The sequence below is a fragment of the Azospirillum himalayense genome (assembly GCF_042657465.1).
GTDB classification, from domain to species: Bacteria; Pseudomonadota; Alphaproteobacteria; order Azospirillales; family Azospirillaceae; genus Azospirillum; species Azospirillum himalayense.
Genome location: NZ_JBHSLC010000111.1, coordinates 1 through 56,114, shown reverse-complemented (window position 1 = coordinate 56,114; position 56,114 = coordinate 1). Strand labels below are relative to the sequence as shown.

Annotated in this window: 53 protein-coding genes; 26 read left to right on the top strand and 27 right to left on the bottom strand. The window is 68.1% G+C overall.

What is annotated here, in order from left to right:
• Positions 1-230 precede the first annotated feature (230 nt).
• The 4 genes from btsR to ACFPMG_RS29705 form a co-directional block, all read right to left on the bottom strand.
• Positions 231-950, bottom strand: a complete 720-nt coding sequence (btsR, locus tag ACFPMG_RS29720) for a two-component system response regulator BtsR (protein ID WP_014241759.1) — start codon at positions 948-950, stop codon at positions 231-233.
• On the bottom strand, positions 947-2,656 hold the full coding sequence (locus ACFPMG_RS29715; RefSeq protein WP_376998999.1) for a LytS/YhcK type 5TM receptor domain-containing protein: 1,710 nt from the start codon (positions 2,654-2,656) through the stop codon (positions 947-949). Before ACFPMG_RS29715 ends, btsR begins: the two co-directional genes overlap by 4 nt.
• Positions 2,657-2,778: 122 nt before the next feature.
• Entirely contained in the window at positions 2,779-3,189 is a 411-nt protein-coding gene (locus tag ACFPMG_RS29710; RefSeq protein WP_376998996.1) for a hypothetical protein, read from the bottom strand.
• A gap of 137 nt (positions 3,190-3,326) precedes the next feature.
• Complete coding sequence (locus ACFPMG_RS29705; RefSeq protein ID WP_376998994.1) at positions 3,327-3,830, bottom strand: septal ring lytic transglycosylase RlpA family protein; 504 nt, start codon at positions 3,828-3,830, stop codon at positions 3,327-3,329.
• A 574-nt stretch (positions 3,831-4,404) separates the two neighbouring features.
• On the opposite strand from ACFPMG_RS29705, the gene ACFPMG_RS29700 reads away from it, so the two are divergent.
• From ACFPMG_RS29700 to ACFPMG_RS29685, 4 genes are all read left to right on the top strand, one after another.
• Positions 4,405-4,623 (top strand): hypothetical protein, encoded by a 219-nt coding sequence (locus ACFPMG_RS29700; protein WP_376998991.1) that lies wholly within the window; start codon positions 4,405-4,407, stop codon positions 4,621-4,623.
• 9 nt (positions 4,624-4,632) lie between these two features.
• Positions 4,633-5,748, top strand: a complete 1,116-nt coding sequence (locus ACFPMG_RS29695; protein WP_376998988.1) for a reprolysin-like metallopeptidase — start codon at positions 4,633-4,635, stop codon at positions 5,746-5,748.
• Between the two features lie 107 nt (positions 5,749-5,855).
• The gene (locus ACFPMG_RS29690) at positions 5,856-6,212 is read left to right on the top strand and encodes a Lin0512 family protein (protein ID WP_014241764.1); all 357 of its coding nucleotides are present in this window, start codon (positions 5,856-5,858) and stop codon (positions 6,210-6,212) included.
• Between the two features lie 82 nt (positions 6,213-6,294).
• Positions 6,295-7,116 carry a hypothetical protein gene (locus tag ACFPMG_RS29685; protein ID WP_376998985.1) on the top strand — a complete coding sequence of 274 codons (822 nt, stop codon included), beginning with the start codon at positions 6,295-6,297 and terminating at the stop codon, positions 7,114-7,116.
• A 24-nt stretch (positions 7,117-7,140) separates the two neighbouring features.
• Here the strand turns inward: ACFPMG_RS29685 and ACFPMG_RS29680 are convergent, their stop codons facing one another.
• The gene (locus ACFPMG_RS29680; RefSeq protein ID WP_376998982.1) at positions 7,141-7,401 is read right to left on the bottom strand and encodes a hypothetical protein; all 261 of its coding nucleotides are present in this window, start codon (positions 7,399-7,401) and stop codon (positions 7,141-7,143) included.
• 153 nt (positions 7,402-7,554) lie between these two features.
• Between ACFPMG_RS29680 and exbB the strand changes: the two genes are divergently transcribed.
• The 3 genes from exbB to ACFPMG_RS29665 are packed head-to-tail and all read left to right on the top strand — an operon-like array spanning position 7,555 to position 9,765.
• Positions 7,555-8,496, top strand: coding sequence for a tonB-system energizer ExbB (gene exbB / locus ACFPMG_RS29675; RefSeq protein ID WP_376998980.1), 942 nt, complete (start codon positions 7,555-7,557; stop codon positions 8,494-8,496).
• Between the two features lie 4 nt (positions 8,497-8,500).
• The gene (exbD, locus tag ACFPMG_RS29670; protein WP_174439987.1) at positions 8,501-8,923 is read left to right on the top strand and encodes a TonB system transport protein ExbD; all 423 of its coding nucleotides are present in this window, start codon (positions 8,501-8,503) and stop codon (positions 8,921-8,923) included.
• The gene (locus ACFPMG_RS29665; RefSeq protein ID WP_376998977.1) at positions 8,920-9,765 is read left to right on the top strand and encodes an energy transducer TonB; all 846 of its coding nucleotides are present in this window, start codon (positions 8,920-8,922) and stop codon (positions 9,763-9,765) included. The genes exbD and ACFPMG_RS29665 overlap by 4 nt, the downstream gene beginning before the upstream one ends.
• Before the next feature lie 36 nt (positions 9,766-9,801).
• Here ACFPMG_RS29665 and ACFPMG_RS29660 read toward each other — a convergent pair whose 3' ends face one another.
• The 3 genes from ACFPMG_RS29660 to ACFPMG_RS29650 form a co-directional block, all read right to left on the bottom strand.
• The gene (locus ACFPMG_RS29660; RefSeq protein ID WP_376998974.1) at positions 9,802-10,428 is read right to left on the bottom strand and encodes a response regulator transcription factor; all 627 of its coding nucleotides are present in this window, start codon (positions 10,426-10,428) and stop codon (positions 9,802-9,804) included.
• Complete coding sequence (locus tag ACFPMG_RS29655; protein ID WP_376998972.1) at positions 10,412-12,070, bottom strand: ATP-binding protein; 1,659 nt, start codon at positions 12,068-12,070, stop codon at positions 10,412-10,414. Before ACFPMG_RS29655 ends, ACFPMG_RS29660 begins: the two co-directional genes overlap by 17 nt.
• 148 nt (positions 12,071-12,218) lie before the next feature.
• Positions 12,219-13,478 carry a Glu/Leu/Phe/Val family dehydrogenase gene (locus ACFPMG_RS29650; RefSeq protein ID WP_376998969.1) on the bottom strand — a complete coding sequence of 420 codons (1,260 nt, stop codon included), beginning with the start codon at positions 13,476-13,478 and terminating at the stop codon, positions 12,219-12,221.
• 296 nt (positions 13,479-13,774) lie between these two features.
• Between ACFPMG_RS29650 and ACFPMG_RS29645 the strand changes: the two genes are divergently transcribed.
• From ACFPMG_RS29645 to ACFPMG_RS29635, 3 genes are all read left to right on the top strand, one after another.
• On the top strand, positions 13,775-14,167 hold the full coding sequence (locus ACFPMG_RS29645) for a GreA/GreB family elongation factor (protein WP_376998966.1): 393 nt from the start codon (positions 13,775-13,777) through the stop codon (positions 14,165-14,167).
• A gap of 276 nt (positions 14,168-14,443) precedes the next feature.
• On the top strand, positions 14,444-15,520 hold the full coding sequence (locus ACFPMG_RS29640) for a DUF2325 domain-containing protein (RefSeq protein WP_376998963.1): 1,077 nt from the start codon (positions 14,444-14,446) through the stop codon (positions 15,518-15,520).
• Between the two features lie 837 nt (positions 15,521-16,357).
• Positions 16,358-17,443: a hypothetical protein gene (locus ACFPMG_RS29635; protein WP_376998960.1), complete on the top strand. Its 1,086-nt coding sequence runs from the start codon at positions 16,358-16,360 to the stop codon at positions 17,441-17,443.
• Between the two features lie 22 nt (positions 17,444-17,465).
• Here the strand turns inward: ACFPMG_RS29635 and ACFPMG_RS29630 are convergent, their stop codons facing one another.
• Positions 17,466-17,867 (bottom strand): DUF1398 domain-containing protein, encoded by a 402-nt coding sequence (locus ACFPMG_RS29630; protein WP_376998958.1) that lies wholly within the window; start codon positions 17,865-17,867, stop codon positions 17,466-17,468.
• Between the two features lie 32 nt (positions 17,868-17,899).
• Positions 17,900-18,370 carry a MarR family winged helix-turn-helix transcriptional regulator gene (locus ACFPMG_RS29625; RefSeq protein ID WP_376998955.1) on the bottom strand — a complete coding sequence of 157 codons (471 nt, stop codon included), beginning with the start codon at positions 18,368-18,370 and terminating at the stop codon, positions 17,900-17,902.
• 401 nt (positions 18,371-18,771) lie between these two features.
• Between ACFPMG_RS29625 and ACFPMG_RS29620 the strand changes: the two genes are divergently transcribed.
• From ACFPMG_RS29620 to ACFPMG_RS29600, 5 genes are all read left to right on the top strand, one after another.
• Positions 18,772-20,259: a methyl-accepting chemotaxis protein gene (locus ACFPMG_RS29620; protein WP_376998953.1), complete on the top strand. Its 1,488-nt coding sequence runs from the start codon at positions 18,772-18,774 to the stop codon at positions 20,257-20,259.
• 264 nt (positions 20,260-20,523) lie between these two features.
• A complete protein-coding gene (locus ACFPMG_RS29615; RefSeq protein WP_376998951.1) occupies positions 20,524-21,300 on the top strand; it encodes a substrate-binding periplasmic protein in 777 nt (258 codons plus the stop codon).
• A 7-nt stretch (positions 21,301-21,307) separates the two neighbouring features.
• Positions 21,308-22,132: a substrate-binding periplasmic protein gene (locus tag ACFPMG_RS29610; RefSeq protein ID WP_376998949.1), complete on the top strand. Its 825-nt coding sequence runs from the start codon at positions 21,308-21,310 to the stop codon at positions 22,130-22,132.
• A gap of 13 nt (positions 22,133-22,145) precedes the next feature.
• Positions 22,146-25,187 carry a hybrid sensor histidine kinase/response regulator gene (locus ACFPMG_RS29605; protein ID WP_376998946.1) on the top strand — a complete coding sequence of 1,014 codons (3,042 nt, stop codon included), beginning with the start codon at positions 22,146-22,148 and terminating at the stop codon, positions 25,185-25,187.
• 43 nt (positions 25,188-25,230) lie between these two features.
• Positions 25,231-25,638 (top strand): response regulator, encoded by a 408-nt coding sequence (locus ACFPMG_RS29600; protein WP_376998944.1) that lies wholly within the window; start codon positions 25,231-25,233, stop codon positions 25,636-25,638.
• A gap of 52 nt (positions 25,639-25,690) precedes the next feature.
• On the opposite strand, the gene ACFPMG_RS29595 is transcribed toward ACFPMG_RS29600, so the two are convergent.
• Positions 25,691-26,920, bottom strand: a complete 1,230-nt coding sequence (locus ACFPMG_RS29595; protein ID WP_376998942.1) for a sensor histidine kinase — start codon at positions 26,918-26,920, stop codon at positions 25,691-25,693.
• 401 nt (positions 26,921-27,321) lie between these two features.
• Here ACFPMG_RS29595 and ACFPMG_RS29590 point away from each other — a divergent pair, with 401 nt between their 5' ends.
• Positions 27,322-27,564 (top strand): hypothetical protein, encoded by a 243-nt coding sequence (locus tag ACFPMG_RS29590; protein ID WP_376998940.1) that lies wholly within the window; start codon positions 27,322-27,324, stop codon positions 27,562-27,564.
• A complete protein-coding gene (locus ACFPMG_RS29585; protein ID WP_376998938.1) occupies positions 27,561-27,998 on the top strand; it encodes a hypothetical protein in 438 nt (145 codons plus the stop codon). Before ACFPMG_RS29590 ends, ACFPMG_RS29585 begins: the two co-directional genes overlap by 4 nt.
• A 32-nt stretch (positions 27,999-28,030) precedes the next feature.
• On the opposite strand, the gene ACFPMG_RS29580 is transcribed toward ACFPMG_RS29585, so the two are convergent.
• From ACFPMG_RS29580 to ACFPMG_RS29545, 8 genes are all read right to left on the bottom strand, one after another.
• A complete protein-coding gene (locus ACFPMG_RS29580; protein ID WP_376998936.1) occupies positions 28,031-28,807 on the bottom strand; it encodes an SDR family NAD(P)-dependent oxidoreductase in 777 nt (258 codons plus the stop codon).
• Between the two features lie 38 nt (positions 28,808-28,845).
• Positions 28,846-29,760 carry an SMP-30/gluconolactonase/LRE family protein gene (locus tag ACFPMG_RS29575; protein WP_376998933.1) on the bottom strand — a complete coding sequence of 305 codons (915 nt, stop codon included), beginning with the start codon at positions 29,758-29,760 and terminating at the stop codon, positions 28,846-28,848.
• Complete coding sequence (locus tag ACFPMG_RS29570) at positions 29,757-31,292, bottom strand: tripartite tricarboxylate transporter permease (RefSeq protein WP_376998931.1); 1,536 nt, start codon at positions 31,290-31,292, stop codon at positions 29,757-29,759. The genes ACFPMG_RS29575 and ACFPMG_RS29570 overlap by 4 nt, the downstream gene beginning before the upstream one ends.
• A gap of 18 nt (positions 31,293-31,310) precedes the next feature.
• Entirely contained in the window at positions 31,311-31,838 is a 528-nt protein-coding gene (locus ACFPMG_RS29565) for a tripartite tricarboxylate transporter TctB family protein (protein ID WP_376998929.1), read from the bottom strand.
• Between the two features lie 58 nt (positions 31,839-31,896).
• Complete coding sequence (locus tag ACFPMG_RS29560; protein ID WP_040136534.1) at positions 31,897-32,862, bottom strand: Bug family tripartite tricarboxylate transporter substrate binding protein; 966 nt, start codon at positions 32,860-32,862, stop codon at positions 31,897-31,899.
• 105 nt (positions 32,863-32,967) lie between these two features.
• A complete protein-coding gene (locus ACFPMG_RS29555; RefSeq protein WP_376998927.1) occupies positions 32,968-33,618 on the bottom strand; it encodes a 2-dehydro-3-deoxy-6-phosphogalactonate aldolase in 651 nt (216 codons plus the stop codon).
• 5 nt (positions 33,619-33,623) lie between these two features.
• Positions 33,624-34,616 carry a 2-dehydro-3-deoxygalactonokinase gene (locus ACFPMG_RS29550; RefSeq protein WP_376998924.1) on the bottom strand — a complete coding sequence of 331 codons (993 nt, stop codon included), beginning with the start codon at positions 34,614-34,616 and terminating at the stop codon, positions 33,624-33,626.
• Complete coding sequence (locus tag ACFPMG_RS29545) at positions 34,580-35,419, bottom strand: IclR family transcriptional regulator (RefSeq protein WP_376998921.1); 840 nt, start codon at positions 35,417-35,419, stop codon at positions 34,580-34,582. Before ACFPMG_RS29545 ends, ACFPMG_RS29550 begins: the two co-directional genes overlap by 37 nt.
• Positions 35,420-35,699: 280 nt before the next feature.
• Between ACFPMG_RS29545 and clpB the strand changes: the two genes are divergently transcribed.
• On the top strand, positions 35,700-38,369 hold the full coding sequence (clpB, locus tag ACFPMG_RS29540) for an ATP-dependent chaperone ClpB (protein ID WP_376998919.1): 2,670 nt from the start codon (positions 35,700-35,702) through the stop codon (positions 38,367-38,369).
• Positions 38,370-38,517: 148 nt separating this feature from the next.
• Positions 38,518-39,111, top strand: coding sequence for a class I SAM-dependent methyltransferase (locus ACFPMG_RS29535; RefSeq protein WP_376998917.1), 594 nt, complete (start codon positions 38,518-38,520; stop codon positions 39,109-39,111).
• Positions 39,112-39,116: 5 nt separating this feature from the next.
• Here the strand turns inward: ACFPMG_RS29535 and ACFPMG_RS29530 are convergent, their stop codons facing one another.
• Both ACFPMG_RS29530 and ACFPMG_RS29525 read right to left on the bottom strand, forming a co-directional pair.
• Entirely contained in the window at positions 39,117-39,935 is an 819-nt protein-coding gene (locus ACFPMG_RS29530; protein WP_376998915.1) for a cytochrome c oxidase assembly protein, read from the bottom strand.
• 74 nt (positions 39,936-40,009) lie between these two features.
• Entirely contained in the window at positions 40,010-40,777 is a 768-nt protein-coding gene (locus ACFPMG_RS29525) for an FCD domain-containing protein (protein ID WP_376998913.1), read from the bottom strand.
• 413 nt (positions 40,778-41,190) lie between these two features.
• On the opposite strand from ACFPMG_RS29525, the gene lldP reads away from it, so the two are divergent.
• The 5 genes from lldP to ACFPMG_RS29500 all read left to right on the top strand — a co-directional run bounded on the left by lldP (position 41,191) and on the right by ACFPMG_RS29500 (position 48,971).
• Positions 41,191-42,879 (top strand): L-lactate permease, encoded by a 1,689-nt coding sequence (gene lldP / locus ACFPMG_RS29520; protein ID WP_376998911.1) that lies wholly within the window; start codon positions 41,191-41,193, stop codon positions 42,877-42,879.
• A 346-nt stretch (positions 42,880-43,225) separates the two neighbouring features.
• Entirely contained in the window at positions 43,226-46,099 is a 2,874-nt protein-coding gene (locus tag ACFPMG_RS29515; RefSeq protein WP_376998908.1) for an FAD-binding and (Fe-S)-binding domain-containing protein, read from the top strand.
• 20 nt (positions 46,100-46,119) lie between these two features.
• Positions 46,120-46,890 carry a (Fe-S)-binding protein gene (locus tag ACFPMG_RS29510; RefSeq protein ID WP_376998905.1) on the top strand — a complete coding sequence of 257 codons (771 nt, stop codon included), beginning with the start codon at positions 46,120-46,122 and terminating at the stop codon, positions 46,888-46,890.
• The gene (locus ACFPMG_RS29505) at positions 46,883-48,307 is read left to right on the top strand and encodes a LutB/LldF family L-lactate oxidation iron-sulfur protein (RefSeq protein WP_137142225.1); all 1,425 of its coding nucleotides are present in this window, start codon (positions 46,883-46,885) and stop codon (positions 48,305-48,307) included. The genes ACFPMG_RS29510 and ACFPMG_RS29505 overlap by 8 nt, the downstream gene beginning before the upstream one ends.
• Entirely contained in the window at positions 48,300-48,971 is a 672-nt protein-coding gene (locus ACFPMG_RS29500) for a LutC/YkgG family protein (RefSeq protein WP_376998902.1), read from the top strand. Before ACFPMG_RS29505 ends, ACFPMG_RS29500 begins: the two co-directional genes overlap by 8 nt.
• 28 nt (positions 48,972-48,999) lie before the next feature.
• Here the strand turns inward: ACFPMG_RS29500 and ACFPMG_RS29495 are convergent, their stop codons facing one another.
• From ACFPMG_RS29495 to ACFPMG_RS29475, 5 genes are all read right to left on the bottom strand, one after another.
• Entirely contained in the window at positions 49,000-49,794 is a 795-nt protein-coding gene (locus ACFPMG_RS29495; RefSeq protein WP_376998899.1) for a DUF3108 domain-containing protein, read from the bottom strand.
• A gap of 10 nt (positions 49,795-49,804) precedes the next feature.
• A complete protein-coding gene (locus ACFPMG_RS29490; RefSeq protein WP_376998897.1) occupies positions 49,805-50,101 on the bottom strand; it encodes a GNAT family N-acetyltransferase in 297 nt (98 codons plus the stop codon).
• Positions 50,098-51,711 carry an alpha-amylase family glycosyl hydrolase gene (locus tag ACFPMG_RS29485; RefSeq protein WP_376998894.1) on the bottom strand — a complete coding sequence of 538 codons (1,614 nt, stop codon included), beginning with the start codon at positions 51,709-51,711 and terminating at the stop codon, positions 50,098-50,100. The genes ACFPMG_RS29490 and ACFPMG_RS29485 overlap by 4 nt, the downstream gene beginning before the upstream one ends.
• A gap of 10 nt (positions 51,712-51,721) precedes the next feature.
• Complete coding sequence (locus tag ACFPMG_RS29480; protein WP_376998892.1) at positions 51,722-52,507, bottom strand: SDR family oxidoreductase; 786 nt, start codon at positions 52,505-52,507, stop codon at positions 51,722-51,724.
• Positions 52,508-52,579: 72 nt separating this feature from the next.
• The gene (locus ACFPMG_RS29475; protein WP_376998889.1) at positions 52,580-53,536 is read right to left on the bottom strand and encodes a DMT family transporter; all 957 of its coding nucleotides are present in this window, start codon (positions 53,534-53,536) and stop codon (positions 52,580-52,582) included.
• Between the two features lie 266 nt (positions 53,537-53,802).
• On the opposite strand from ACFPMG_RS29475, the gene ACFPMG_RS29470 reads away from it, so the two are divergent.
• Positions 53,803-53,985, top strand: a complete 183-nt coding sequence (locus tag ACFPMG_RS29470; protein WP_376998887.1) for a hypothetical protein — start codon at positions 53,803-53,805, stop codon at positions 53,983-53,985.
• 41 nt (positions 53,986-54,026) lie between these two features.
• Here ACFPMG_RS29470 and ACFPMG_RS29465 read toward each other — a convergent pair whose 3' ends face one another.
• Positions 54,027-54,323, bottom strand: a complete 297-nt coding sequence (locus ACFPMG_RS29465) for a DUF1289 domain-containing protein (RefSeq protein ID WP_376998884.1) — start codon at positions 54,321-54,323, stop codon at positions 54,027-54,029.
• A 223-nt stretch (positions 54,324-54,546) separates the two neighbouring features.
• On the opposite strand from ACFPMG_RS29465, the gene ACFPMG_RS29460 reads away from it, so the two are divergent.
• The coding region (locus ACFPMG_RS29460) for an FG-GAP-like repeat-containing protein (protein WP_376998881.1) at positions 54,547-56,114 on the top strand (1,568 nt) is incomplete at its 3' end.

The following is a 56,114-nucleotide window of genomic DNA, read 5'->3' as shown; positions in this document are numbered from 1 at the left end:
CATCCTCCGTGTGGTGCCCTCCCCGGAGTGGCGCCATGGCGTGGCGAGCGGTCGGAAAGCGGGGGTGAGCGGTGGGGGTTGTCTTCCCCTCTCCCGCCCCGGGAGAGGGTGGCGCCGAAGGCGCCGGGTGAGGGTAGAGCCAAGGATCAAGGCGCCGATCCTTGCCGGACCCTCACCCTTCCCGCGCTTCGCGCGGGCCCCTTCCCTCTCCCGGGGCGGGAGAGGGAAAATCACCCGATGCCCAGCCGTTCCTTCAGCGGGCCGAGGAAGCGGCGGCTGACCGGAATGCTCTGGCCGCCGAGCGTCTGGATTTCCGCCAGACCGTTGTCGATCAGGCGGATTTCCCGGATCCGGTCGGGGTTGACCAGATATTGCCGGTGGCAGCGCACCAGCGGGGTGCGCTCCTGCAAGGTCAGCAGGGTCAGCTCGGTGAAGCGCTCCTCGCCATCCGCTCCCACGACGAAGACGCCGCTCGCCTTGGAGGCCACGCATTCCACCTCGTCCAGCTTCAGCAGGGAGATGCGGTTATGCCCGGTGCAGGGGATCAGCCGCAGCGGGGCGGCGTCCTTCAGCACGGCGAGGTCCTGCGGCGCCCGCTCGCGGCGCAGCCGCTGCAGCGTCTTGGCCAGCCGGGCCGGGTCCGCCGGCTTCAGCAGATAGTCGAAGGCGTGCTCCTCGAAGGCCTGCACGGCGTATTCATCGTGGGCGGTCAGGAAGACGATGCGGGGCATCCGCTCCGGGTCGAGCATGCTCAGCATCTCCAGCCCGCTGACCCGCGGCATCTGGATGTCGAGGAAGACCACGTCGGGCGGCTGGCGGTTGATGGCGCCGATGGCCTCGATGGCGTTGGCGCATTCCCCGGCGACCTGGAGGTCGGGGAACTCCTCCAGAAGGCGCCGCAACTCCTCGCGGGCCAGCGGCTCGTCGTCCACGATCAGGACGGTCATCATGGCGCGGTCTCCGCAACGGTTGGGATGTCCAGGGGAAGGCGCAGGGTGATGCGGGTGAGGACGTCGGCCTCGCAGGCGACGTCCACCCCGTAGCCGTTGCCGAAGCGGTTGCGGACGCGGCGGTCCACGATGGACATGCCCAGCCCGTCACCGCCCGGCTTTTCCTCGTAGAGGCCGGCGTTGTCCTCCACCGCCAACAGCAGGTCGCCGCCCTCCCGCCGCGCCGCGATGCGGACATGGCCGGGGCCGAGGAGCTGCGAGGTGCCGTGCTTGATGGCGTTCTCAACCAGCGGCTGGAGCAGGAAGGCCGGCAGCCGGGCATGGCGCAGCGCGTCGGGCACGTCAATCTCCACCGACAGGCGCCCGGTGAAGCGCGCCAGCTCGATCTGGAGATAGGCGCTGACATGCTCCACCTCGTCGGCCACCGTGGCCTCCTGGCTGGGGCGCTTCAGGTTCTTGCGGAAGAAGACCGACAGGCTCTGCACGAGTTGGCGCGCCCGCTCCGGGTCGTTGCGGATGACTGCGGAGATGGTGTTCAGCGCGTTGAACAGGAAATGGGGGTTCACCTGCGCGTGCAGCAGCTTGATCTCCGACTGGGCGAGCAGCGCCTTCTGCTGCTCGTAGCGCCCGGCGAGGATCTGGCTGGACAGCAGCCGGGCGATGCCCTCCCCCAGCGTGCGGTTGATGGTGGAGAACAGCTTGGTCTTCGGCTCGTACAGCTTCACGGTTCCGATCACCCGGTCGTCCTCCCCGACCAGCGGGATCACCAGCGAGGCGCCCAGCCGGCAGTTCGGGTGAATCGAGCATTTGTAGGAGACCAGATTACCGTCGGCGTAGAGCACCTGGTTGTTGGCGATCGCCTGGTAGGTCTGCGGCGAGGTGATCGGCGTGCCCGGCAGATGGTGGTCGTCGCCGACGCCGATGAAGGCCAGCAGCTTCTCGCGGTCGGTGATGGCGACCGCGCCGACGCCCGTCTCCTCGTAGATGATGCGGGCGACCCGCATGCTGTTCTCTTCGTTGAAGCCCTGGCGCAGCACGCCGTCGGCCCGCGCGGCGATCTTCAGCGCCTTGGCGGAGAAGGCGCTCGACTGCTTGTCGATCAGAGCGCGGCGGTCCATCAGGATGCGCATGAACAGCCCCGCCCCCAGCGTGTTGGCGACGATCATCGGCAGCGCCACCACCTCGACCAGATGGACCGCCGCCGGGAAGGGCTTGGCCACCAGCAGGATGATCAGCATCTGGGCGATCTCCGCCACCAGCGTGACGGCGCCGACGCGCAGCGGGTCGAACAGCGGCTCGATGCGGCCCCGGTTGACGAAGTGGCGGTGCACCAGACCGCCGATCAGCCCCTCCGTCACCGTGGAGATGGCGCAGGCCACCGCCGACATGCCGCCCAGCGAGTAGCGGTGCAGACCACCGGTGAAGCCGACCGCCAGCCCCACCGACGGCCCGCCCAGGATGCCGCTCAGCACGGCCCCGATGGCGCGGGTGTTGGCGATGGAATCGTCGATCTGCAACCCGAAATAGGTCCCCATGACGCAGAACATGGAGAAGATGACGTAGCAGGCCAGCTTGTGCGGCCAGCGCACGGTGAGGTGCATCACCGGCAGGAACAGCGGCGTCCGGCTCAGCATGTAGGCGATGACCAGATACACGCACATCTGCTGGAGCAGCAGGAAGACGAGGCTGAGATGCTCGACGGTCATGGGGGCGGACGGCGGGTGGCGGGTGGCGGGATTGCCGGCCCGCAGGCTACCCCCACCCGCCCTGCCGCGGTATGATTCCAATCAATGGATGCGGCCGGAGCCCCTGGGCCGCTGCGATGGCTCTATGCGGCCAGCGCGGGGGCCTGCTGCACCGTTGCAGGCATGGTGCCGGTGTTGGCGGGCGGCAGGCGCAGGCGGCTCGCCAGCCCTTCCAGGGAGTCGTGCAGCCGACGGCAGGGGGTGCCGTCCTCCCCCGGCTCGTAGATGCCGACGAAGGGCGCGCCCGGCTGGTTGGGGTCGAGGTGCAACTCGACGATGTGGGTGCGCGACGTGCAGCCGCGGACCAGCGGGTCGGCGGGAATCACCGTCCAGCCGCGCCGCAGGCAGCGCTCGGCCAGCCCTTCCAGATAGAGCGAGGCGGACGGAACGCGCTTCAGCGCCTTCAACTCGGCGATGAGCTGGCGGACGTTGTCCACCTGCTCCAGGAACAGGCCGGCGGCGTGATGCGTGTCGCGGACCACGAGCTTCAGCATGGGATGAAACCTCCTCTGTGCGCACGGCTCCGTCACCCGCGGGGGCGCATCGGCGGCCTTCGCGGCGCCGCGCCCCTTGGGTGGAAGCCTGCGCGTTGTGCGTTTGGGTGGGAAGCGTCGGACGGGACGCGGTTCCGTTATTCGGCCGTGCCCAGGTCCGTGCCGGTCAAATCCGGTTCGGGCCGTTCGGCCACCGTCACAGGCGGTTCGGACATCGGTTTGCGGTCGGGGTAAAGCGCGGCGACCATCTGCTCCAGCCGCTGCCGCAGGGAACGGTTCGGCTGGTCGGAGGGCCGGGCTTCGACACGCACGTTCACCACGCCGTCCTCGATCATGCCCAGTTCGCCGGCCGCCTTTCGGGAGAGGTCGATCACCCGCCCTTTCACGTAGGGGCCACGGTCGTTGATCACGACCTCGACGCTGCGCCCGTTGTCGGCGTTGGTCACCGTCACCCGGCTGCCCAGCGGAAGCCGGCGGGACGCGGCGGTCAGCCGGTTCTGGCTGAACCGCTCCCCCGACGCCGTGGTCCGGCCGTGGAAGAAATCGGCGTAGTAGGACGCCTTCCCCTTGTGAACGTAAACGGGCTCAATGTCCGGAACGTCCGGTGCCGCGGCTTCCTCGAACACGGCGTCTTGCGACATTGGGTCCTGCGGCATTGGCGGGACGGAGGCGATCTGTCCACTGGTCGAGCATGCCCCAACAGAAACAGCACAGATGGCGAGCGCAACACAGCCATACCGCACTCTTTTTCTCCCCCGGTTGTTGTTCTGCGGCAACGGTTGCGGAATCTCTCCATCATGTCAATCCACGAATCCACATCTATGCTGTGACAGGATTGTGTCTTAATATTCTTTAACGATTTTACTTTGAACCGATCATGGCGTTTACGGAATAAATGCCGATTTTTACTTGAAGTGATTGTCGATGCGTCTGTTTCTGAAATCCTCACAGTTGTTTTCGGCGCGGGCCGAGCGTCATCGCCATCCCGCGAAGGCGCGGATGGATATTCTCGGGACCATCACAAAGCACTGAAAATATGTTGATAAAACTCATCCTTCCGAATTCGCAAATGCCCTCTGATCCATTGAACGGCACCGTGTCCATCATCATAAATACTGACTTACTGAAAGATGAAATCCGCCTGTTTTCGCCAAACATCATCGAAATTCGGAACGAATTTAACAAATCACCGAGCCATCCAGACGGAGCGCAGACATGAGCGAGTGTCGGATTCCCGGCTTTGGCGAAAGCGGGGATGGAATCGGCTCCGACCGGCCAACCTTCGACGGTGCCCTTTCAGACCCGGCGATGGAGACGGCTGGTTGGACGACGGGCGGTATCGACGACCCGCTGTTCATCCGCGCCCTCGACAGCGGGTACCGCTGGGGCACACCACCGGACGGCACCGCGACGGCGCCCTACACCCTCACCTAAGGCTGGGTGATGGACGCCAGCCTTCGCTTTGCGCCCGGCTTCAGCCCCCTCAACGACACCCAGAAGGCCATGGCGTTGCAGGCGATGGGGGAGTGGGGTGCGGTCGCCAACATCGCGTTCGTGGAATCGGCGGCACCGATGACCGCCAATCTTCAGTTCCACATGAGCCAGCTGGACGCCTACGGCGCCGCCGGCATGGCCTACTACCCCAACCCGGCGGGCTCCTTCATCTACCTTGATTCCGAATCGGCCGGCTACCGCACCTATGTTCACGAGATCGGGCATGCGCTGGGTCTGAAGCATCCCGGCGACTACAACGGCAGCGACGGTGGCACCCCGCCCTTCCTGCCCCGCTCGGAGGACAACCGGATCAACACGGTGATGTCCTACTACGGCGCCTGGCCCGGGGAGTTGGGCGTCTATGACATCGCCGCGATCCAGAACCTCTACGGTCCCAACCCCGCCGTGCGGTCGGGCGACGACCTGTATCGTCTGTTGCCGGAAGCGCCGGGGCGTTACCTCTGGGACGGCGGAGGAAACGATACCCTGTCCGCGGCGGGGGCGGACCTTCCCGTCACCATCGACCTGAACGGCGGCTGGGGATGGTTCTCGGCGCAGGCCCCTTCGATCCTGGACCGGAACCAGTTCTTCATCGGCCCCGGCACCCGCATCGAAACCGCCATTGGGGGTTCGGCGGGCGACCGGCTGACCGGCTCCGCCTTCGCCGACACGCTGGAGGGCGGGGCGGGTGACGACACGCTCCTCGGCGGGGCCGGCGACGATTTCCTGGACGGCGGCACGGGCTCGAGCTTCCTGATCGGCGGCGACGGCACCGACACATTTTCCATCGGCGAACGGGGCCAGGACGTCACATGGTCCACCGTCGCCGACCTGCAACCAGAGGAATGGGCCATCGTCTGGGGCTGGACCGACGCCGTTTCACATCTGACCTGGGAGGATTTGACGGGGACGGCCGGCCACCAAGGGGCGACCGCTCGGGTCGACCTCGACGGTAACGGCGGCACCGACCTCAGCCTGACCTTCAGCGGAGCGCCGCCGGGCAGCCTGCTCGCCATGCCCGGACAGACCGGGGCGGACGGCTACCTTGCTTTCCGGATCGGCTGACCGGTTTCCGCAGCTTGAAAAAGCGGTGGTCCGGGAGCAGCGGCGACGCCACTCTCGCGCATTCTGTGCGGAGCCGACGACCCGGTGACAAGGAGGGACCCACGACCATGAAGCAGGTGATGTTCGTCGAACTCGGCATGGGCGCCGATCTGCATGGGCAGGACGTGACCAAGGCCGCCGTACGCGCCGTGCGCAACGCCATCGAGCGCAACTCCATGCCCGGCATGCGCGCGCTGGTGGACGGAGACACCAGCCGGATGCAGGTCCGCGTCCATCTCGCCGTGCCGGCGGACGCCGACCGGCTGGATCTGGAGGCCGTGCGGGCCGTCTTCCCCTATGGACAGGTGTCCTTCAACGTGGTGTCCGGCGGCATGCTGGCGCCCAGCGGCATCTTCCTGGCCGACAAGAACGACCGCAACGAGATGATCTACATCGTCAACGCCGCGGTGGAGGTGGGTGTCTGAGGTCTGATGTCTGGGGTCCGGGGCTTGGCCTTCAAGTCCGGAGCGGTTGCCCCCGCCCCCCGTTTCGTGCCAGCGTCGGGGCATGAAGCGTGCGCTCCGAACCGCCCTGATCGCCGTCGGCATCCTCGCCGGCGGCCTCGTCACCCTGACCGTCGGGGTGGTGGCCGCCCTCCCGGTGATCGCCGACCACATCCCGCTGGAACTGTCCCGAGTCGTGATGAGCGACGGGCGGCGGCAGGTGGAGATGCAGGGCATGGTCCATGTCGCCAAACCGGACTTCTACAGCGCAATCACCACACACATCGCACAGCGGCGCCAGGAAGGCTGGCTGGTCTTTTACGAGGAGGTCCGTCCCGACGACGCCGCCTCCCCCGCCGGGGTGGCCGACGTGCTGCGCCGGCTGGGGGCCGACTGGAACCCGGACAGCAAGCAGCATCCCTATGAAATGATGGCGAGGCTGCTCGGCGACGGGCTTGTGCTCCAGGACAACCGTGCCCTGATCGGCCCGCCGGGGCCGGACGCCCGAAACGTCGACGTCACCCTTTCACAATTGCTGGCCGCCCTGCCCCCCGACGGTCCGGACGAGGCCGATCCGGAGACCATCGATCTCGCGCAGCTCCGGGACGAGTACGACAAACTGCCGGGTTGGGTGCAGCGGCGCATCCAGGCCGCCATCCGCATCATGCTGGCGACCACCGCGTCGGGCTCCATGGTGCGCGAGGCGCTGCCGCCGGCGCTGACCACCCTGCGCGAGGACAAGGTGGTCGCGGCGATCAAGGCCGAGCCGGACCGCAACATCCTGATCCTCTACGGTCAGGTGCACATCGGCCACATTCAGACCATGCTGACGGAGGCCGACGCCCGGTGGCGAACGGTCTCGTCGCAAGCGATCCAGGCGTTCTGAACCCTTCCGTCGCCGGATTTCGGATCACCAGATTTTGCGGGCCAGCTCCTCGCCGCGGGCGGTCAGGTCCGCGAACCGGCGGCGGGCGTCGTCCTCGGCGCTCCAGTCGTCGGGTGCAACGACGGCTTCGGCGGCGTCCGGACGGTCAGGCGCGCTGGGACGCTGGCCCGCCTCCCCATGGAGACCGTAGACATGGCCGTCGCGCGCCTCGACCACGGCGAAACGGCCGTCGCGCTCGACAAGCCGGAAGCTGCCATGTTCCGATACGGTCCGGACGTTGGGCATCGCAATCTCCCCTTGCGGTTCACAGGTCAGTCGTGAACAACCGCCGCGATGCCCATTTGTCGCATAGCAGCAATATAGCACTTTATGGGTGCAAATGAGAGTCGTTCGCACTATACAGGAAGGAAGTCAGCCGCAAAGAAGTTTGAACCGCCAATGTTCACAGCGCTTCACACCCGTTCCATCGCCGCGATGGCCGCCGCCGGCACCTTCCTGTCGAGCGGACTTGGCTGGGCGCAGGGCGTCCCCGCAACCAGCGGCGGCGCTCCCGCGGCACCGGCCCCCATGGCGGCTCCCATGGCGGCCCCCACCGCCGACACGCTGGCAGCCCCGTTGGCCGCGCCGGACGCTGCGGCGGGAGCGGCCGCCGGGCTGGACCACATGACCGCCGCGACGGCGATCCTGCCGCACGACCTGTCCCCCTGGGGCATGTTCATGGCGGCGAGCCCGGTGGTGCAGGCGGTGATGATCGGGCTGGCGCTGGCCTCGGTGGCGACCTGGACCATCTTCCTCGCCAAGTCGCTGGAGCTGTCGAAGGCCAAGCGCAAGGCGCGGACCTCCCTGGCGGCGCTGGAACAGGCGCGCTCGCTGACCCAGGCAGCCGAGAGCATCGGCTTCGAGAAGACCCCGGCGACCGCCTTCCTGCGCGCCGTGATCGCCGAGGCCCACCAGTCCGCCGACGCCCCCTCGCAGGACGGCCTGAAGGAGCGCGCGGCCTCCCGCCTGGAGCGGATCGAGGCAGCGGAGGGGCGGCGCATGATGCGCGGCACCGGCATCCTCGCCAGCATCGGCTCCACAGCTCCCTTCGTCGGGTTGTTCGGCACGGTGTGGGGCATCATGGTCAGCTTCATCGGCATCGCCAAGTCGCAGACGACCAACCTCGCCGTGGTGGCGCCGGGCATCGCCGAAGCGCTGCTGGCAACGGCCATCGGCCTCGTCGCGGCCATCCCGGCGGTGGTGATCTACAACGGCTTCGCCCGCTCCATCGGCGGCTACCGCGCCCAGCTCGGCGACTCCTCGGCGGCGGTGCTGCGGCTGCTGAGCCGCGACATGGACCGCCGCGCCCTGCCGCGCGCCGTGTCCAAGGCGGCGGAGTAAGACCATGGCGGCGCGTCTGGACGACGGCGACGATCTCACCGAGTCGCACGACATCAACGTCACGCCCTTCATCGACGTGATGCTCGTGCTGCTCATCATCTTCATGGTGGCGGCCCCGCTGGCCACGGTGGACGTGCCGGTGGACCTGCCGGCCTCGACCGCCCAGCCGCAGCCGCGGCCCGACAAGCCCCTGTTCCTGACCATCCAGGCCGACAACAGCCTGTCGGTCGGCGACACGCCGGTCGCGCGGGAGTCCCTGGCGGCGGCGCTGGACGGCGTGACGAACGGCGACAAGGGCGCGCGCGTCTTCCTGCGCGCCGACCGCAGTGTGGATTACGGCGCGCTGACCGAGGTGATGAACGCGCTGCGCGCCGCCGGCTATCTGAAGATCGCCCTGGTCGGGCTGGAAGGCGCGGCCGCGAAATGAGCGTGGCGACCTTCGATCCCGACGACCTGCCGGACGGCGAGGAGCGCACGGCACCCGCCCTGGCGCGCTGGGGCGGCAGTCTGGTGGTCGTGCTGGGCGCCCACGCCCTCATCGCGCTTGGTGCGCTGTCCTGGCACGTGGCGATGGAAGAGGCGCCGGCCATGCCGCCCGCGGTGATGCTCGATCTGCCGCCGATGCCGGAAACGCCGGCCGCGGAGCCGCCGCCGACGCTGGAATCGATGCTTCCCGAACCGGAGCTGCCGCCCGAGCCGGTGATCGAGCCGGAACCGGAACCCGAGCCCATCCCCGAGATCGCCCCGGAGCCGCCGCCGCCCGTGCCGGCGGAGGTCGCCCTGCCGGAACCGCCGCCCAAGCCGAAGCCGAAGCCCAAGGAAGAGCCCAAGCCGAAGCCCAAGGCCGAACCGCCGAAGCCGCGCCCACAGCCGCAGGCCCAGCCCAAGCCGGTAACGGAAGCCCCGGCCAACGCCGCCCCCGCCACCGCTCCGCCCGCGGGCGCCCCGGCCCAGGCGGCGCCGGTGCCGCGCAACAGCAACGCGCTGCCCACGTGGCACGGCGCCGTCCTCGGCCATCTGGAGCGTTACAAGCGCTACCCCCGCATCGCCCAGATGCGGCGCCAGCAAGGCGTCCCGCAGGTCCACATCACACTCGACCGGCAAGGCCGGGTGCTGGCGGTGCGGCTGCACAAGGGCTCCGGCTTCGAGGCGCTGGACGAGGAGACGATCGCTCTGGTCGAACGCGCCTCCCCGCTCCCGGCCCCGCCGCCGGACGTGGCGCAGGACCGCATGGAGCTGGTGGTGCCGGTGCAATACTTCCTGCGCTGAATTCGACCGCTCAAACGTCGGTGACGTGGATGCGCATCACGGTGTGTGCATCCACAGGCGCATGAGTTCCGGAACCGTTCGGATGTCGAGTTTGCTGAGAATGTTCGCCCGGTGGGTTTCCACCGTGCGGACGCCGATCCCGAGGCGGATCGCGATGGCTTTGTTGGCGCAGCCCTCCACCATCAGCGCGGCCACATCCCGTTCGCGGGGGCTGAGAAGGGCCAGCTTCGCCAGGGCGGACTCCGCGGCGGAGCGGTCCCGGCGCTGGTGGGCGTCGCGCTGCAGGGCCTCGTGGATGCGGCGCAGGAAGACGCCGTCGTCGAACGGCTTTTCCAGGAAATCGACCGCTCCGGACCGGAAGGCGGTGACGGCGGAACTCACCTCGCCATGGGCGGTGATGATGATGACCGGCAGGCCGCAGCCGCGCCGGGACAGTTCCTCCTGAAGCTCCAGCCCATCCATGAAGGGCATGCGGAGGTCGGCCACCACGCATCCCGGCTGCTCCGGGCTGTAGCGGTGCAGGAATTCCAGCGCGTTGACGAAGGTGCGCACGGACAGGCCGGCCACCTCGACCAAAACGGAGAGCGCGTCGCGGACCGCCTCGTCGTCGTCGATGATGAAGACGGTCGGTTCGCCGGTGAAGGGATTATTGGGCTGGGTCATGGGACGGCCGGGTATCGGAAGGGGCTGCGGGCAGAAAGACCTGGAAAACGGCACCGGTGGCGCCGGTGCGGCCGAGCCACAGCCTGCCGCCGTGGCTTTCGACGATCGAGCGGCAGATGGGCAGGCCGAGCCCCATGCCCGCCGGCTTCGTGGTGGCGAACGGCGAGTACAGATGGTCGACCATGCCCGCCGACACGCCGGGACCGCTGTCCTCGACCTCGAAGGTCAAGCCGTCGGGCGGCGTGGCCCCAACACGCAGGACGACCTCGCGCACCGCGCTGTCCGCCGCGGCGATGGCCTCGATGCTGTTGTGCACGAGGTTGAGGAGGACCTGCTCGATCTGGATGCGGTCGCACAGCACGAGGGGAAGCGGCTCCGCCATGTCCACCCGCAACTGGACCCGGTTGTAGGCCGCGTCCCCCCGCACCAGCGTCAGCGTCTCGCGCAGGATCTCGCTGGCCGATTCCGGCGCCAGTTGAAGCGAACCCTTGCTCAGGAAGGTGCGCAGCCCGCGAATGACCTCGCCCGCGCGCTCCGCCTGGATCACCGCCTTGTCGATGAGTTCGTGGGCGCGCGGCGGCGTATCGTCGCTTTCCAGAAGGCGCTGGGCGGCGCGCGCGTAGCTGATGGCGGCCAGCAGCGGCTGATTCAGCTCGTGGGCCAGGGCGGACGCCATCTCCCCGGTCACCGTGAGGCGGGAGAGATGGGCCAGCTCGGTCTGGTGCTCGCGCAGCCGGACCTCGATCTCGCGCCGCTCGCTGACCAGCGCGCCGAGGAACAGGGCCGTGATGGCCAGGGCCAGCATCAGCGTCTGGTGATAGATGACCGCCCCCAGGGGAAGGCCGATCGCCTGCAGCCCGGCGATCAGGCCGCTCTGGATGGCCAGGGCCGCCAGCACCGCGCCCGGCAGGCCGTGTGACACCGCCACCCAGACGAGGGGCAGGAACAGAAGGTAGAACAGGTTGAACTGACCGTCGCCGATGGGCAGGAAGACCAGCAGCAGGGCCGCGGCGATGGCGGCCGTCTGGGCGGCGGTGGGCGTCTTCGGCACGCTCCAGGCGGGCGTCTGGTCCGGCCGGTGCAGGAGGAGGACGAAGGGCGTGACCACGGCGATGCCGATGGCGTCGCCCAGCCAGTATTGGAACGCCAGCGTCGGCAGCTCGGCCGCGGGCAAGGCCCCGTCCAGGACGAACACGCCGACGAAGACGGGCGCCACGACGGCGGCGCTGAGGAAGGTGACGCCGACCAGCCAGCCGACGTCGCGCACCCGGTTCAACGCCAGACCGATCGCCACCCGGTGGCGCAGAACATGGGCGGCCGCCCCGTACCCGGCGACGATGGCGAGATTCGAGAGCAGCAGCGATGCGATCGAGGCCGGATGCCCCCGCACCACCAGATCGGCCAGGATCAGCGTGGCGTAGACCATCGGCAGGCCGCGCGCACCGGTCCACAGCAGAAGGGCCATGTAGAGCCCCGCCGGCGGGTTCCACGGCGTGATGTTGAGGCTCGGGCGGGGGTGGATGAAGGTCAGCCAGTCGATGGGCAGATAGGCCGCCAGGAAGGCGAGCGACAGCACGACCATGTCCCGGCCGGTCAGGATGGCAGGCGCTTCCGTCGCACGGCTGGCGGGCGGAAAAGGCATCTCAAAACGGTCTTTCAGGCTGCACGGGCGCAACGGCGCGGGTAGACGAGGCACGGATTATACGTCCACCCGGCGTGTTCGCCTATGCGATGAGCGCCCCTGCGATGGGCGGGGAGCCCGGCGGGCTCCCGTCCCCGCGACGCACGGATCAGCCGACGAAGAACGGCTGCGTTCCATGCGCGGCGATGGCCTTCGACAGCCGTTCCAGCGCGTGGGCGTAGGCCGCGGTGCGCATCGGGATGTTCCGGGCCGAGCCCATGTCCCAGACCCGGCGCCCCTCCGTCTCCATGATCACGCGAAGGCGCTGGTGAATTTCGTCGAGGCCCCAATAGTAGCCCTGGCGGTTCTGCACCCACTCGAAGTAGGACACCGTCACGCCGCCGGCGTTCGCCAGGATGTCGGGCAGGACGATGACCCCGGCCTCGTTCAGGATGCAGTCGGCGTCCGGCGTGACCGGGCCGTTGGCGAGTTCCAGGACGACGCGGGCCTTGATGAGCCCGGCGTTGCCCTTGTGGATCTGATCCTCCAGCGCCGCGGGGACCAGCATCTCGCACGCGGTGCCCAGCAGCTCGTCGCCGGTCACCGCACGGGCGCCGTTCCCGGTGTAGGCGGTCACCGAACCGCCCTGCTCCTTGGCCGTCTGCACGGCCTGCGGGTCCAGCCCGTCCGCGCAGACGATGGCCCCGCGGGAATCGGACAGGCCGACGATGCGGTAGCCGTCCGCGTGCAGCAGGCGGGCGATGTGGAAGCCGGCGTTGCCGTAGCCCTGGATCACCACCCGGCGGGCCGATCCGGACAGGCGCAGATCCTCTTCCAGATGCTTGATGAGGTAATAGCCGCCGCGCGCGGTCGCGTCGTCGCGCCCGAGCGACCCGCCGAGCGGCAGCGGCTTGCCGGTGATGACCGCCGGACTCGGCTGGCGCACGATGGAGCTGTACTCGTCGGCCATCCACCCCATGATCATGGAGTTGGTGTAGACGTCCGGCGCCGGGATGTCGCGGTCGGGTCCGATCATGCCGGCGAAGGCCTGGACATAGGCCCGCGACAGACGCTCCAGCTCCGACTTGGACAGGCTGTGCGGATCGACCTTCACCGCGCCCTTGCCCCCGCCATAGGGCAGGTTCATCACCGCGCACTTGAAGGTCATCCAGAAGGCCAGCGTGGTCACCTCCTCCACGTTGGAACTCGGGTGGAAGCGGATGCCGCCCTTGGTCGGGCCGCGCGTGTCGTCGTAGCGGCACCGCCACGCCGGGAAGGAGCGTCGCGAACCGTCGTCCATGCGCACGGACAGGCGGACGCTCAACGTCTCCTTGGCGTATTTCAGTTTCTCGAGAACCTCGGAATCCACCTCGACGTGCTTGGCGGCTTCATCCAGGCGGCTCAGCGCCCCCGAAAGCAGATCGTCCATTCCTTTTCCCCATGGTTTCGGTCAGGCGCACCGAAGGTTGGCCGCATCTCCTTCCCGGAAGGTTCTGCTCACTTCCCCTAAGGCATATGACGGCCTTTTCTACTGGGGAATAACCCGGATCAAAATATCCGTATTACTACGGAAATCTCATAACACACTGCAAAACAACAATAAATTTTTTACAGGCCGATCTGTGTCTTGCGTTCCGTAATCATACGGATGGCTGCGGACAATGCCCGTGGGCGAGAGTTCTACCGGGCTTGAAACACGACCGCCGCGCAGTCGAGGACACATCGATGACCGAAGGAACCGACCGGCCGCTGATCTGGATCGGACGCATGGATTACGGCCGCCTGCTGCGGGCCATGGACCGGCTGGCCGTGCAGGTTCCGGAGGTCTCGGCGTTCCTGTCGCGGGAGTTGGACCGCGCGATCGTCCGTCCGGAAAGCGACCTGCCCCGAACGATCGTGCGCATGGGCAGCCGGGTGCTGTTCCGCCGCGACGACGGCATGCCGCCGGAGTGGGGGCAACTGATCTACCCGGACCAATCGCCCAAGGACGACCAGATCACCGTCGCCTCCCCTTTGGGGGTGGCCTTGCTTGGTCTCCGGGAAGGAGCCCACATGCCGTACAGCGATGCGGACGGAACCACGCGCCGGCTGATGATCGAGCGCGTTCTTCCGGCCTGACGCCGCCGGCCCGGCGTCGGATCGACTCCCGTGCAGGGTGCGCCCGGATGGCATCGCTCTTCATTTGCAAATGCGAATGATTCGCACTATTATTGGAGCATGTTCCGCTCCACCGCCGCGCTTGGCTCCGGACGGAATCCGCGATTCAACAGCCGAAGCCAATCGGGGGCGGAGACGATGTGTGAGCGTTGTCGGAAGACCGTGCCATCCTGCGTACTGGGACAGGCCAAGCGCCGGAAGCTGTGGACGATTCCCACGGAGTATCATTGCTCGATCGTGGGCACCTGCCTTTCGTCGGAGGATGTGGCGTGGCTGTGCCGGCGGCTGAAGCTGGTTCCCACGGCGGACGCCCGCCCCTACGACATCCACCGCTATTTCGTGGAGAAGGCTGCGGAGGACGGGCCGGAAGCCCGGCTGATGCACAAGCGGCTGGACGAGACCTTCGCCGTCGCGGTGAAGCGCTTCGCCCGCGAGACGACCGAAGAGGGCTGGATGGCGCTGTGGACCGCCGCGGTGGCCTCGGGCGACGTCGCCGCTGCCTACTGGGGCGTGCTGAGCCACGGCGCCATGCCCGACGCGGTCCGGGTGCGCGCCTTCGCCGACGTGCACATGCTCTCCCACATCATGGGTGGTGAGAACCGGCGCCAGTTGCGGGAGAACCGTGATCTGGCCCGGCGCTGCGAGGAGCTGACCGCCCGGCTGGCGAAGCAGGAACGCGCCGCCGCCGAGCGCGTCGCCGAGAAGGACGCCCGCATCCGGGAACTGGAAGCACAGCTCGCCAGCCAGCGGGCCGCGCCCGCGGTTCCGGAAACGCCCAAAGTCCCAAAAGCCCCGTCGGTCCGGGCGCCGGGCCAGGCCCGGCTGCTGCGCACCATGGACGCCCTGCACCGCCGCGTCGCCAGCGAGCGCATGCGCGCCCGCCACGCCGAGGCCGAGGTGGAGCGGCTGCGCCGCCTGCTCGACCCACCGACCGCGCAAACCCGCCGCACGACCGCCACCGAGACGAGCGCCCCGACCGACCTCGGCGGGCGGGCCATCCTCTATGTGGGCGGCCGGACCAAGAGCCTGCCCCATCTGCGGGCGGCGGTGGAGACGCGCAACGGCTGCCTGCTGCACCACGACGGCGGGTTCGAGCAAACAACCCGCTGCCTGGAAGGGCTGGTCGAGCGCGCCGATGTGGTGGTCTGTCCCGTCGACTGCGTCAGCCACGACGCCTGCCTGCGGGTGAAGGGGCTGTGCCGCCGCATGGGCAAGCCCTTCGTTCCCATGCGCAGCGCCGGCGCCACCAGCTTCGCCCGCATCCTGCACAGCTTCGGACAGGACGGCGCCGGGGAGGAGCCCGCCCACCACTGAGCACCGCCCGAGCACCGGGCATCACCCGAACACTGGACAGCATCCGAGCACCCAGTGCGCTCAGGCGCTGCGGACCATCCCGTCGATGGCCCGCACGGGGTTGGGGCTGATGTCCGGTCATGTCCGCCGCGTAGCCGCACAGTTGGACAAGTTGCAGCATCGCCGGTTTCGGCGGCGAAGCGACCGCCTCCAGCTGCAGGCGCAAGGCGCCGATCCGTTCGATATGAGCGGTGATCATGCCGCCGAAGCCCGACACCACGTCCGGCGACCGCTCGCCGGCGTCGCGGGCAAACGATGCCTCCACCTCCCCCAGTCCGGACCATGCGAAGCCATTTCGGGAAGGGCGGGCAATGCATCCAGCGCGCCGCGCAACGCTGCGTCGGCGGCATCGCGGCGCTGTTGCAGCCGGGCGCGCCGTTCGGAAGGAAGCGGCTTCAAGCTGTTCAGTGCCCCATTCGAGGGCGAACTCACCGGCGGCGACCAAGCCGCCGGCCACTTCATTGACGTTCCGGTAGGCCGAAGCTGCCTCGACGCCGCGAAGGGCCGTGAACGCCGCATGACTTTTATAGGAAATATTCGAATGGATTCACCATCGCAAAATCTAGCATTCGTGGAATAATATCCAGGCGATGACGTCTTTCCTTGATTTTGGCCAAAGGACCTGCAAACGCTTTCGGGCGACTGCGATCTGGACAAAATTCAAGTTTTTGTTACAGTTGCTGCAAATTACCTTTTGTGAAAGTTCCATGGGGCGTTTTGAAATGACAGGCTGACACGCGGCTAAAGTTGCGAGGCACTGGTCCGCCCTGTGCTACAGTGCCGCCGGAAGGAGCCGTCATGCCGTCAGAACACCCGTCGCCCGAAGCCTCTCAGCCCAGCCAGGATGCCCCCGAACCTCTTCTGAAGCTGGGCGATGCGCCCCGCCCGGCCGCCATGCCCGACAGCCTCGCCGCGGACGTCGCGGGCTGGCGCTTCATCCTGCGCAGCCCGGTGGCCCCCAGCTTCTATTCCAAGCCCGGAACGCCGTGGCAGGGACCGCCCGAAGGCTGCCTTCGGGCAAGCGACCGCTGGAATTTGGACGGCGCCTTCCCCACCGACCGGCCCGTCGAGAACGGCGCGCAATGGGCCGTCGCACGGTTCGAGGGCGGGGTGTGGCGTGTGGAAAGCTGCGTTCAGGCCGCCGCCCGCCCGGCGGTGCGCGACCTGCTGCGCCTGCGGGTGGAGCGGCTGACCGCCGCCCGCCGCTGGACGCATGGCGACCTGGAGCTTCTGCACAGCCTGTTGGACGGTGGGACGCTGGCGGAATCCATTCTGCTGGCCGGTGACGAGGGGCGGGCGCGTTCGCTGCGGTCGCTGAAGGCGCTGGGGCTCGCTGGGACGGCCTCCGCGGACGACCCGGAGTTGTCCGACGAGGCGAAGGCCCTGCTTGCGGACGGGGCGGAAAGCGTCGTCTGGCTCGACGCCGATGCGCGGGAAATCGCCGATGGCATCCTATCCTGGCACGCCAAGAAGCAGGCGCGCGCCGCTGCGCGGCTGAGCCGGGGCGCCGAGGCGAGGCAACGCGGCGACGACATCAAGGACGCGCTGATCAAGGCGGTGCAACGGGCCTTCCCCCGCATTCCCAAGGAAGCCGCGGCCGCGGCTGCGGCCCGGCTGGCGCCCGGCGTAAAGAAGCTCGGCCGTATGCCGGCGCTGCAACCCATCGTGGACGCGGTGGCGGAGGTGCGGCTGGAGCGTTGGCGGCAGGCCGTGGCGTCGGAACCGGAAGTGGCGAAGCGCTTGGCCGCCATGGAGGCGCGCGGCGACGCGAACCGCGCGCTCAAGCGCTACCGTGACCAACGGGCGGTCGAGCGGGCGGAGGCCGAGTTGAAGGAATGGCGCGGCGACCTCGGCCCCGTCCTCTCCCGCCGCCTGGGCTGGTGACGGCGGAAGAAGCGGATCGGCGTCAGCGTGCGCCGGGGAACCACTCGGTGTGGCTGTCGCCGCTGCGGCCGTAGTAAACAACCCGCCGGCCCACGATGCTGACCGCCCAACCGGCACAGCCGGCGCGCAGCACCCGCTCGCAGAATCCGCGGTAGCGGATCGTCCCGGCCTGGATGGCGCGGACGGCGGATTCCACCCCCTCCGCCGAGAAGTCCATGGCCGGCGGGAGGGTGGAGGGCCGGCCCTCCACCCGCTCCGTCCTTCCGTCCGGGAAATAATAGGTCGTCTCCGCGCGCACGAGATCGGTGTGGTAGCGCTCCACCCCCGCGACGGTCAGCGCCGCGACGACCTCGGGGAAGGTGATGCGCTCCTCGCCCGAAGCGCGGCTGCACTCCCGCAGGATGGCCGTGATTTTGGAGTCCAAGACCTTTCCTCCTTGCGGCGCGAGCGTCGCGGTCAATCGACGGGAATGGAGCGCAGCCCCATCCGGCGGACGATGCCCTTCAGTGCGTCCTCGATCCGCGCCCGCTCGGCGGGGTCGAGGTGCCCGAAGAAGTCGGCGTCGTTGCGGTCGGCCAGGGTGGACAGATCCGGCACCAGCGCCCGGCCCTCCGGGGTGAGCGCCAGCGTCTGGTAACGCCGGTCGTCCGGGTCGGCAGTCTGGGTGAGCAGCCCCTTGGCGGCGAGACGGTCGGCCAGTTTCGAGATCGCTCCCCGCGTCATGCCCAGCCGGTCGGCGAGCAGACTGGGCGCCACGCCGTCGCGGTCGTGGAGGTCACGCAGCACGACCCACTCGGCGACGGTCACCCCCCGTCCCGCCAGCTTTGCCGCGAAGGCGTGGGACACATGGTTCGACACGAAGCGCAGCCAGTAGCCGAGATGCGCATCGAGCGGGCTGATGTTCGATTCGGCCAACAGGCACCCCATGAGTTTCCTTGGAAACTAAACCGGAAACGGTTTCCTTGTCAACTTCTTGGATTGGCGTCTGGATGGCGCAACGGCGCTGTTTTCTCGCCAAGATTCTCTCCGCGGCGAGGATGTGTGCCTCAGAGTTAAAACGCACTATTTGCAGATAGTTAAAGGTATGCTTTGTAATTTCCGTACGGGCAATGCTGCATAAATTAAACAGATCCGGATCGGACTTTTCAATTCAGGCCCAACCAGCCGGAATTCAGTTCTATGGTATATCACCAAGGTGGTAAACCATGATGGTATGACTATTTGAGAACACGCCTTGTGACAAATTAATTTGAAATCCATGATTAGTGGTATCTAAATCAATTATCGGTACGATCCGTCAGCCATCTCCACATGCCTCTGGTGATCCCATGTTCAATTTCATGTCAACGGGACGCGCGGAATTGAAGGCTAAGCTCGCGGCATTGGACGCCGCGCAGGCCATCATCGAACTTTCGCCGGATGGCATGGTTCTTTCCGCAAACAGTAATTTCTTTGCGGCGCTTGGCTGCAGCCCGGACGAGATCAAGGGCCGGCCCTGGTCGTCCATTCTCTCCCCTCAAGGCGAAGAGGCCGGCACCCCCCAGGCCGTGTGGGATGCGCTGCAGCGTGGCGAACCATGGTCCGGGGAATGCGTGCTCCTTGGCAAAGCGGGGCGGGATCCATGGGTCCAGACAGTCTTCACCCCGATCCGGGACCGGAAAGGCCGGACGGTCATCGTCATGGCCTACGCCACGAACATCACCATCAGCAAGCGCCGGTCCATTGATCAGGAGGGGCAGATCGCTGCGGTGAACAAATCGCAGGCGATCATCGAATTCGATATAAATGGACATGTCCTGACGGCGAACGCCAACTTCCTCACCACCATGGGCTACCGGCTGGAAGAAATCACTGGCCGGCATCACGCCATTTTCGTGGCGCCGGAGGAGCGCAACAGCAATGGCTACCGCCTATTCTGGGACGCGCTCCGGCGCGGCGAGCATCAGACGACGGAGTTCCGGCGGTTGCGCAAGGACGGCGGCGACGTCTGGATCCAGGCCAGCTACAACCCTGTCTTCGACGCGCAAGGCCGCTTGGTCAAGGTCGTCAAGTTCGCCACCGACATCACGGACCGGGTGAAGGAGCGGCTGAACCGCGCCGAAGTCGGGCGCGCGGTGGATGGCGATCTCGGCCACATCACCCAGGCCATCGCCAATGCCAACCGGCAAGCAGCAGCCGCCGCCGCCGCCGCCCAGACCAGCCACACCGTGCAATCCGTCGCTGCCGGGGCCGAGGAACTCGTCGCGTCCGTCAACGAGATCAGCCAGCAAACCGCCACCGCCTCCGTCATCTCAAACGAAGCGGTCGGTGAGGCCGAGCGGATCGGCACCACCGTCGAGGAACTGGTGGAGGCCGCCAAGCGGATCGGCATGGTGGTCAAGATGATCTCGGACATCGCCAACCAGACGAACCTTCTGGCGCTGAACGCGACCATCGAAGCCGCGCGGGCCGGGGAGAACGGCAAGGGGTTCACGGTGGTGGCGTCCGAGGTGAAGGCGCTGGCGACCCAGGCGGCCAAGGCGACGGAGCAGATCACCTCCCAGATCGCCCAGGTCCAGGGGGCCACCGATTCCGCCGCCCGCGCCATCACCTTGATCGGCGGAACGATCCGCAAACTGAACGGCATCTCCGCCACCATTGCGTCCGCCACGGAGGAGCAAAGCGCCGTCGTTCGCGACATTTCGGCCCATATGCAACGCACAGCTGACGCCATCACGACGATCAGCGGCAACATGGCCGGCATTGCCCGTGCGACCGAAGACGCCGCGGAATCGACCGGAAAGGTCAAGGCGCTGTCGCGCACCCTGGCGGCCTGACGAGCGCCGGGACAGACAAAACCGGGAGTTGAAGCGAACGAGAAAGACAATCCAGTCGATGCCGTTGTCGCGACACGCTCCGGAATTAAACAACTTATAAGATTAATGATCGCCTTGACCGATCCGTCGACGATGGTATTGTCATGGAAATGCCGGGAGTTAAGCCGGTGAAAGCGCTAAAGTTCAATCGGAGCGCAGCATGCCCCGGCATTGGAACGTCGGACGGGTGCGGTGCTCCATCGTTCCGCTTTGCCGAGGCAGCCCATGCACCGCCTGATGCCGTTTCGCACCGTTGCGACCCTGTGGCTTGCCATCCTGCTCAGTGTTCCGGCGGCGGCGTCCGCCCGTGCGGACGAGGTCTACCGGGTGCTGACCTGGAAGATGGCGCCCTATGCGATGGTGGACGAGCAAGGCAAGCTGACCGGCTTCGAGGTGGAGATCGCCCGCGCGCTCTGCGACACCATGGGCATCCGCTGCGAGATCACCGCCCAGCAATTTCCGGAGGTGTTGGACCTGCTCGACCGCAACGCCGCCGACTTCGCGGTCGCCAGCATCCTGAAGACTCCGGAGCGGATGAAGAAATACCTCTTCACCGACCGCCACAAGCGGTCCAGTTCCAGCTACATCGGGCGGGCCGGCGAATGGACGCCGGGCGTGGCGCCGGATCTTGCGGGGAAGCGTGTCTCCGTCACCCGCGGGTCGAAGCAGTATGACTACCTGACCGCAAAGAACACCGGCTGCACGGTGATGATCTACGACGACCAAGCGGAGGCGCTGCGCGCCGTTCTTGACGGGCAGGTCGACCTGGCCCTGGCTCCGACCGCCGTCACCGTCCACCTGCTGACCAGCACGGAGGGAGAGGCGCTGGAGGTCGTGGGCGACCCGCTGACCGAGAGCGGGCTGGGCGGCGAGTCGGCCATCGCCCTGCCGCTTGGACGCGAGGAACTGCGCGACCGGGTCAACATGGCCTTGCGCGCCATCCTTGCGGACGGGCGGTACGACGCCATCAGTTCCCGCTTCCTGCCCTTCCGGATGTACTGAGGCTGCGATGGGCTTCCGCATGCGCATCCCCGCCGCGCGGGTCTATCCGATCATCGCAGTCCTGTTCGCCGGGCTTGCGCTGGCCCAGACAGTCCGGGCGGACGCGCCGCCTCCGGCGGCCAGCCGACCGTTTCTGCGCGTCGTGGTCATCGACCATTCCCCGCCCTTCAGCGACCGCAACGCCGACGGGCTGCTGGTCGGCTTCAACATCGACTTCGGACGGGAGCTGTGCCGGTCGCTGGGCGTGGTGTGCAGCTTCGACGCGGCCCCCTTCAAACAGATCATCGACGACGTCGCCGCGGGCCGCTACGACATCGGCTTCGGCAATGTCCTGCGCACACCGGACCGCGAGCAGCGGCTCCTGTTCTCCATTCCCTATTGGCGGTCGAGCTCAAGTCTGGTCGGCCGGCGGGGCATGCCGGAACTGAGCCTGGAGGAAGCGATCCGCAGCCGGCGCATCGCCGCCATCCGCGGCTCGCGGCAGCACGCGGCCCTGCTCCGCCTGGCCGAGGCCGATCCGGCGCTGCACGCCAACGTGATTTCCGTCTCCACCCTGGAGGATTTGTGGGAAGCCATGCGCGATGGCCAAAGCGACATGGCCATCGGCCCGACGCTGAACGTCGTGCATTTCCTGCTGTCCGATTCCGGAGACGGCTTCGAAACCATCGGCACCCCGCTGTCGGAAGACGGCTTGGGCGGGACCGTGCACATCGTCTTCCCGCCCGGCCGGAACGAGCTGAAGGCGTCGGTGGACCGCGCGCTGACGGCCCTGCGCAACGACGGCACCTATCAGCGGATCAACCGCATCTACTTCCCCTTCGACATCTACTGAACCGGAATCGGCCATGACGCCCGCCCGCGCCCGCAGGCTCCCCCGCGTACGGTTGCAGCCGGCGATTCTGACCGGCGGCGCTATCCTGCTGGGGCTGATCGGCCTGCTCTTCCTCGGCATCGTCGCGGAGCAGGGCAAGATGGAACGGCTGGCCGCCGACAGCCAGGACCGCATGGTGCCGCTGATCCTGGAACGTCAGCGCGCCGTCGTGAATCTGGAGCGGCTGAAGCAGTCCGGGGCAATCGTCCTCTCCGCCGACGATCCCCGCCGTCGCCGCGAGGCGTTGCTGGCCGCCCAGGCGTTGGCCTTCCACCCGACCTTCCAGTTCGATCCCGCGCTGAAGCGGCAGGTCACGGAGGCCTACGCGGTCATCCGGCAGGTCTCTTCGGCGAAGGCGCGGCGGTTGGAGAGCGTCCCGCCCGGCGACGCGGCCGCGCCCACCGAGGAGGAGCGCCTCGCCGAGAAATGGGCGCAGACGCTGGTGGAGCTGAACACGGTCGGCGACCGGCTTCTGGTCGATGTCACTGAACTGACGGCGGGCCGCCTGGGCCAGATCCAGGAGCGCACCCGCCTGGTGTCGCAGGTCATCCAGTTCGCCTTCGTCGCGGTGCTGGCGATCTTCATCGCCGCGGGGCTGCTGATCCGCCGTCATGTCGTGCGGCCGCTGCTGGCTGCCGCCGACGGTCTGCGCCGCATCGGCGAGGGCGAGCGCGACATCCGGCTTCCCGGCGCCCGCACGGAGGAACTGGACAGCATCCTGAACGCCGTCGTCCGGCTGGGCACCCAGGCCGAGGAGTTGCGCCTGACCCGCGACCGGGCGGAGGCGGCGTCCCAGGCCAAGGCCAGCTTCCTCGCCAACATGAGCCACGAGATCCGCACACCGATGAACGCGGTGATCGGCCTGTCGCATCTGGCGCTGAAGACCGAGCTGACGCCGCGCCAGCGCGATTACGTCCTCAAGATCAGCCAGTCCGGGCAGCATCTGCTGGGCATCATCAACGACATCCTGGATTTCTCAAAGATCGAGGCCGGGAAACTGAGCGTCGAACGCACCGGCTTCCACCTGGACAAGGTGCTGGGCACGCTGGCCGACCTGATCGCGGAGAAGGCCGCGGCCAAGGGTCTGGAACTGATCTTCGACGTCGCGCAGAGCGTGCCCAGCGATCTGATCGGCGATCCGCTGCGCATCGGGCAGATCCTGGTCAACTACGCCAACAACGCGGTCAAATTCACCGAGCGCGGCGAGATCGCCATCATCGTCCGGCTGGAAGAGGAGGCCGGTGAGGATCTGCTCGTCCGCTTCGAAGTGCGCGACACCGGCATCGGTCTGAGCGTCGACCAGAAAAATCAGCTTTTCCAGAGCTTCCAGCAGGCCGACGCCTCGACCACCCGCAAGTACGGCGGCACCGGCCTGGGACTGGCGATCTCCAAGCGGCTGGCGGAACTGATGGGCGGATCGGTCGGGGTGGAGAGCGCGCCGGGCCGCGGCTCCCGCTTCTGGTTCACCGCCCGGCTGGGTCGCGACAAGCCGCGCCGCGTGCTCCTGCCGCGGCCCGATCTGCGCGGCCTGCGCTGTCTGGTGGTGGACGATAACGAGAATGCCCGCGTCGTGCTGACCGACATGCTGTCGGCCATGTCCTTCACCGCCGAAGCCGTCGAATCCGGCCCGGCGGCCATCCAGGCGGCGCGGCGCGCGGCGCGCGAGGGCCGGCCCTTCCGCGTCGTGCTGCTCGACTGGCAGATGCCGGGCATGGACGGGCTTGAGACTTCCGCCGGCCTCGCCGCGCTGGAGCTGGAATGGGCCCCTCACCACATCATGGTCACGTCCTATGGCCGGGAAGAGGTGCTGAAGGGCGCCGAGAACACGGCCATCGAGGAGGTTCTGTTCAAACCTGTCAACCCGTCGGCGCTGTTCGACGGCATCATGCGGGTGCTCGGGGCCGATGAGGCGGCCACGGACGTCTCGGCGACGCCGAGCGGGGCGATCACCGCCGACCTGTCGCGCCTGCGTGGTGCCCGCATTCTGCTGGCCGAAGACAACGACCTGAACCAGCAGGTGGCCTGCGAACTGCTGGGTGACGCCGGGCTGGTGGTGGAGGTCGCGGAGAACGGCGCCATCGCCGTCGGCATGGTGCAGGCGGCCCACTACGACCTCGTGCTGATGGACATGCAAATGCCGGTCATGGACGGCGTCGCCGCGACCCTGGAAATCCGCCGGCTGGGACTCGCCGAATTGCCCATCGTCGCCATGACCGCCAACGCCATGCAGGCCGACCGCGACCGTTGCCTGGACGCGGGCATGAACGATTATCTGGCCAAGCCGATCGACCCGGAGGCGCTGTGGGCCGCACTGCTGGCCTGGATCTTGCCTCGCCCGGGACTCGGCGCCGAGGCTCCCGCTCCCCATCCCGCCCCGCTCGTGGACGAGAAGGTCGAGTTGCCGATCGATGTTCCCGGGCTGGACACCGTGACCGGGCTGTCACGGGTGCTGGGAAAGAAGCGCCTCTACCTCGACCTGCTGCGCAAGTTCACCGCCGGGCAGCGCGGTGTGGCAACGGCCATCCGCGCGGCGCTGGACGCGAACGACCTCGCGGCGGCGGAGCGTTACGCCCACACGCTGAAAGGAACCGCCGGCAACATCGGCGCCCACCCCGTCCAGGATGCCGCCGAACAGTTGGAGGCGATCATCCGCGACGCCCGGCCACGCGCGGAGATCGACGCGCGGCTGGCCACGTTGGAGCCGCCGCTGGGCGCCCTCCTCGCCCATCTGGAAGCGGCGTTGGCGTCGGCAGGCGGCGACGCGGTGTCCGCATCCCGGTCCGCCGCGGTCGATGCAGCCGAGCTCCGCGCCTTGTGCGACCGGCTCCGCCAGCTTCTTCTCGACAGCGACCCGGACGCCGAGGAGGCGCTGACGGCGAACGCCGAGCTGCTGCGAGCCGCCTTCCCCGACCAATTCGAAGCCATCGCCAACCAGATTCGCAACTTCGACTTCGACGAGGCTGCCGCCTCCCTGGACGGGGCGCTGGCCGAGCGTGGCGCGGTCGCCGAAGCCTGAAAAGACGCCGGTCCCACCGGATCCCCCACATCGGAACGAGTCCATGGACATCGCATCGCCCGCACCGGCCCCCTTTGCGCCGAAGGCCACGATCCTCATCGTGGACGACACGCCGGACAACCTGAAGCTGCTCAGCGGCCTGCTGAAGGACAGCTACAAGGTCAAGGTGGCCAACAACGGGCGCAAAGCGCTGGAGATCGCCGCCGCGTCTCCCCCACCCGACCTGATCCTGCTGGACGTGGTCATGCCGGACATGGACGGCTACGAGGTCTGCGCCGCCTTGAAGGACGCGCCGGGAACCCGGAACATCCCCGTAATCTTCCTGACCGGCCGTGCCGACGAGGCCGACCGGGAGCGCGGCCTCGCCATGGGGGCGGTGGATTACATCGCCAAGCCGGTGGATCCCCCAGCTGTGCTGCAGCGGGTCGCCGCTCGCCTTCCGGTATCCTGACCGCCGCCGTCCGCACCGGCCGAGGCACCGGCCGTGTCGTGGCGAGCCGGCCTCAGGCCGGTGCCTCGGCCGGTGCGGACACGCGCCGCGGCATGCGGACGACGAAGGTGGCGCCGCCGCCGGGGAGGCTTTCCACCTCGATGGATCCCTGAAGCACCTGATGGACGAGGTTGAAGGCGATGTAGAGCCCCAACCCCGGAAACTCGATGCCCCGGCGGGTGGTGAAGAACGGATCGAACAGCTTGGGCAAATGCTCCGGGTCGATCCCCTTGCCGTCGTCGGCCAGCCGCAATTCCACCCAATCCTCCTCCCGCGGCGTGACCGACAGCGTGACGCGCCCGCTCTGCCCCGGCCGGAAGGCGTGGGCCACGGCGTTGCGGATCAGGATGGACAGCACCTCCGACAGCGGGCCGGGATGGCTGTCGATGGTCAAGCCGGTTGGACAGGACACGGTAAGGCTGTGCCCGGCCTCCCGCAGATGCGGGTCCAGCCCGAACAGCGCGTCGGACAGATAATCCTTGAGGTCGAACACCCGCCGCTCCGACCCGGCGCGGTCCACCACCACCTGCTTGAAGCTTTGGATCAGATTGGCGGTGCGCACGATGTTGGTGGTGACCAGCAACGCCCCTTCCCGCGCGTTCTCCAGGAAGCGGGCGAGGTCGGACTTACGGATCGCCCCGTTCTGGAACTGCGAGGCCAGCGATTCGACCAGTCCGGAGAGATGGGACACCGCGGTCAGGGCCACCCCGATCGGCGTGTTGATCTCATGCGCGACGCCGGACACCAGAAGGCCCAGGGCCGCCATCTTCTCCGTCTGGATCAGGTGCTGCTGCGTCTCCTCCAGCCGGCTGTGGGCAGCCCGCACCTCTTCGACGGTGGCCCGCAGCGAGTCGGCGGTGGCCTTCAACGACAGGTGGTTCTTCACCCGCGCCAGGACGATGGGGGGGCTGATCGGCTTGCTGATGTAATCGACCGCGCCCAGATCCAGCCCGAACTTCTCGTCCTCCACGGAGGTTCGCGCGGTGAGGAAGATCACCGGAACGTCGCGGGTCCGTGGATCGGCCTTGAGACGGCGGCACACCTCGTAGCCGTCCATGCTCGGCATCATGACGTCGAGCAGGATCAAATCCGGTGGATGGTTGGAAAAGGCGATGCGCAGCGCGGCATCACCGTTGTTCACGGTCTTGACCGTATAAATGGATTTCAGGTGGCTGCTCAGCAGCGACAGGTTGTCGGCGGTGTCATCCACGATGAGAATCGTCGCCTTCGTCGGTGCTCCCATATCCGCCCCTTCCTCTTGCGGCGGAAAAGACGATCCGGCACTCCCCCGCTTGAGGCGTCGGCCACCACCAGCGCGTCACCGGCCTACAGAAACACCCTCGTCCGCCAAACGGGACCTTACAACGCGATTTTTTATCGTCAAAGACAATTTATCGGCGTGAGTGGCCACCATCACTCTCTTGTCGAATTTCTTTTCGCACGAAAAACAATTTAATTTTACGGATCGCCCGAATTTACCAAGCGCTGCGTCTTGCGGGGGAACCGGCCGGCGCTCCTGGACGTTTCCGTGTCCGCGAGCGGCGGCCGGGGCGCGAAAAAGTGGTAGTTCGCACCCACCCGTCAAACTGTCACAGACCGCTCGTATAGTCCGTCCAACTTTGGAAATGCCTCGTGAATCCAGCCATGCCGACGCCGACACACGCCCGTATGATCCAGACCCTTTCCACGCCCACGCTGCATTGCGCCTGCTGCGGGCGTCCCTTCACCCGCGCCTCCGGCCGCGGCCCCGCCCCGCTCTACTGCTCGGCCGACTGCCGGACGCAGATCCGCATCCGTCAACGGGTCTGGTCGAGCCGGCCCGGCTACGCCGCGAGCGGTCCGGCCAACCACCCGAATCCCCTGTTCGAGACGGCCTGCGCATCATGATGAAGCTGGTGATTCACGACCGCCACTCCGCCGCCGGGCTGATCCTGCCGGATGTCGGCCATATGCGCGACGTCGTGCGCGCACTGCGCGGGCTGGAGACGGTGGACAGCGCGTCGGTGCTTCTGGAGGCCTTCGCGCGGCGCTGCCTGGAAGCCGGTGTAGCCTTCGATTCAACGGATCCGCTGACCGCCTGCTCCTTCTGCACCCATCTGGTGGAGGTGGAGGTCCATGCGGAGGACGGGGCGGCGCCCGTCCAGTTCGTCCGGCTCTACGACCGCGACGCCGACGGCATCCTCTGCCGCCGCCATCACGGGACCCTGCACGCGGTGGCCCGGCAGTTGCGGTGCGAGGACGGTGTGCCCTTCCCCACCCTGCCGGCCATCGCCGCCAAGACGGCAACCGTTACAACGGGCATTCCGCCGCGCCCGTTCTGATCAAGCGGACGCGGACGGGGTCGTGCCGATCGTTACGGCATGTACTGGCCGCCGTTGACGTCGAGAACCTGCCCGGTGATGTAGCCGCTGCAGGCGTGCGACGCAAAGAACAGGAAGGTCGGGGCGCATTCCTCGGGACGGCCGAAGCGGCCCATCGGGAAGCCGGAGCCGATGCGGGCCTTGGTGTCCTCGTCCTTGTCGGCGTGGAAGGCCGTGTCGAAGGTGCCCGGCGACACCATGTTGAAGCGGATGCCGTCCTTGGTGTGGAAGGCCACCCAGTTCTTCTGGATGTTGTGCAGCCACGCCTTGGCCGCGCCGTACAGGCCGGCGCCCGGACCGCCGCCGGTGTAGCCGGCGACCGAACCGACCGAGATCACCGAGGAGGTGGTGCCGCTCTGCGCCGCCGCGGCCTTCAGGTGCGGCAGGGCGTGCTTGGTCACCATCAGCGCGGAGCGGGAGTTCAGGTCGGTCACCGCGTCGAAGAACGCGTCGTCGATTTCCGGCAGCGGCTTGCGCGCGACCAGGCCGCCAGCGTTGTTGACGAGCACGTCGATGCCGCCGAAGCGCTCCACGAAGGCCTCGACGAGCGTGCCGCAAGCCGCGCTGTCCGACACGTCGGCCTGGAGGAAGACGACCTCGCCGCCCAGCCCGTTCAGACGGGCCAGCGTGGCCTCCAGATCCACCGGGACGCGGCGGCCGTTCATGGCGACCTTGGCACCGGCGCGGGCGAACGCCTCCACCGCCGCCAGGCCGATGCCCTGCGTGGAGCCGGTGATCAGAACGCGCTTGCCCTTCAGATCGTCAAACATTCCTTGCCTCTCGTGTCTTGGTGTCGTTTTGGCCCGGCTCAATCGGCCAGGCGGGGTTCCGGCAGGCCCTGGGCGCCGGGATCGAACATCAGGACGCGTCCGCCATGCGGGTCCTCGGCGAGGTCCGCCGGCCCGCGGCTGAGCGAGGTGACCAGCATCGTCCGCAGGTCCGGCCCGCCGAAGGCGCACATGGTCGGCTTGCGCATCGGCACGTCGATGCGGCGGTCGAGGTCGCCGTTCGGGGTGAAGCGCTTGATACAGCCCTCGTCCAGGCAGCAGATCCAATAGCAGCCGTCGACGTCCACCGCGGCGCCGTCGGGACGCCCGACCATCGCCCGCATGTCGACAAAGGGGCGGCGGTTGGCGGCGGTGCCGGTGTCCGTGTCGTAGTCCCAGGCCCAGACCATCCGCACGTCGCGGTGGCTGTCGGACGCATAAAGCGTGCGCCCGTCCGGGCTGAAGGCGGAGCCGTTGGGTATGATGTAGCCGCCGGTCCCCGTCTCGGTCAGCCCGTCGGCCCGCGTGAAGCGGTGCCACCGGCCGGCGGAGTCGCCCTTGCTGATGTCCATGACCATGCTGGACAGCCAGAACCGCCCCTGCCGGTCGCAGCGCCCGTCGTTGAAGCGCATGCCCTCCTTGGGGAAGCGGTGGCTGGCGAGGGCGGTGACCACCGCCTCCCCGCCCTCCCCCGGCAGATCGACGTCGAAGACGCCGGTCTCGCAGGCGCAGACCACGCCGCCGTCCGGACGCAGGACGAGGCTGCCGATCATCTCCGGCAGGGTCCAGCGGCGGTGGGCGCCGCTGGAGGGGGCGAGCCGGTGGATGGTCCGCGCCGGGATGTCGATCCAGGTCCAAAGGCCCCGCTCGGCGTCCCAGACCGGGTTCTCGCCGGTGCCGTTGCGCAGCTCGGGATCGAAGACGGCTTTCAGGCCAACGCTCGTGACGGTCGTCATTTCGCGGACCCCACGGTGCTGGCGGCCGCGCCGTCCGCGGTCGGACCGTTGCCGCCGTTGCCCCGGAAGTAGCGCAGCAGCGGCAGCGCCAGGGTGATGGCCGCGACGGTCAGCAGGCCGAGCGTGATCGGACGGGTGTAGAGGAAGTCCAGGCTGCCGCCCGACAGCGACAGGGCGCGGCGGAAGCTCGCCTCGGCCATCGGACCCATGATCAAGGCCAGGACGACCGGCGACGCCGGATAGTCCCAACGCTGCATGAAGAAGCCGACCACGCCGACCGCCAGCATGATGCCCACGTCGAACATGCTGTTGTTGATGGCGTAGGCGCCGACGACGCAAAGCGCCAGGATGAGCGGCGTCAGGATGGCGCGCGGCATCTCCAGGACCTTGCCCATCAGACGCAGCGACGACAGGCCGATGATCAGCAGGGCCGCGTAGCAGAACAGCATACCGGCGAACAGGGTGAACACCAGACCGGCGTGGTCCTTGAACAGCAGCGGACCGGGCTGGAGGCCCTGCATGGTCAGCGCGCCCAGCATGACCGCGGTCACCGCGTCGCCGGGAATGCCGAGCGTCATCATCGGCAGCAGGTCGCCGCCGGTGCAGGCGTTGGCACCGGACTCGGCGGCCGCGACGCCCTTGATCTCGCCCTTGCCGAAATTCTCCGGATTCTTGGAGAAGCGCTTGGCCTCGTTGTAGGCGACGAAAGACGCGATGTCCGCACCGGCGCCGGGGATGATGCCGACGATGATGCCCAGACCCGACGAGCGGAGAATGGTGAAGATCAAGCCCTTGAAGACGCTCCAGGGCGGGATGATCCGGCCGATGTAGACCTTGACCTCGGCCCGCGTCTCCGGCTGGCCCAGCGACTTGAAGGCTTCCGACGCCGCGAACAGGCCGATCATCACCGGGATGAAGGGAACGTTCAGCAACTCGTTGAAGCCGCCGGTGAAGCGCGGGAAACCGGCCATCGGGTCGAGGCCGACGGTGGACAGCAGCAGCCCGAGGAAGCCGGCGATCAGCCCCTTGACCAGGGAGTCGCCCGACACGCTGGTGATGATCGACAGGCCGAACACCGCGAGCGCGAAGGATTCGGCGGCGGAGAATTCCAGCGCGATGCCGGCCAGCAGCGGCGCCAGGAAGATCAGCATGAAGACGCTGAGGAAGCCGCCGAAGCAGGAGGACAGCGTCGCCGTGCCGAGCGCGAGGCCGGCCTGGCCCTTCTGGCTCAGCGCGTAGCCATCCATGGCGGTCGCGGCGGCGGCCGGGGTGCCGGGGATCTTGAGCAGGATCGCGGTGATCGAGCCGCCGAAGATGCCGCCGAAGAACACGCCGCACAGCATCAGGATGGCCGAGACCGGGTCCATGCCGAAGGTGAAGGGCAGCAGGATCGCGACGCCCATGGTGGCCGTCAGGCCGGGCAGCACGCCGATGATGATGCCCAGCGTGACGCCGATCAGGGCGAGCAGAAGCGGCAGGGGTTCGCTGGCTAGGTTGGCGAAGCCCTGAAGGAGCATGTCGATTTCATACATCTTCCATCTCCTCGCTGACTAGAACTCGCCCGTTTCGAACAGGCTTCCGTCCGGCAGCGGGATCTGCAGGGCGTACAGGAACACCAGGTAGAGGAAGGCCGTGACCGCCACCGCGATGATCGGGGCGCGGACCCAGCTGCGCATGCCCATGAGCCGCATCATGCCGATGAGGAACACCACCGTCGTGGGCAGGTAGCCGATCAGGGACAGCATGTAGATGTAGACGGCGGTCGCGACCACGCCGATGGCCACCCGGTGGAACCGGAACGCCTCGGCCGGGGCTTGCGGCTCGGCGGGTGCGGCCTGGGCGCCGCGCTTGGGCATCAGCCGGCCGATGACCAGGATCGCGCTCAGAACGAGCAGCGCACCCGCGTAAATGATCGGAAAACGGGCCGGTCCGACATCGGTGCCGAGGCCGGCCATCGTCGGAAAACCGCCCGACACGACGATGGCCGCGACGGCGACGGCGGCGACCACGGCGCCGGCGAAGAGGTCGGCCGAACGCGGCGTTCCCGACCCCGGAGTTCCACCAGAGGAATGGCTCATTGGACGTCTCCACGCACGGGGCACGGGCGGTGGACGCCCGCGCCCCTGTCTTTCCTGATTACTTCGCCATTCCGAGCTTGGTCATCAGGTCCTTGAAGAAGGCGTTGTCCTTCTTGATCATCTCACCGAACTCGGGACCGTCGGCATAGGCCAGGGTCAGGTTCATCTTGGTGAGGGTCTCCTTGAAGGCCGGCTCGTTGGCAGTCGCCTTGGACGCCTCGCGCAGCGTATCGACGACGGCCTGCGGGGTCTTCTTCGGAACGACGATGCCGCGCCAGGTGTAGACCGACAGGTCGATGCCCTTTTCCTTCACGGTCGGGACTTCCGGGAAGGCCGCCGAACGCTCGTCGCCCATGACGGCGAGAATGCGCAGCTTGCCGGCGGCGACGTGGTTCACGACCTCGGCCGGGCTGACGCTCACCGCCTCGATGTGGTTGCCGAGCAGGGCGGTCACCGCCGGGTTGGCGCCGTCATAGGGGATGTGGCTGAAGCTGGCGCCCGTCTTCTCCTGGAGCGCCGCCGCGGCGAGGTGCCAGATGGCGCCCGTGCCGGAGTTGCCGATGCGCACCTTGCCCGGGTTGGCCTTGGCGTTGGCCAGGAAGTCCTCGAAGGTCTTGAACGGCGAGTCGACGTTCACCGTGATGGCGCTCGGCTCGGCGTTCAGGCGGGCGATCGGGGTGAAGTCGTCCGCGGTGAAGCGGGCGATGCCCATGTGCGGCAGCATGGTGAGTTCCACCGTGCCCATGCCGATGCGGTAGCCGTCCGCGCGGGCGGCCATGATCTCAGTCAGACCGACGGCGCCGGCGCCACCGGTCTTGTTGACCACGCCCATCGACTGGGGCAGGTGCTTCTTGGCCGCGTCGGCGTAGGCGCGGGCCACCAGATCGGTGCCGCCGCCCGCCGCGTAGGGGACGGTCAGCTCGATCGGCTTGGTCGGATAGCCGGCGGCCTGCGCGGCCACCATCATCGTGGCGGAGGTCAGCGCGCCGACGACGGCGCCGGTGAGGAAACGATAGCCCTTCATGAGCGTTCTCCCTGGAACTTTGCTTGTGGTGAGGAGGGGGGAGGAGAAAGCCCGCGGCGCGTTCTGCGACCGGCCGCGGGATGGTCCGCTGGTGCCGTGGCTCGGTCAGCGCGGGTTGAGGCGCCGCCACGCGGCGACGAAGGCGTCCGCCCGGACGCCGACCTCGGCGGCGGACAGGCCGGGCGCATACAGAGCCGACCCCAGCCCGAAGCCGGCCACGCCGGCCTCCAGGAACGGCGCCATGGTGTCCGGGGCGATGCCGCCCACGGGCAGCAGGCGGGTGCCGGCGGGCAGGATGGCGCGCATCGCCTTGATGACGCGCGGTCCGACCAGCTCCGCCGGGAAGATCTTCAGGGCATCGGCCCCGGCTGACAGCGCTGCGAAAGCTTCCGTCGGAGTGGCGATTCCGGGCAGGCTGACCAACCCCGCGGCCTTGGCGGCGCGGATCACCGCCGTGTCGGCGTGCGGCATGACGACCAGATCGGCGCCGATCTCCTTGAGCCGGGCCACCTGTTCCACCGCCAGGACCGTGCCCGCGCCGACCAGCGCGTCGCGCGGCAGCAGCCGGCGGACGGCGGCGATGCTGTCGAACGGATCGGGCGAGTTCAGCGGCACCTCGATCATGCGGAAACCGCTGTCATAGAGCGTCTGCGCGACGCCCTCCGCCTCCGCGGGGGTCAGGCCACGCAGGATGGCGACCAGCGGCAGGGCGGAAAAGGCGGCGTCGAAGCGGGCCTTCAGGGAATCATCCGACATGTTCGTCACTCCCCCGCCGGCGCGATCAGGCCGGCGGCAACGGCAAACTGGAAAAGCCCACGCGGGGCGGTGTTCTCAAGCCGGTCGGTGGGCTCGACGCCCAGCAGCTCCAGGCCGCGCACGTAGCGGCGGCAGAGCGCGCCCTCGCCGATCAGCAGAAGCGGACGGCCCTCATGCAGCTCGTTGCGCATGTGGCCGAGGCCGGAGACCAGCTCGTGGCCGATCAGCAGGCCGGACAGGTAATCCTTCAGAAGCTCCGCCGGCATGCGGCGGGTGATGCCGAGCGTGCGCGCGGCGAAGATCTGGTGCGTGAAGTCGCCCGGCCCGCTGGCCTGCGCCGCCCGCACGCCCTCGGCGAAGGCGGCGTCGGACTCGGCCTCCGCCGGGGCGGCGTCCGCCGGCATCAGCCGGCCGAGGATCGAGTGCTTGCACAGCACGGCGAAGGTCTCGCCGGTCATGTAGGTGGAGAAGCGGATCATGCGCCCGCCGACGATCTCCACCCATTTGGAATGGGTGCCGGGCAGCACCATGCAGGCGTCGCGGCCCCAGTCGGGACGGTCGGCCAGCACGCCGGCGATCTGGATCTCCTCGCCGCGCAGGATGTCCGGCGGGCCGCTTGGCGGGTCGTAGAGGACGCCCGGCGCGATCAGGATGCGGGAGCCCGACGCGCTCTCCACCGGAATGGCCTGCGAGGCCAGGGTGGTCGTGTCGGCGGGGCAGCGGACGTAGGGGGCCTCGCGCCAGCCCTGGGCGCTGCCGACCATGCCGCCGGCCACGACCGGCAGGCCGGGATGGGTGGTCAGCCAGTCGCCGCACAGGTCGGTGAAGGCCTGCTCGAAGCCGGCGATGCCCGGCATCGGCAGGTTCTGGATGCCATGCGCGTTGGCGCGCTGGTCCAGCACCCGCCCGTCGCGGCCCATCAGGAAGCCGCGCAGGCTCGACGTTCCCCAGTCGAGGGCGATCAGCGATGCCCCGACGCCCGTTCGTCCCGTTTCCATCCCAAATCCTTTGAAATCGCGTCGGCGACCGCCCGGACCACGGGTCCAAGCTCCTCCATCCGTTCGTCCGGCATGTACGGCACGGCGCTCGCCACGCTGATGGCGGCGACCACCTGATTGCGGACGTCACGGATCGGCGCGCCGACGCAGCGGATGCCGATTTCGTTTTCTTCAAGGTCGAAGGACCAGCCGCGATCCACATAGGCGGCCAGCCGGGATTCGAAGTCCGGCCAGGGTGCCAGCGGGGGCCGTTCCGGCGCCGCCGCGGTCAGGCGGAGCGCGTGGTCGTACAGCTCCGGCCAGCGCTCGCGCGGCAGGCCGAGGAGAAGCGCCTTGCCAAGCCCGGTGGAGGCCAGCGGCATGCGCAGGCCGATGCGCGACCGCATCTCCAGCCCGCGCGTGTTCGGAATCTTGTCGAGGTAGAAGACCTCCGCCCCCTCGACGACGCCGAGATGGACGGTGTCGCCGGTCTGGCGGGCCAGCTCCTCGATGTGCGGACGGGCGATGGCGACCAGCGGGCGCTGCTCCAGCGCGCGCATGCCAAGCGCGATCAGCTTCGGCCCCAGCAGATAGCCCTTGTAGGGCACATGATGCAGATAGCCGTCCTGGGTCAGGCTGTTGAGCATCCGGTGCGTGGTGCTGCGCGGCGTGCCCAGCCGGGCGGCGATGCCCTTCACGTCACCGATGCCCGCCGCCACGCATTCCAGGAGGGCGAGGCCGCGCATCAGCGTCTGGGTTCCGGAGGCCTGCGGCTTCTCCGGCGACGCTTGTGCATCGAGCGGATTTGCTCCGATGCCGGCCATATCCTCCCTCCCGCGTTGTTGTCCGATATCTGGCATATCAGTTTCCACCACTTTATGAAGGCGTACGGAGTGTGTCAAATAAATAAATCATTGTCCATATAGTGAGACAATGACAGCGCAAGACAGCCTTGCCCCACGGTCTGGGCGGCCGTCTTGACCGGGGCGGGGCTCCTGCCCATCTGTTCCCTTGAGGCGACCGGGGCCGCGCATGGTGCGGGCCACACAGGCCGTCTTCCCGCGCCTTCGCAAAGGGCGGGAACCATAACGAACGGAGTGCCTGATGGACTTCGGTCTGTTCACCGACCGTGCGCGCGGCGTCATCCAGGCTGCGCAACTGGCGGCTCTCGCCGGACGCCACCAACAGCTCGTCCCCGAACATCTCGTGAAGGCCCTGGTCGAGGACGCCGACGGCGTGCCCGCCAAGCTGATCCGCGATGCCGGCGGCGACCCCGAGCTTTTGAAGACCGCCGCCGAGGAAACCCTGAACCGCCAGACCCGTGTGGATGGCGAAGGGCCGCACCCGATCTTCATGTCCCCGGCGCTCGCCGGGGTGCTCCAGAACGCCGTCGAAACGGCGCGCGGGGCCGGCGACAAGTTCGTCTCCCCCGAACGGCTTCTCGAATCGCTGGCCGCCCACGGCGGCAGCACCCGCGCGCTGTTCCACCGCGCCGGTGTCGATCCCGCGGTGCTGGTTGAGGGCGTCGAGTCGCTGAGCAGGAACCGCCCCGCCGACCGGCAGGAGGATTCTCAGATGGGCGAGGCGCTCGCCAAATACGCCCGCGACCTGACGGAAGAGGCCCGGCAGGGCCGTCTCGACCCGGTGATCGGGCGCGACGACGAGATCCGGCGGACCATCCAGGTCCTGGCCCGGCGCACCAAGAACAACCCCGTCCTGATCGGCGAGCCCGGCGTTGGCAAGACCGCCGTGGTGGAAGGGCTGGCCCAGAGGCTGGCCTCCGGCGACGTTCCGGAGGGGCTGAAGGACCGGCGCGTGCTCGCGCTCGACCTCACCGCCCTGCTGGCCGGGGCCAAGTTCCGCGGCGACTTCGAGGAGCGGCTGAAGGCCGTTCTCTCCGAGGTGCAGCAGGCGGCGGGCCGCATCATCCTGTTCATCGACGAGCTGCACTCGCTGATCGGTGCCGGCCGCACGGACGGCGCGATGGACGCCGCCAACATGCTGAAGCCCGCGCTGGCGCGCGGCGAGCTGCGCTGCGTCGGCGCCACCACGCCGGACGAGTACCGCAAGTACATCGAGAAGGACGCGGCGCTGGCCCGCCGCTTCCAGCCGGTGAACGTGGACGAGCCGTCCGACGAGGACGCCGTGTCGATCCTGCGCGGCATCAAGGGCAAGTACGAGGTGCACCACGGCGTGCGCATCGCCGACGCGGCGGTGGTCGCGGCGGTGCAGCTCTCGGCCCGCTACATCGCCGACCGTCGCCTGCCCGACAAGGCCATCGACCTCGTGGACGAGGCGGCCAGCCGCCTGCGCATGGCCATCGACAGCAAGCCGGAGGCGCTGGACGCCGTCGGCCGCCGCGTCGCCCAGCTGAAGATCGAGCGCGAGGCCCTGAAGTCGGAGCCGGACGCCGCGTCCCAGGAACGGCTGCACAAGCTGGAATCCGAACTCGCGGTGGACGAGGCGAAGCTGACCGCCATGGAAGAGGAGTGGCGTATCGGCCAGTCCCGCCGCACCGAGGGCCGCCGCCTGAAGGAGGAGCTGGACCAGGCCCGCACCAAGCTGGAGCACGCGCAGCGCGACGGCGACTGGGCGAAGGCCGGCGAGCTGGCCTACGCCGTCGTTCCCGACCTGGAGAAGCGTCTGGCCGAGGCCGAATCCCGCGCCAACGCGGAGCGGGAGGAGGTCACGGCGAAGGACATCGCCGCCGTGGTCACCCGCTGGACCGGCATCCCGGTGGACCGCATGCTGGACAGCGAGCGGCAGCGGCTGAAGGGCATGGAGGACCGGCTGGCCGAACGCGTCGTCGGTCAGGCGGAGGCGGTGCGCGCCGTGTCCAAGGCGGTGCGCCGGGCGCGGGCCGGGTTGAAGGACCCGAACCGTCCCACCGGCTCCTTCCTGTTCCTCGGCCCGACCGGCGTCGGCAAGACGGAGCTGGCCAAGGCGCTGGCCGCCTTCCTGTTCGACGACGAGACCGCGGTGACCCGCGTCGACATGTCGGAGTATATGGAGAAGCACTCCGTCGCCCGCATGATCGGCTCGCCCCCGGGCTATGTCGGCTATGACGACGGCGGCACGCTGGCCGAGAAGATCCGGCGCCGGCCCTATCAGGTCGTCCTGCTGGACGAGGTGGAGAAGGCCCATCCAGACGTTCTGAACGTGCTGCTCCAGGCGCTCGACGACGGGCGGCTGACCGATGGGCAGGGCCGCACGGCGGACTTCCGCCACGCGATCCTGATCATGACGTCGAACCTGGGGGCGGACGCCCTGACCGCGCTCGGCGAGGACGACAGCCTGGAGGGCGCACGGATCGAGGTGATGGACGCGGTGCGCCGCGCCTTCCGGCCGGAGTTCCTGAACCGGCTGGACGACGTGCTGATCTTCCGCCGGCTGGGACGCGAGCAGATGGCCCACATCGTGGACATCCAGCTCGCCCGCGTCGCCGACCGTCTGGCGGAGCGCGGCGTGTCGCTGACCGCCGACGACGCGGCCCGCGCCCGTCTCGCCGACCTCGGCTGGGACCCGGCCTTCGGCGCCCGTCCGCTGAAGCGGGCGGTGCAGAATCTGGTGGAGGACCCGATCGCCGAACGGTTGCTGGACGGCGAGGTGGACGAACGCTCGACCCTGCACCTGTCGGCGCGGGACGGTCGCCTGACCCTGGACGGCGTTCCCGTCGAGGAGGACCGCGCCACCGGCTTCAAGGCCCCGGAACGCCCGCCGCTGGGCTTCGCTCTGACCGGCAGCGGCGGACGGAGCAGCGCCGCCGTCCACTGAGCATGACGCGACACGAGAACCCCGGCCCGCAAGGGCCGGGGTTTTTCGTTGCGCACGTCTCCCCAACGCATCGGTGATGTCCGCCGCTCTGTGGTATGCAGGAGGGACGGTCGCGCCGTCATCGGCGCGCCATGCGGAGGGCCGGGGAATGAGCGGATTGAACGGATACGGTGAAAACGCGACGGCGCTCACGGAACAGTACGAGAGCGTGGCGTTCGCCGATGTGCATCGCGATGTGCTCCACCTTTTTCCCTCCCGGCCGAGCCGCATCCTGGACATCGGCGCGGGCACCGGACGGGACGCGGCCGCCCTCTCGCGGCTCGGTCACGACGTGACGGCCGTCGAACCGACGGTAGAGCTTCGCAACGCGGGTGTGCGCATTCACGCCGCGACGCCGATCCGCTGGATCGACGACAGCCTGCCGGAGCTGACGGCGGTGCGGAGCGACGGCGGGCGCTACGACGTCGTCCTGCTCACCGCTGTGTGGATGCATCTCGACGAAGCCCAGCGAGCCATCGGGATGCCGCACATCGCGGCCCTTCTGAACCCGAACGGCCGGATCGTCATGTCCTTGCGGCATGGCCCGGTGCCGGCGGGGCGGACCATGTACGACGTTTCAGCCGCCGAAACCATCGAGCTTGCCGCGTCCGTCGGCCTTCGCTGCATCCATCGGAATTACCGGGAGGATATGCTCGGCCGCGGCGATGTGTCCTGGAGCTTCCTCGGATTGGAGGCGCGCTGACCGCCTTACGACCGCTGCCGCTCGGGCACCATCAGCCAGCGCGCCAGGGCGTAGAGGTTAACCGCCACATAGACCGCCGCCCCGACCACCCCCATGATGAGTCCGCCGAGTTGTTGGTCGGCCAAGGCCGACAGGCCCCAGGGTGCCGTCGTGTCCAGATGGTAGACGAACAGCGGCTGCGGGGCGAAGATCAGCAGCGCCGCCAGGATGGCGAGATGGACCGAGGTGCCGAAGGCCGACAGCAGCCCCCTCCCCCGCATCGCCGCATCGTCAGGGGCCAGCACCGTCCGCCACGCGGCGACCGCGCCGACGAGCAGGCTGGCGTGCATGACCCACAGCACCGCGTCGAAGCGCAGCGCCGCCATGTATGGTCCCGGCAGGTGCCACACCCAGAGGAACAGCCCGAACAGGCCCCAGGCGATTTCCGGAACGGCCAAAGGTGACGCCAGGACCCGCGCCCAGTTGGGCCAGCGGAGCGCGCCCATCGGCCAGGACAGGACCAGGAGGGGCGCCGCGACCTGGATGGTCAGGAGATGCTGGACCACCCGCGCCGAGAACAGGGCGGAGGTCAGGTTGCACAGCGGCGACACGAAGGCGGCGAACAGAACCAGCCAGCCGGCGGCAAAGCACCAGGGCTGGTGACGGGCCATCCCCGCTCCATGCCGCCGCACCACCATCGCGTAACCCGCGGCGGCCAGGGCGAACACGGACAGCAGGACCGGGTCGCCGTTCCAGGCGCTCCAGAACCCGTCCGGCACCGGTGGGGCGCCGCAATAGGGAATGATGGACGGCAGCGTTTCGGCGAGCGGCGTTGCGGTGGGCACGGCTGGACCTCCCTTGGTCGACAGCCGTGTAAAACCGGGAATGGCCCTCGGGTTCCCAAACGCCGCCCGTTGAGTCAGGCCCGTTCGGCGGTTTCGATCAGGTCGGTGCGCCCGATGCGGCGCAGCGAGGCCTCCAGCCGCGTGTCGTCCTCGCGGATTTCCCGCAGGGTGTGCAGCGTGAACATCACATGCGCCTCCGCCGCCGTGTGGGCGGCCTCGGCGTCGCCGGCCAGCACCGCATCGGCGATGGCCAGATGCTGCTCCAACAGCAGGTCGCGCACGCCTGGCCGGGTGTAGAGCCGGTCGCGGTTGTAGAAGACATCGTTGCGCAGCATCTCCGACAGCGCGCCCATGATGTGCAGCATCACCGTGTTGTGCGCCGCCTCGTAGATGGCGAGGTGGAGCTGGGCGTCCACGTCGGCCTCTTCCGACGGATCGTCCTTGCCATGAGCGTCGCGCATGCGCTGGGCCAGGGCACGGATCGCCTCACGGTCGAGGTCGGTCGCCCGCTGCGCGGCCAGCTTGGCGGCAGCGGCCTCGATGGAGGTGCGGAACTCCAGGTAATGGAAGGGTGCGTCCGGATCGGATTGCAGCAGCGCCGCCAACGGGGCGGCAATGGGCGCCAGGAACTGCGCGATGTGCGTGCCGTTGCGCCCGGAAACGAGCAGCCCGCGCTCCTCCAGCTTCTCCAGCGCGTCGCGCAGCGACGGGCGCGAGACGTCCAGCTTGAGCGCCAGGTCGCGTTCCGGCAGCAGCTTCTCCCCCGGGCGCAGCACGCCCTCCCGGATCAGCGTCTCCAGATGATCCGCGATGGCGTCCGCCAATTTGGCCGGCTTTATCATTCCCTTGCCTTGCCCCTTGCCCTGCATCCGCAGAAACCCCGCCTGATCCAGAAGGTTAGATATCGTCGTGGCCTTCGTACGTCCAGCCCTGCCGAGACCCATGTCACCGTTTCCCGGCCGCACCGCCATCGAATGGGTTCAGTGGTAATACCATGGGCAAGAAAAAGTCTCTCGCGACGCTGACGGTAAATTGAATTTTCCCTATTGCCAACCATTGCGACCCAATGTATCCGTTCTGAGCCTTTGGTCATAAGTTTTGACCGGAGCCCAACCCAAGAAAAAACTGATCTCCATGGCCGATCGGTCGTGGAATGACAGGCGGCACGCGTCCGGATAAGACGCGCGGATCCGGGCTCCACTCATGGTCGCTGGCCAAAGCGCAGAACCGAGAATCTGCGGCATAGGTAGGAAACATGCAGCCCTGGACACAAGTCTACGATCCCGCGGGTAACCTTTGGCTTTCGGCACTTGTGGCCGCGTTGCCGATCATCTTCTTCTTCATCGCGCTGACCGTTCTGCGCATGAAGGGCCACGTCGCGGGCACCATCACCGTCGCCATCTCGCTGGCCGTCGCCATCCTGTTCTACAAGATGCCGGTCGGCATGGCGCTGGCGTCCGCCGGATACGGCTTCCTCTACGGTCTGTGGCCCATCGCCTGGATCATCGTGGCCGCCGTGTTCCTCTACAAGATCACGGTCAAGACCGGTCAGTTCGAGATCATCCGCTCGTCGGTGGTGTCGATCACCGAGGACCAGCGGCTTCAGATGCTGATGGTCGGCTTCTCCTTCGGCGCCTTCCTGGAAGGGGCTGCGGGCTTCGGCGCGCCGGTCGCCATCACCGCGGCGCTGCTGGTCGGGCTGGGCTTCAACCCGCTCTACGCCGCCGGTCTCTGCCTGATCGCCAACACCGCCCCGGTGGCCTTCGGCGCCATGGGCATTCCGATCATCGTCGCCGGTCAGGTCACCTCGCTCGACCCGTTCCGGATCGGCGCCATGGCCGGCCGCCAGCTTCCGCTGCTGTCCGTCTTCGTGCCCTTCTGGATCATCATGATCATGGACGGCTGGAAGGGCGTGCGCGAGACCTGGCCCGCCATCCTGGTCGCCGGCGGCACCTTCGCCGTCACCCAGTACTTCACCGCCAACTTCATCGGGCCGGAGCTGCCGGACATCACCTCCGCCCTGGTCAGCCTCGTCAGCATCACCGTCTTCCTGAAGTTCTGGAAGCCGAAGGCGATCTTCCGCTTCGCCAATTCCCCGCTGCCCGCCGGTCCGGTGCCGCAGTCGGTCGGCGCCATGGCGTCGAGCGAGTTCAACGCCCAGCGCGGCTACAGCGCCGGTGAGATCGCCAAGGCCTGGTCGCCCTTCCTGATCCTGACCGTGGTCGTCACGATCTGGAGCCTGAAGCCCTTCAAGGCCCTGTTCGCCAAGGGCGGCGCGCTGGCCGACACGGTGCTGTACTTCCCGATCGCCGGGCTGGACAAGCTGGTGCTGAAGGCCGCCCCGATCGTCGCCTCGCCGAAGCCCATCGACGCCGTCTACAAGCTCGACCTGCTGGCGGCCACCGGCACGGCCATCCTGATCTCCGCGATCATCACGATGGTCATGCTGAAGATGCGCCCGGCCGACGGCGTGAAGACCTTCGTCGAGACGGTCAGCGAGCTGAAGCGCCCGATCTACTCGATCGGCATGGTCCTGGCCTTCGCCTTCATCGCCAACTACTCGGGCCTGTCCTCGACCCTGGCGCTGCTGCTGGCCGGCACGGGCTTCCTGTTCCCGTTCTTCTCGCCGATCCTGGGCTGGCTGGGCGTGTTCCTGACCGGGTCCGACACGTCGAGCAACGCGCTGTTCTGCGGCCTGCAGGCCACCACGGCGCAGCAGGTGGGCGTGTCCGACGTGCTGATGGTCGCGGCCAACACGACCGGCGGCGTCACCGGCAAGATGATCTCCCCGCAGTCGATCGCCGTGGCCTGCGCCGCGGTGGGTCTGGTCGGCCGCGAGTCCGAGCTGTTCCGCTTCACCGTGAAGCACAGCCTGTTCTTCGTCGCGATCATCGGCGTCATCACCATGATCCAGGCCTACATCCTGCCCTGGATGATCCCGTAAGCGTCGAGGTCCGACCCCCCTTCTCCTCCCCCCGGGGAGAAGGGGCGTCATCCACTGCCGAGCTTTATTCCCTACGGCGCCGCTCGGCCTTCCATCCGGTCGGGTGGCGCCGCTTTCTTTGTCCGCCTCATTTTTTATGCATTGCAGCATCACAGCGCTGCGTTTGGTCAATTCATTTTACCATTGCGGCCGCCCAGCAAATCGATTATCCGACGTACTGACTGTGGCACACAACAAGCCGTCCGTCTGACGGCCGGAAACAAACGTCGCCCCAGCACCCGCAACCCGGACCGGCGATCACGGAGGAGTCGTCGCGCGGTCCCAGATCCGGAGGCCCCGAGAACCGATGCTGCCCGCGCCCTATGACCGTCTGCACGCGGCCCTCCGGGAGTTCATGCCGGAGGAACGCCTCGTCACCGACCCGCTGCGCACGCTGGCCTATGGGACCGACGGCAGCTTCTACCGCCTGATCCCGAAGATCGTCGCCATCGTCGAGGCCGAGGGCGAGGTGGTGCGGCTGCTCAACCTTTGCCGGGAACTGAAGACCCCGGTGACCTTCCGCGCCGCCGGCACCAGCCTGTCGGGCCAGGCGGTCACCGATTCCGTCCTGGTCCTGCTGGGCGACAGCTGGCGCGGCTGCACCATCCCGCCGGGTGCCGCGACGGTGACCCTCCAGCCCGGCGTCATCGGGGCGGAAGCGAACCGCAAGCTGGCTCCCTTCGGGCGCAAGATCGGTCCGGACCCGGCCTCCATCGCCACCGCCAAGATCGGCGGCATCGCGGCCAACAACGCCAGCGGCATGTGCTGCGGCACCGCCCAGAACAGCTACCGCACGCTGGCCTCCATGCGGCTGGTGCTGGCCGACGGCACGCTGCTGGACACTGGCGACGCCGCCAGCCGCGCGGCCTTCGCCACCAGCCACGGCGCCCTGCTGTCCGGCCTCTCCGGTCTAGCCGCCCGCACCCGCGCCGACGAGAAACTGGCGGAGCGCATCCGCAACAAGTTCCGCATCAAGAACACCACCGGCTACAGCCTGAACGCGCTGGTGGATTATGAAGAGCCCATCGACATCCTCCAGCACCTGATGATCGGGTCGGAGGGCACGCTGGCCTTCATGTCCGAGATCACCTACAACACGGTGCCGGAGCACGCCCACAAGGCGAACGCCCTGCTGATGTACCCGGACATCGGGGAAGCCTGCCGCGCCGTCGCGCTGATGAAGCCGACGCCCGTCTCGGCGGTGGAGCTGATGGACCGCGCCTCCCTGCGCTCGGTCGAGGGCAAGCCGGGGATGCCGGACTTCATCGGCGGGCTGGGGCCGGACGCCTCCTCCCTGCTGGTGGAGATCCGCGGCGAGGACGCGGCGGCGCTGGAGGCCAACATCGCCGCCGTCAGCGCGGTGATCGCCCAGACCCGCACCCTGTTCGAGCCGACCTTCACCACCGACGCCAAGCTGGGCGAGAGCTACTGGAAGATCCGCAAGGGCCTGTTCCCGGCGGTCGGCGCCATGCGCAAGGTCGGCACCACCGTCATCATCGAGGACGTGGCCTACCCGCTCGACCGGCTGGCCGAGGCGACGGTCGAGCTTCAGGCCATGTTCCTGGAGTTCGGCTACACCGAGGCGATCATCTTCGGCCACGCGCTGGAAGGGAACCTGCACTTCGTCTTCACCCAGGCCTTCGACACCGACGAGGAGGTGGACCGCTACCGCCGCTTCATGGACGCGGTGTGCGATCAGGTGGTGCGCAAGTACGACGGTTCGCTGAAGGCGGAGCATGGCACGGGCCGCAACATGGCCCCCTTCGTGGAGATGGAGTGGGGTCCGCAGGCCTATGGCCTGATGAAGGAGATCAAGGCGCTGCTCGACCCGCAGGGCCTGCTGAACCCCGGCGTCATTCTGAACGACGACCCCGAGGCGCATCTCAAGAACCTGAAGGCGATGCCGCCCGCCCATGCGCTGGTGGACACCTGCATCGAGTGCGGCTTCTGCGAGCCGACCTGCCCGTCGCACAAGATGACGCTCTCCCCCCGCCAGCGCATCGTCGGCTGGCGCGAAATTTCCCGGCTGGAAGCCACCGGTGCCGACGCGGCTCGGCTCGGCGCCCTGCACGAGGCTTACGACTACCAGGGCATCGACACCTGCGCGGCCTGCGGCCTCTGTTCCACCGCCTGCCCGGTGGGGATCGAGACGGGTCTGCTGATCAAGGCGATCCGCGGCGACCGTCGCGGGGCGGTGGCCCAGGGGTTCGGCACCTACGTCGCCGGCCACACCGCCGGGGTGCTGAGCGTCGCCCGTGCCGGCCTGAAGCTCGCCGATCTGGCCAAGCGGACGCTCGGCGACGGCACGGCCAATTCGCTGTTCGAGGGGTTGCGCACCGTCACCGGCCAGCGCCTGCCGCACCTGCCGCGCGCCCTGCCCACCGCGACCAACTTCACGCCGCTGCCTCAGGCCAAGGCATCCGCCGACGCGCCGACCGTGGTCTATGTGCCGAGCTGCACCAGCCGCAGCATGGGTCCCGCCGCCAACGATCCGGAGAAGACCCCGCTGCCGGTGAAGGTGGAGGCGCTGTTCCAGAAGGCCGGCTACCGCGTCGCCTATCCGGAGCAATTGGCCTCGCTGTGCTGCGGCATGCCGCTGGAAAGCAAGGGCCTCGCCGCCCAGGCCGACGCCAAGACGGAGGAGATGGTCCGCGCCATCTGGGCGGCCAGCGCCAACGGCACGGCCCCGGTGGTCCTCGACACCAGCCCCTGCTCCTTCCGGCTGAAGAAGCATCTGAAGGACGCCGGTCTCCAGGTCCTGGATCTGGTCGAGTTCATCCACGACCATCTGCTGGATCGTCTGAATTTCACCAAGCAGACGGAACCGGTGGTGCTGCACCTGACCTGCTCCACCCGCCGCATGGGGCTGGATGCCAAGATGAAGGCGGTGGCCGCCGCCTGCGCCACCCAGGTGGTGGTGCCGGAGGATGTCGGCTGCTGCGGCTTCGCCGGCGACAAGGGCTTCACCACGCCGGAGCTGAACGCCCACGCCCTGCGCCACCTGTCCAAGGACATCCCCGCCGGGGCCAAGGCCGGCTATTCGAACAGCCGGACCTGCGAGATCGGCCTGTCCGACCACTCCGGCCTGCCGTACCGTTCCATCGTCTATCTGGTCGATGCCTGCTCGACGCCGAAGGCTCCCGCCACGGCTTCCGCGCGCGCGTCGGAACCCGCGTTCTGAGGCGGGAGGGAGGAAAAACCATGAGCCACGACGGCACCATAAGCCGGCCCGACATCGAGCGGCCCGAAAGCGTTTACTTCTTCGGCACCTGTCTGGTCGACCTGTTCTACCCGGAAGCCGGCATGGCCGGCATGGAGCTGCTGAAGGCGCAGGGCGTCCGCGTCGTCTTCCCGCAGGGGCAGAGCTGCTGCGGCCAGCCCGCCTACAATTCCGGCTATCGGGAGGAGGCGCTGAAGGTCGCCCGCGCGCAGCTCGACTATTTCCCCGGCGACTGGCCCATCGTCGTGCCGTCGGGGTCCTGCGCCGGCATGATGAGCAAGCACTGGCCCGACCTGTTCAAGGGCGAGCCGGACGAGGCCCGCGCCCGTCAGGTGGCGTCGCGCGTGTGGGAACTGACTCAGTTCCTCGTCCAGGTCCTGAAGGTGACGTTCGAGGACCAGGGGCCGCCGGTGAAGATCACGTGGCACGCCTCCTGCCACGCCCAACGCGAAATGGGCGTGACCGACGAGCCGAAGACCCTGCTGCGCCAGCTCGCCAACGTCGAGCTGGTCGAGTTGAAGCGGGAGAAGGAATGCTGCGGCTTCGGCGGCACCTTCGCCGTGCGCCATCCGGAGATTTCCGCCGCCATGGTCGGCGACAAGGTGGCGGACATCGAGAACACCGGGGCCAAGGCCGTGGTGTCCGGCGACTGCGGCTGCCTGATGAACATCTCCGGCGCGCTGGAGGCTGGCCGGAAGCCGGTCCGCGGCGTCCACATCGCCCAGTTCCTGAAGGAGCGCACCCATGGGTGAGACCAGCATCAACTTCGCGAAAGCCTCCAGCGCCGCGCTCCAGGACCAGCAGCTCCGCGGCAACTTCCGCCGCGCCATGGACGGGCTGATGTCCAAGCGCGCGGTGCAGTTCGCCGATACCGCGGAATGGAACGGGGTGCGGACGCTCGGCGCCTCGGTCCGCCTGCGCGCCCTGTCCAAGCTGCCGGAGCTGCTGGAGAAGCTGGAAGCCAACTGCACGAGGAACGGCATCCAGGTCCATTGGGCCTCGACCACCGACGAGGCCAACGCCATCGTCCTGTCCATCATGCAGCGCGTGAACGCCAAGCTGGTGGTCAAGGGCAAGTCGATGGTGTCGGAGGAGATGCACCTCAACGCCTTCCTGGAAAAGCACGGCATCGAGAGCCTGGAAAGCGACCTCGGCGAATACATCGTCCAGCTTGATGAAGCGATGCCCTCGCACATCATCATGCCGGCGATCCACATGAACACCAAGCAGATCGCCCATCTGTTCAAGCAGAAGATCAAGGAAGCGGAATACACCGAGGACGTGGCCCAGCTGACGGACCTCGCCCGCCGCGTCCTGCGCAAGAAGTTCGCGACCGCCGACGTCGGCATCTCCGGCGTCAACATGGCGGTGGCGGAGACGGGCACGCTCTGCCTGGTGGAGAACGAGGGCAACGGGCGCATGAGCACCACGGTGCCGCCCGTCCACATCGCCGTCATGGGCCTGGAGAAGGTCGTGGAGAAGCTGGAGGACGTGCCGCCGGTCATCAGCCTGCTGACCCGCTCCGCCACCGCCCAGCCGATCACCACCTACGTCAACATGATCTCCAGCCCCCGCAAGGAGGGCGAGAAGGACGGCCCGAACGAGATCCATCTGGTGATCCTCGACAACGGGCGGTCGGGCATCTACGCCGACGAGGAGCTGCGCAACACGCTGCGCTGCATCCGCTGCGGTGCCTGCATGAACCATTGCCCGGTCTACACCAAGGTCGGCGGCCACGCCTATCAGGCGCCCTACCCCGGTCCGATCGGCTCGATCCTGATGCCGCAGGTGGAAGGGCTGGAGAAGCGGGGCGAGCTGCCGCACGCCTGCACCATGTGCAACGCCTGCGTCGAGATCTGCCCGGTCAAGATCCCCATCGTCGAGATCATGGGCCGCCTGCGGTCGGAGGCGGTGCACCCCGGCGACGCCGTGAAGGGCGCCGGTTCGCACGCCAGCAAGGCGGAGGCGATGGTGTGGAAAGGCTGGTCGATGACCTACGCCTCGCCGCTCGCCTACCAGTTCGCGACGGCGCTTTTGGCCAAGCTGGGCAACGCCGCGCCGGCCAGCCTGCCGCTGCTGAAGGAGTGGACGAACGTGCGGTCCAAGCCGCGCTTCGCCAACCGCACGCTCCACGCCCTCGCCCGCGAGAAGGGGATTCCCGATGTCTGAGTCCAGAAACGCGATCCTGGGCAAGCTGCGCGCCGGGCGCGACGCCCACCCGCTGACCCCGCCGGAGTCCGATTTCGCCGTCCTGCGCAACAAGCGCTGGGACGGCGCGGAACGGCTGGAGCGCATCAAGCGCATGATGGAGGCCGTCCACACGGAATTCCTGGAGACGACGGAGGCCGATTGGCCCGCCGACGTCCAGGCCTTCCTCACGGCGCAGGGCACCCGCAACCTGCTGTTCGGACCGGCGACCGAGGCCGGGGCGCGTCTCTCGTCCGCATGGGCGGCGTCCGGGATGGCGGGCGGTCCGGAACTGATCCCCTACGCCGACCGGGTCGAGACCTTCAAGGAGCGGCTGTTCGACGGCATCGACGCCGGCATCACCACGACGCTGGGGGCCATCGCCGACACCGGCAGCCTGATCGTCTGGCCGACGCCGGAGGAGCCGCGGCTGATGTCGCTGGTGCCGCACATGCACGTGGCGCTGCTGCGCGCCGACGCGCTGTACGACACCTTCTGGCAGGCGATGACCGAGAACCGCTGGGCCGACGGCATGCCGACCAACGCCCTGCTGATCTCCGGCCCGTCGAAGACGGCGGACATCGAGCAGACGCTGGCCTACGGCGTCCACGGGCCGAAGCGCTTGGTGGTGGTCGTCATCCGCTGACGGCGTCGGCGCTGACGGCGTCGGGGAGTCAGAGGCCGGCCTTCACGCCGACGGTGTGGACCAGCACCGTCATCGTGTCGGTCGGCACCTCCACCGTCACGGGGACGACGCGCCCGCTCTCCGGCGCGCGGGCGAACCACACGGTCGCCTTACGCTCCACCCCTTCGACGAAGAAGCGGTCCCGGTCGCGGTCGCCCTGGAAGCCGGCCACCGGGCGGACGGTGACTGCGCAGACCTCCGCCGTCCCTGTGGCGATGCGGTAGCGCGACGACGGCAGGTCGCCCTTGCCCTGCGGCGTCATGATGATGTCGTAGCGGCGGCGCCCGTCATAGACGGGGAAGCGTCCGCCGCAGCCGCCCGCCCGGCTGGCGGTCAGGATCACCGCGGCCCCGGCGCTCAACGGATCGATGCTGCCCCGGCGGCTGTCCGGCGGCACCCGCGCCGCCTTGTCGGGGCTGAGCGGTGGGTCGGCCGTCGCATCCACCCCATCGGGGCCGAAGGTCAGCGTCATGATGTCCTGCTTGCGGCGCAGACGGCGCTCGCCGCGGAAGCGGTCCGGCTGGGCGGCGCCGGCCTCCAGCCGGCCGGCGGACTCGGCATGGTAGCGGAAATTGGTGAAGAGGCCGAGCCAGGGCGCCGCCTCCGCCTCCAGGGCCGCCCGGTAGCGGCTGGCGTCCCCCTCCGCCTCCTCGGTCAGCACGACGCTGCCGCGCGCCAGGGAAACGCCGCCGCCATAGGCGGCGAAGTCCAGCTCCAGCGTCGCGGCCGATCCCGCCGCCGGCAGAAGAGTCAGCAGGCCGGCGGCCACGAGAATCCGCGTCACGGCGATCGCCTCACGTCGATGGTCCGCCCTCCGCGACGACCAGATCCTGGTACTCCGGGTGGCGCTGGATGTATTTGGCCACGAAGGGGCAGACCGGCACAACCTTCTGCCCGCTGGAGCGCGCGTCCTCCAGCGCGCCGCGCGCAAGCGCGGAGCCGATGCCCTGCCCGGCCATGCTCTCCGGAACCTCCGTGTGGGTGAAGACGATGGCCCCGTCGCGCCTTTCATACTCCACCACCGCGGTGGCGTCGCCCACGGTCAGCTCGTACCGGTTCCTGGCCGCGTTGTTCTTCACGTCCCCGCTCATTCCCCACCCTTTCCCTTGTCGTCGAAACCGATCACCACCCCCTCGTCGGGCCGCAGGCGCAGGGCGCCGGACACCGGCTCCCCACCGCGGTCGAGATGGGTTGACAGCCGGATATGGGCAGCGTCCGGCACCGCGTCCACCATCCGCTCCACCGCCGACAGGTTCAGCAGGACGCGAAAGCGGTCGCTTCCATGGTGGCGCTCATAGACGAGGACATTGTCCTCCGCCGACACCGGCTCGTAGCGCCCGATCGACAAGGCCGGTTCCGCCCGCCGCAGCGCCAGCAGGGCACGGTGCAGCGCCAGCATGGAGAACGGGTCGGCCGCCTGCGCCGCCACGTTGACCCGCCCGTGGTCGGGACCGAGCGGCAGCCAGGGCTCACCCGTCGTGAAACCACCAAGCGGGCCGCCGTCCCAGGGGATCGGCGTGCGCACGGGATCGCGGCCCAGCCCCAGGCCGGGGATGTTCTTCTCCCACGGGTCCTGCACGCGGTCCGGCGGGATGGCCACGTCGGTCATCCCGATCTCGTCGCCCTGGTAGAGCGTCGGCGTGCCGCGCAGGGTCAGCAGAAGCATGGCCGCCACCCGCGCCTGCCCCGCCCCCAGCCGGCTCGCCACGCGGGAGCGGTCGTGGTTGCCGAGCACCCAGTTCGGCCAGCCGCCGGGCGGCAGGGCAGCCTCGTAGGTGCGGATCAGCGCGGCCAGCGCCTTGGCCTCCCACGGGGTGGACAGCAGATGGAAGTTGAAGGGAAGCTGAAAGCCCGTCAGATCGGCGCCGTAATAGGCCATGAGCTGATCGATGGGCAGATAGGCCTCACCGATCAGCAGCCGGTCGGGGCCGTACCCGTCCGCCACCCGGCGCATGGCGGCGATGGCGTCATGAACCTCGGGCTGGTCCACCGTGTGGAGGCGGATCAGCCGGCGGACCGGTGACATGCCCTCCCGCCAGCCGGGGTTCGGCGGGTTGTCGCGGAATTGCGCGTCCTTGATCAGGTGATGGATGGCGTCCACCCGGAAGCCGTCCACCCCGCGGTCGAGCCAGACGCGCAGCGCGTCGAGCATGGCCTCGCGCAGCCCAGGATGCCGCCAGTTGAGGTCCGGCTGCTCCTTCAGGTAGGCGTGGTAATAGTATTGGCCGGTCGCCGCGTCCCATTCCCAGGCACCGCCGCCGAACTCCGACAGCCAGTTGTTCGGCGGCCCCCCGTCCGGGGCCGGGTCGCGCCAGATGTACCAGTCCCGCTTGGGATCGTCGCGCGACGAGCGGCTGGCCTGGAACCACGGGTGCCGGTCGGAGCTGTGGTTGGGCACGAAATCCAGGATCAGCTTCATGCCCCGGCGGTGCAACTCCGCCAGCAGCCGGTCGAAATTCTCCATCGTCCCGAACAGCGGGTGGATGCCCGTGTAGTCCGACACGTCGTAACCGAAATCGGCCATCGGCGACGGATAGATCGGGGACACCCACAGCGCATCCACCCCGAGCGTCTGGAGATGGTCGAGCCGGGCCAGGATACCCGGCAGGTCCCCCACCCCGTCGCCGTTCGAATCCTGGAAGGAGCGCGGGTAGACCTGATAGATCACCCCGCTCTGCCACCACGCGAAGCCGTCCGCCATAAGCGCTTCCTCAGCCGATCAGAAGCGACTCGGCGCCGTCGATCCAGACGGGCGTGCCGGTGATGTGCTTCGAGCGGTCCGACGCCAGGAACAGCGCCAGCTCCGCCACATCAGCGCTGCTGCCCGGCTTGCCGCGGGTCAGCGGGATCTCGCCGTCGGGATATTCGGCGGCCTCCTCGGCCTCCGCGGTGTTGCGGGCCTGGGTGTTGTCCTGAATCTTGGTGTCGATCATCCCCGGGCAGATGGCGTTGACGCGGATGCGGTGCTTGGCCAGCTCCAGCGCCAGCATCTGGACCATGGCGACCTGCGCCGCCTTGGTGCAGGAATAGGCAGTGGCCCCGGCGTTGCTGAACACCCTCGTGCCGTTGATCGAGGCGGTCACCAGCACCGACCCGCCGCCCGCCTTCTTCAGATGCGGCACCGCGTGGTGCAGCGTCAGGTAGGTGCCGCGCAGGTTGATGTTGATGGTGCGGTCCCATTCCTCCGGAGTCAGCTCGTCGATGGGCGCCCAGACGCCGTTGATCCCGGCGTTGGCGAAGACGATGTCCAGCCGCCCGTACTCCTGGACCAGCCGATCCACCGCCCGCTTCACGGCCTCGCTGTCGGCGACGTCGGCGACCAGGGGGATGGCTTTGCCGCCCGCCGCGGTGATCTCCTCCGCCGTCTTGCGGATCTCGCCCTCGGTGCGGCTGAGCACGCCGACGCTCGCCCCGGCGCTGGCGAACAGGGCGGCGGACGCCTTGCCGATGCCCGACCCGGCCCCGGTGATGAGGGCGACTTTTCCGTTCAAATCCATGATGAAACCGGCTCCGCTGCTTGGCTTGGACAGCAGAGCCAACCGATGGCGGCCGGGCCGGTTCCCGTCTTTCTAGGCGCCGGCGGCGGGCGCGCGGCGGTTCACCAGCCAGATGCCGGCGCAGACCAGCAGCATCGCCGCGGCGAGGCTCGCGCTGACCCGCTCGCCCAGCAGCAGGGCACCGGACAGCACGCCGAACAGCGGCGTCAGAAAGGTGAAGGCCGACAGGCGGGCCGCCGGGTAGCGGGCGACCAGCCAGAACCAGGCGAGGTAGGAGGCGAAGGCCACCACCACGATCTGGAAGGCGAGGCAGGCCAGCGCCAGCGGACCGGGCGCGGTCACTCCCGCCTCGCCCATCAGAAGCGAGGCCAGCGGCATCACCGCCCCGGAAACGGCGAGCTGGTAGAACAGCACCTTGGTCGAGCTGGCGCGGACCAGCTTGCTGCCCTTGATGACGAGCGTGGTGGCCGCCCAAAGCACCGCCGCGGCCAGCACCATCAGGTCGCCGATCATCTCGCGGTTCGTCGGCAGGCGCAGCCCGTCGGCAAAGGCCACCGCCACCCCGACGAAGGCGCAGGCCAGCCCGGCCGCCTGGACGCCGCGCATCCGCTCCCCCGGCAGCAGCAGATGCGCCCCGACCGAGACCAGGAAGGGGGCGGTGTAGAGGAACAGGATGCTGCGCGACACCGTGGTGTAGGACAGCCCGGCATAGACCAGCAGAAACTCCCCGGCGAACAGCAACCCGGCCAGCAGGCCCAGCCCCAGCGTGCCGTCCCGCTCGAACAGGCGCATGCCGCGCAGCGCCGCCCAGACCCACAGCAGCGCCAGCGCGCCCAGCGAGCGCAACCCGCCCTGGAGCACCGGCGAGAATCCGGTCATGGCGGCCTTGATGGCGACCTGCTGCAGGCCCCAGAGCAGGCAGAGCAGGACCAGCGTGGCGGAGGCGGCGCCGTCCAGCTCGGCGCGGCGTTCGGTTATGGCGATGGCGGTCATGATGATGGCTGCGGCGGCGCGGCGGCCTGCCGCCATCCCTCACCGCATGTCCTCCCCGTTTTCTTCCTTCAACATGCAGAATGGGACGGCGCCGGGAAGCCGGTCAACGAACGCCTGCGAAGGGCAGACCCGCGCCAGGGCCCGATGGTCCGGACGGACTTTTGTGCAATGCGGTATGCAGGCATGCCCATAATGCGCAGCTCACCAGCGTCCCGTGGTTCATATTGAACGGGCAATCGATGGCGCCGCCGCCGCGGCGTCCACCCCCTTCACGCCAAATCAAAACCGGAAAAGGAACGGACGTGATCCACAAGATCATGGACAAGATCGACCGCGTCATCGCCCAGAAACGCGAGAGCGGCGAGCTTGATGCTTGGCTTTCCAACGGCACGGCCCGCCGTTACTGCCAGGAACTGACGGTTTCACAAAAGCACTTTTACCCCGCCTTGCTGCTGTACGTGGAACGGCACTCCAGGATTGGTTGAGACGGCGCCCACGCGCCGAACAGGGGCGGCGGAGGCGGTGTTCACTCCGCCGCCTTGGCGCCCGGCCCCTCCATCTCCGACCGGCGGGCGCGCAGGGTGGCGAGCTTCGCCTCGAGCTTGCGGATTTTCTTGTCGAGCTTCTTCGCGCGTTTGCCGTCCTTCTTGGAGACGGTGCCGCCGCGCGCGGCGATGCGGGTGTTGATCGCCGCCTTCGTCTCGTCCGGCAGACGTTTCCAGTGCCTCACCTCCGCACGGGTACGGAGGCAGCCCATGCAGCGGTCCGCCTCGTCGTAGCGGCAGAGCTTCGTGCAGGGATTGCGGGTGTCGTGCGTGTTCATAGCGCCATAGGATGGGTGCGATGGTGCCGAAGGAAAAGCCCCGGAACGTTGCCAGCCACCGCGCTTTGCCCTTCGTGGCGCTCTGCCGCCGCGAGAGACGTCCGGGCACCACACGGCGTTCAGTTGCGCCCTACCCATTTATAGTAGCAAATGCTTTCTATTTCGGGTTCAATTTGCTAAAAAGGCGAGCAAAAGTTGATGCGCTAACTTAGAGGATGCAGAAATGGCTACGACCATTGCGGTACTTTCCATCGCCGCGACCTCGACGTCGCAGGCGGAAGGCAACTCCGGGTCGACGCCATTCACCTTCACGGTGACGCGCTCGGGCGACACCACAGGCGCCTCGTCAGTCGACTACCGGGTGATTGGAAGCATACTCGCGACCGGCAGCGAAAACGAAGCCGATGCGGCTGACTTCGCCGGCGGCGCTTTTCCACGCGGCACGGTGAGCTTCGCCGCGGGCGAGACCACGAAGACGATCACCATCAATGTCGCTGGAGACACCGATGCCGAGGTGAAGGAGGGCTTTGCCGTCGTGCTGAGGGACCCGGTCGGCGCGATCACCGGCACCAACTCTGTTGCTTGGGGCACCATCCTCAACGACGACAGCGGCTCACCGCCGCCGATGCTGTCCATCGCCGCGACATCAACGTCGCAGGCGGAAGGCAACTCCGGGTCGACGCCATTCACCTTCACGGTGACGCGCTCGGGCGACACCTCAGGCGCCTCGTCAGTCGACTACCGGGTGATTGGAAGCATACTCGCGACCGGCAGCGAAAACGAAGCCGATGCGGCTGACTTCGCCGGCGGCGCTTTTCCACGCGGCACGGTGAGCTTCGCCGCGGGCGAGACCACGAAGACGATCACCATCAATGTCGCTGGAGACACCGATGCCGAGGTGAAGGAGGGCTTTGCCGTCGTGCTGAGGGACCCGGTCGGCGCGATCACCGGCACCAACTCTGTTGCTTGGGGCACCATCCTCAACGACGACAGCGGCTCACCGCCGCCGATGCTGTCCATCGCCGCGACATCAACGTCGCAGGCGGAGGGCAACTCCGGGTCGACGCCATTCACCTTCACGGTGACGCGCTCGGGCGACACCTCAGGCGCCTCGTCAGTCGACTACCGGGTGATTGGAAGCATACTCGCGACCGGCAGCGAAAACGAAGCCGATGCGGCTGACTTCGCCGGCGGCGCTTTTCCACGCGGCACGGTGAGCTTCGCCGCGGGCGAGACCACGAAGACGATCACCATCAATGTCGCTGGAGACACCGATGCCGAGGTGAAGGAGGGCTTTGCCGTCGTGCTGAGGGACCCGGTCGGCGCGATCACCGGCACCAACTCTGTTGCTTGGGGCACCATCCTCAACGACGACTCCATCGTGCGCCGCTGGCACGGGCCGGACCTTACCGGTGACGGCACTGCGGACGTGCTGTTGCGCGACGCCGCGTCGGGGCAGCTCGCCTTGTGGCGCATGGGCAACTTCACCGCCAGCGGCACGCTGATCACCGCCGTCGCCGCCCCGGTCTGGGCGGTGCAGGGGATGGGCGACTTCGACGGCGACGGCAAGACCGACATCCTGTACCGCCACACCGGCAGCGGCGACATCGCCGTGTGGACGATGGACGGCACCACGCTGAAGAGCGCCGCGCTGGTCGGCAGCGGCCTCGACCCGCAATGGACGCCGGTGGCCACCGGCGACTTCACCGGCGACGGCAAGACCGACATCCTGTGGCGCAACACCCAGACCACCGCGGTCGGCCTGTGGGAGATGGACGGCGCCACGCTGAA

Coding starts and splice junctions, on each gene's coding strand:
- btsR (WP_014241759.1), bottom strand. CDS start 950: ATGATGACCGTCCTGATCGTGGACGACGAGCCGCTGGCCCGCGAGGAG.
- ACFPMG_RS29715 (WP_376998999.1), bottom strand. CDS start 2,656: ATGACCGTCGAGCATCTCAGCCTCGTCTTCCTGCTGCTCCAGCAGATG.
- ACFPMG_RS29710 (WP_376998996.1), bottom strand. CDS start 3,189: ATGCTGAAGCTCGTGGTCCGCGACACGCATCACGCCGCCGGCCTGTTC.
- ACFPMG_RS29705 (WP_376998994.1), bottom strand. CDS start 3,830: ATGTCGCAAGACGCCGTGTTCGAGGAAGCCGCGGCACCGGACGTTCCG.
- ACFPMG_RS29700 (WP_376998991.1), top strand. CDS start 4,405: ATGAGCGAGTGTCGGATTCCCGGCTTTGGCGAAAGCGGGGATGGAATC.
- ACFPMG_RS29695 (WP_376998988.1), top strand. CDS start 4,633: ATGGACGCCAGCCTTCGCTTTGCGCCCGGCTTCAGCCCCCTCAACGAC.
- ACFPMG_RS29690 (WP_014241764.1), top strand. CDS start 5,856: ATGAAGCAGGTGATGTTCGTCGAACTCGGCATGGGCGCCGATCTGCAT.
- ACFPMG_RS29685 (WP_376998985.1), top strand. CDS start 6,295: ATGAAGCGTGCGCTCCGAACCGCCCTGATCGCCGTCGGCATCCTCGCC.
- ACFPMG_RS29680 (WP_376998982.1), bottom strand. CDS start 7,401: ATGCCCAACGTCCGGACCGTATCGGAACATGGCAGCTTCCGGCTTGTC.
- exbB (WP_376998980.1), top strand. CDS start 7,555: ATGTTCACAGCGCTTCACACCCGTTCCATCGCCGCGATGGCCGCCGCC.
- exbD (WP_174439987.1), top strand. CDS start 8,501: ATGGCGGCGCGTCTGGACGACGGCGACGATCTCACCGAGTCGCACGAC.
- ACFPMG_RS29665 (WP_376998977.1), top strand. CDS start 8,920: ATGAGCGTGGCGACCTTCGATCCCGACGACCTGCCGGACGGCGAGGAG.
- ACFPMG_RS29660 (WP_376998974.1), bottom strand. CDS start 10,428: ATGACCCAGCCCAATAATCCCTTCACCGGCGAACCGACCGTCTTCATC.
- ACFPMG_RS29655 (WP_376998972.1), bottom strand. CDS start 12,070: ATGCCTTTTCCGCCCGCCAGCCGTGCGACGGAAGCGCCTGCCATCCTG.
- ACFPMG_RS29650 (WP_376998969.1), bottom strand. CDS start 13,478: ATGGACGATCTGCTTTCGGGGGCGCTGAGCCGCCTGGATGAAGCCGCC.
- ACFPMG_RS29645 (WP_376998966.1), top strand. CDS start 13,775: ATGACCGAAGGAACCGACCGGCCGCTGATCTGGATCGGACGCATGGAT.
- ACFPMG_RS29635 (WP_376998960.1), top strand. CDS start 16,358: ATGCCGTCAGAACACCCGTCGCCCGAAGCCTCTCAGCCCAGCCAGGAT.
- ACFPMG_RS29625 (WP_376998955.1), bottom strand. CDS start 18,370: ATGGGGTGCCTGTTGGCCGAATCGAACATCAGCCCGCTCGATGCGCAT.
- ACFPMG_RS29620 (WP_376998953.1), top strand. CDS start 18,772: ATGTTCAATTTCATGTCAACGGGACGCGCGGAATTGAAGGCTAAGCTC.
- ACFPMG_RS29615 (WP_376998951.1), top strand. CDS start 20,524: ATGCACCGCCTGATGCCGTTTCGCACCGTTGCGACCCTGTGGCTTGCC.
- ACFPMG_RS29610 (WP_376998949.1), top strand. CDS start 21,308: ATGGGCTTCCGCATGCGCATCCCCGCCGCGCGGGTCTATCCGATCATC.
- ACFPMG_RS29605 (WP_376998946.1), top strand. CDS start 22,146: ATGACGCCCGCCCGCGCCCGCAGGCTCCCCCGCGTACGGTTGCAGCCG.
- ACFPMG_RS29600 (WP_376998944.1), top strand. CDS start 25,231: ATGGACATCGCATCGCCCGCACCGGCCCCCTTTGCGCCGAAGGCCACG.
- ACFPMG_RS29595 (WP_376998942.1), bottom strand. CDS start 26,920: ATGGGAGCACCGACGAAGGCGACGATTCTCATCGTGGATGACACCGCC.
- ACFPMG_RS29590 (WP_376998940.1), top strand. CDS start 27,322: ATGCCGACGCCGACACACGCCCGTATGATCCAGACCCTTTCCACGCCC.
- ACFPMG_RS29585 (WP_376998938.1), top strand. CDS start 27,561: ATGATGAAGCTGGTGATTCACGACCGCCACTCCGCCGCCGGGCTGATC.
- ACFPMG_RS29580 (WP_376998936.1), bottom strand. CDS start 28,807: ATGTTTGACGATCTGAAGGGCAAGCGCGTTCTGATCACCGGCTCCACG.
- ACFPMG_RS29575 (WP_376998933.1), bottom strand. CDS start 29,760: ATGACGACCGTCACGAGCGTTGGCCTGAAAGCCGTCTTCGATCCCGAG.
- ACFPMG_RS29570 (WP_376998931.1), bottom strand. CDS start 31,292: ATGTATGAAATCGACATGCTCCTTCAGGGCTTCGCCAACCTAGCCAGC.
- ACFPMG_RS29565 (WP_376998929.1), bottom strand. CDS start 31,838: ATGAGCCATTCCTCTGGTGGAACTCCGGGGTCGGGAACGCCGCGTTCG.
- ACFPMG_RS29560 (WP_040136534.1), bottom strand. CDS start 32,862: ATGAAGGGCTATCGTTTCCTCACCGGCGCCGTCGTCGGCGCGCTGACC.
- ACFPMG_RS29555 (WP_376998927.1), bottom strand. CDS start 33,618: ATGTCGGATGATTCCCTGAAGGCCCGCTTCGACGCCGCCTTTTCCGCC.
- ACFPMG_RS29550 (WP_376998924.1), bottom strand. CDS start 34,616: ATGGAAACGGGACGAACGGGCGTCGGGGCATCGCTGATCGCCCTCGAC.
- ACFPMG_RS29545 (WP_376998921.1), bottom strand. CDS start 35,419: ATGGCCGGCATCGGAGCAAATCCGCTCGATGCACAAGCGTCGCCGGAG.
- clpB (WP_376998919.1), top strand. CDS start 35,700: ATGGACTTCGGTCTGTTCACCGACCGTGCGCGCGGCGTCATCCAGGCT.
- ACFPMG_RS29535 (WP_376998917.1), top strand. CDS start 38,518: ATGAGCGGATTGAACGGATACGGTGAAAACGCGACGGCGCTCACGGAA.
- ACFPMG_RS29525 (WP_376998913.1), bottom strand. CDS start 40,777: ATGATAAAGCCGGCCAAATTGGCGGACGCCATCGCGGATCATCTGGAG.
- lldP (WP_376998911.1), top strand. CDS start 41,191: ATGCAGCCCTGGACACAAGTCTACGATCCCGCGGGTAACCTTTGGCTT.
- ACFPMG_RS29515 (WP_376998908.1), top strand. CDS start 43,226: ATGCTGCCCGCGCCCTATGACCGTCTGCACGCGGCCCTCCGGGAGTTC.
- ACFPMG_RS29510 (WP_376998905.1), top strand. CDS start 46,120: ATGAGCCACGACGGCACCATAAGCCGGCCCGACATCGAGCGGCCCGAA.
- ACFPMG_RS29505 (WP_137142225.1), top strand. CDS start 46,883: ATGGGTGAGACCAGCATCAACTTCGCGAAAGCCTCCAGCGCCGCGCTC.
- ACFPMG_RS29500 (WP_376998902.1), top strand. CDS start 48,300: ATGTCTGAGTCCAGAAACGCGATCCTGGGCAAGCTGCGCGCCGGGCGC.
- ACFPMG_RS29490 (WP_376998897.1), bottom strand. CDS start 50,101: ATGAGCGGGGACGTGAAGAACAACGCGGCCAGGAACCGGTACGAGCTG.
- ACFPMG_RS29485 (WP_376998894.1), bottom strand. CDS start 51,711: ATGGCGGACGGCTTCGCGTGGTGGCAGAGCGGGGTGATCTATCAGGTC.
- ACFPMG_RS29480 (WP_376998892.1), bottom strand. CDS start 52,507: ATGGATTTGAACGGAAAAGTCGCCCTCATCACCGGGGCCGGGTCGGGC.
- ACFPMG_RS29475 (WP_376998889.1), bottom strand. CDS start 53,536: ATGGCGGCAGGCCGCCGCGCCGCCGCAGCCATCATCATGACCGCCATC.
- ACFPMG_RS29465 (WP_376998884.1), bottom strand. CDS start 54,323: ATGAACACGCACGACACCCGCAATCCCTGCACGAAGCTCTGCCGCTAC.